65 protein-coding genes, 2 pseudogenes and 1 riboswitch (2 of these 68 running past the window's edge) are annotated in these 56,153 nt (G+C 44.6%); of the genes and pseudogenes, 47 read left to right on the top strand and 20 right to left on the bottom strand.

The features are described 5' to 3' along the window. The 6 genes from liaI to liaR form a co-directional block, all read left to right on the top strand. Window positions 1-40, top strand: partial view of a cell envelope stress-induced membrane anchor protein LiaI gene (gene liaI / locus AC0DBE_RS16385; RefSeq protein WP_003221659.1) — the final stretch only. The gene continues 341 nt to the left of window position 1, outside the view; 40 of the gene's 381 nt are visible here — the last part of the coding sequence; its start codon lies beyond the left edge, outside the window; the stop codon is at window positions 38-40. Window positions 41-66: 26 nt separating this feature from the next. Continuing rightward, window positions 67-747 carry a stress responsive protein LiaH gene (gene liaH, locus AC0DBE_RS16380; protein WP_061187958.1) on the top strand — a complete coding sequence of 227 codons (681 nt, stop codon included), beginning with the start codon at window positions 67-69 and terminating at the stop codon, window positions 745-747. Window positions 748-847: 100 nt separating this feature from the next. Continuing rightward, the gene (liaG, locus tag AC0DBE_RS16375) at window positions 848-1,720 is read left to right on the top strand and encodes a LiaG family protein (protein ID WP_072181926.1); all 873 of its coding nucleotides are present in this window, start codon (window positions 848-850) and stop codon (window positions 1,718-1,720) included. Window positions 1,721-1,753: 33 nt separating this feature from the next. Further along, on the top strand, window positions 1,754-2,479 hold the full coding sequence (gene liaF, locus AC0DBE_RS16370) for a LiaRS two-component regulatory system accessory protein LiaF (RefSeq protein WP_472962894.1): 726 nt from the start codon (window positions 1,754-1,756) through the stop codon (window positions 2,477-2,479). After that, entirely contained in the window at window positions 2,476-3,558 is a 1,083-nt protein-coding gene (gene liaS, locus AC0DBE_RS16365; protein WP_072183664.1) for a two-component system sensor histidine kinase LiaS, read from the top strand. Before liaF ends, liaS begins: the two co-directional genes overlap by 4 nt. After that, window positions 3,536-4,171 (top strand): two-component system response regulator LiaR, encoded by a 636-nt coding sequence (gene liaR, locus AC0DBE_RS16360; RefSeq protein WP_072183665.1) that lies wholly within the window; start codon window positions 3,536-3,538, stop codon window positions 4,169-4,171. The genes liaS and liaR overlap by 23 nt, the downstream gene beginning before the upstream one ends. A gap of 7 nt (window positions 4,172-4,178) precedes the next feature. On the opposite strand, the gene AC0DBE_RS16355 is transcribed toward liaR, so the two are convergent. Genes AC0DBE_RS16355 through gerAA form a run of 3 tightly spaced genes read right to left on the bottom strand, consistent with a single transcriptional unit; the run spans window position 4,179 to window position 7,811 of the window. Further along, window positions 4,179-5,300 carry a Ger(x)C family spore germination protein gene (locus AC0DBE_RS16355; RefSeq protein ID WP_472962891.1) on the bottom strand — a complete coding sequence of 374 codons (1,122 nt, stop codon included), beginning with the start codon at window positions 5,298-5,300 and terminating at the stop codon, window positions 4,179-4,181. Then, window positions 5,297-6,394, bottom strand: coding sequence for a spore germination protein (locus AC0DBE_RS16350; protein ID WP_014115111.1), 1,098 nt, complete (start codon window positions 6,392-6,394; stop codon window positions 5,297-5,299). The genes AC0DBE_RS16355 and AC0DBE_RS16350 overlap by 4 nt, the downstream gene beginning before the upstream one ends. Continuing rightward, entirely contained in the window at window positions 6,363-7,811 is a 1,449-nt protein-coding gene (gene gerAA, locus AC0DBE_RS16345; RefSeq protein WP_072183668.1) for a spore germination receptor protein GerAA, read from the bottom strand. The genes AC0DBE_RS16350 and gerAA overlap by 32 nt, the downstream gene beginning before the upstream one ends. A 116-nt stretch (window positions 7,812-7,927) precedes the next feature. Between gerAA and AC0DBE_RS16340 the strand changes: the two genes are divergently transcribed. Continuing rightward, the gene (locus AC0DBE_RS16340; protein ID WP_014115109.1) at window positions 7,928-8,113 is read left to right on the top strand and encodes a YvzF family protein; all 186 of its coding nucleotides are present in this window, start codon (window positions 7,928-7,930) and stop codon (window positions 8,111-8,113) included. Between the two features lie 66 nt (window positions 8,114-8,179). Beyond that, a complete protein-coding gene (gene fumC / locus AC0DBE_RS16335; RefSeq protein ID WP_014115108.1) occupies window positions 8,180-9,568 on the top strand; it encodes a class II fumarate hydratase in 1,389 nt (462 codons plus the stop codon). A gap of 38 nt (window positions 9,569-9,606) precedes the next feature. On the opposite strand, the gene AC0DBE_RS16330 is transcribed toward fumC, so the two are convergent. Next, window positions 9,607-10,482, bottom strand: coding sequence for a TetR/AcrR family transcriptional regulator (locus AC0DBE_RS16330; RefSeq protein ID WP_061187963.1), 876 nt, complete (start codon window positions 10,480-10,482; stop codon window positions 9,607-9,609). A gap of 168 nt (window positions 10,483-10,650) precedes the next feature. On the opposite strand from AC0DBE_RS16330, the gene spxO reads away from it, so the two are divergent. Continuing rightward, the gene (gene spxO / locus AC0DBE_RS16325; RefSeq protein ID WP_003221681.1) at window positions 10,651-10,815 is read left to right on the top strand and encodes an anti-adapter protein SpxO; all 165 of its coding nucleotides are present in this window, start codon (window positions 10,651-10,653) and stop codon (window positions 10,813-10,815) included. A gap of 28 nt (window positions 10,816-10,843) precedes the next feature. Here spxO and cssS read toward each other — a convergent pair whose 3' ends face one another. Continuing rightward, a complete protein-coding gene (gene cssS, locus AC0DBE_RS16320) occupies window positions 10,844-12,199 on the bottom strand; it encodes a two-component system sensor histidine kinase CssS (RefSeq protein WP_061187964.1) in 1,356 nt (451 codons plus the stop codon). After that, window positions 12,196-12,873, bottom strand: a complete 678-nt coding sequence (gene cssR / locus AC0DBE_RS16315) for a two-component system response regulator CssR (RefSeq protein WP_003221685.1) — start codon at window positions 12,871-12,873, stop codon at window positions 12,196-12,198. Before cssR ends, cssS begins: the two co-directional genes overlap by 4 nt. Before the next feature lie 277 nt (window positions 12,874-13,150). Between cssR and htrB the strand changes: the two genes are divergently transcribed. Beyond that, window positions 13,151-14,527, top strand: coding sequence for a serine protease Do-like protein HtrB (htrB, locus tag AC0DBE_RS16310; RefSeq protein WP_014115104.1), 1,377 nt, complete (start codon window positions 13,151-13,153; stop codon window positions 14,525-14,527). A gap of 42 nt (window positions 14,528-14,569) precedes the next feature. Here htrB and mrgA read toward each other — a convergent pair whose 3' ends face one another. Together mrgA and AC0DBE_RS16300 are read right to left on the bottom strand one after the other, a co-directional pair. Then, a complete protein-coding gene (gene mrgA / locus AC0DBE_RS16305) occupies window positions 14,570-15,031 on the bottom strand; it encodes a metalloregulation DNA-binding stress protein MgrA (protein ID WP_003221689.1) in 462 nt (153 codons plus the stop codon). 76 nt (window positions 15,032-15,107) lie between these two features. Beyond that, a complete protein-coding gene (locus tag AC0DBE_RS16300) occupies window positions 15,108-15,962 on the bottom strand; it encodes an SDR family oxidoreductase (RefSeq protein ID WP_472962886.1) in 855 nt (284 codons plus the stop codon). A 133-nt stretch (window positions 15,963-16,095) separates the two neighbouring features. On the opposite strand from AC0DBE_RS16300, the gene AC0DBE_RS16295 reads away from it, so the two are divergent. From AC0DBE_RS16295 to AC0DBE_RS16280, 4 genes are all read left to right on the top strand, one after another. Further along, on the top strand, window positions 16,096-17,904 hold the full coding sequence (locus AC0DBE_RS16295; RefSeq protein WP_472962884.1) for a M3 family oligoendopeptidase: 1,809 nt from the start codon (window positions 16,096-16,098) through the stop codon (window positions 17,902-17,904). 150 nt (window positions 17,905-18,054) lie between these two features. Next, the gene (locus AC0DBE_RS16290; RefSeq protein WP_041906010.1) at window positions 18,055-18,492 is read left to right on the top strand and encodes a YusW family protein; all 438 of its coding nucleotides are present in this window, start codon (window positions 18,055-18,057) and stop codon (window positions 18,490-18,492) included. A 217-nt stretch (window positions 18,493-18,709) separates the two neighbouring features. After that, window positions 18,710-19,537, top strand: coding sequence for an ABC transporter ATP-binding protein (locus AC0DBE_RS16285; protein WP_079288351.1), 828 nt, complete (start codon window positions 18,710-18,712; stop codon window positions 19,535-19,537). Between the two features lie 26 nt (window positions 19,538-19,563). Next, the gene (locus tag AC0DBE_RS16280) at window positions 19,564-19,851 is read left to right on the top strand and encodes a YusU family protein (protein ID WP_014115097.1); all 288 of its coding nucleotides are present in this window, start codon (window positions 19,564-19,566) and stop codon (window positions 19,849-19,851) included. Window positions 19,852-19,871: 20 nt separating this feature from the next. Here AC0DBE_RS16280 and AC0DBE_RS16275 read toward each other — a convergent pair whose 3' ends face one another. Continuing rightward, window positions 19,872-20,759, bottom strand: a complete 888-nt coding sequence (locus AC0DBE_RS16275) for a LysR family transcriptional regulator (protein WP_079288350.1) — start codon at window positions 20,757-20,759, stop codon at window positions 19,872-19,874. 133 nt (window positions 20,760-20,892) lie between these two features. Here AC0DBE_RS16275 and AC0DBE_RS16270 point away from each other — a divergent pair, with 133 nt between their 5' ends. Both AC0DBE_RS16270 and AC0DBE_RS16265 read left to right on the top strand, forming a co-directional pair. After that, window positions 20,893-21,633 carry an SDR family NAD(P)-dependent oxidoreductase gene (locus AC0DBE_RS16270; protein ID WP_268454328.1) on the top strand — a complete coding sequence of 247 codons (741 nt, stop codon included), beginning with the start codon at window positions 20,893-20,895 and terminating at the stop codon, window positions 21,631-21,633. A gap of 18 nt (window positions 21,634-21,651) precedes the next feature. Further along, a complete protein-coding gene (locus AC0DBE_RS16265; RefSeq protein ID WP_072183517.1) occupies window positions 21,652-22,035 on the top strand; it encodes a tautomerase family protein in 384 nt (127 codons plus the stop codon). A 36-nt stretch (window positions 22,036-22,071) separates the two neighbouring features. Here the strand turns inward: AC0DBE_RS16265 and mdtP are convergent, their stop codons facing one another. The 4 genes from mdtP to AC0DBE_RS16245 form a co-directional block, all read right to left on the bottom strand. Further along, entirely contained in the window at window positions 22,072-23,688 is a 1,617-nt protein-coding gene (mdtP, locus tag AC0DBE_RS16260; RefSeq protein WP_014115093.1) for a multidrug efflux MFS transporter MdtP, read from the bottom strand. 1 nt (window position 23,689) lies between these two features. After that, the gene (gene mdtR / locus AC0DBE_RS16255; protein WP_014115092.1) at window positions 23,690-24,157 is read right to left on the bottom strand and encodes a MarR family transcriptional regulator MdtR; all 468 of its coding nucleotides are present in this window, start codon (window positions 24,155-24,157) and stop codon (window positions 23,690-23,692) included. A 160-nt stretch (window positions 24,158-24,317) separates the two neighbouring features. Beyond that, window positions 24,318-24,650, bottom strand: coding sequence for a spore coat protein (locus AC0DBE_RS16250; RefSeq protein WP_003222766.1), 333 nt, complete (start codon window positions 24,648-24,650; stop codon window positions 24,318-24,320). Window positions 24,651-24,662: 12 nt separating this feature from the next. Continuing rightward, window positions 24,663-24,908 (bottom strand): hypothetical protein, encoded by a 246-nt coding sequence (locus AC0DBE_RS16245; protein ID WP_014115091.1) that lies wholly within the window; start codon window positions 24,906-24,908, stop codon window positions 24,663-24,665. Between the two features lie 94 nt (window positions 24,909-25,002). On the opposite strand from AC0DBE_RS16245, the gene AC0DBE_RS16240 reads away from it, so the two are divergent. Further along, the gene (locus AC0DBE_RS16240) at window positions 25,003-25,911 is read left to right on the top strand and encodes a proline dehydrogenase family protein (RefSeq protein ID WP_014115090.1); all 909 of its coding nucleotides are present in this window, start codon (window positions 25,003-25,005) and stop codon (window positions 25,909-25,911) included. Between the two features lie 24 nt (window positions 25,912-25,935). On the opposite strand, the gene AC0DBE_RS16235 is transcribed toward AC0DBE_RS16240, so the two are convergent. Then, window positions 25,936-26,082, bottom strand: coding sequence for a YuzL family protein (locus tag AC0DBE_RS16235; RefSeq protein WP_003240817.1), 147 nt, complete (start codon window positions 26,080-26,082; stop codon window positions 25,936-25,938). A gap of 174 nt (window positions 26,083-26,256) precedes the next feature. On the opposite strand from AC0DBE_RS16235, the gene AC0DBE_RS16230 reads away from it, so the two are divergent. The 21 genes from AC0DBE_RS16230 (at window position 26,257) to AC0DBE_RS16130 (ending at window position 44,493) form a co-directional block, all read left to right on the top strand. After that, a complete protein-coding gene (locus AC0DBE_RS16230) occupies window positions 26,257-28,626 on the top strand; it encodes a 3-hydroxyacyl-CoA dehydrogenase/enoyl-CoA hydratase family protein (protein ID WP_472962877.1) in 2,370 nt (789 codons plus the stop codon). 10 nt (window positions 28,627-28,636) lie between these two features. Beyond that, a complete protein-coding gene (locus AC0DBE_RS16225; protein ID WP_061187974.1) occupies window positions 28,637-29,812 on the top strand; it encodes an acetyl-CoA C-acetyltransferase in 1,176 nt (391 codons plus the stop codon). 14 nt (window positions 29,813-29,826) lie between these two features. Then, window positions 29,827-31,611, top strand: a complete 1,785-nt coding sequence (gene fadE / locus AC0DBE_RS16220; protein ID WP_242734338.1) for an acyl-CoA dehydrogenase FadE — start codon at window positions 29,827-29,829, stop codon at window positions 31,609-31,611. A gap of 108 nt (window positions 31,612-31,719) precedes the next feature. Beyond that, entirely contained in the window at window positions 31,720-32,076 is a 357-nt protein-coding gene (locus AC0DBE_RS16215; protein WP_003222779.1) for an arsenate reductase family protein, read from the top strand. 66 nt (window positions 32,077-32,142) lie between these two features. Beyond that, the gene (gcvH, locus tag AC0DBE_RS16210) at window positions 32,143-32,526 is read left to right on the top strand and encodes a glycine cleavage system protein GcvH (RefSeq protein WP_003222781.1); all 384 of its coding nucleotides are present in this window, start codon (window positions 32,143-32,145) and stop codon (window positions 32,524-32,526) included. 55 nt (window positions 32,527-32,581) lie between these two features. Next, window positions 32,582-32,818, top strand: coding sequence for a YusG family protein (locus AC0DBE_RS16205; RefSeq protein ID WP_003222783.1), 237 nt, complete (start codon window positions 32,582-32,584; stop codon window positions 32,816-32,818). Between the two features lie 77 nt (window positions 32,819-32,895). Continuing rightward, window positions 32,896-33,258 (top strand): toprim domain-containing protein, encoded by a 363-nt coding sequence (locus AC0DBE_RS16200; RefSeq protein WP_166854595.1) that lies wholly within the window; start codon window positions 32,896-32,898, stop codon window positions 33,256-33,258. 1 nt (window position 33,259) lies between these two features. Next, window positions 33,260-33,580: a thioredoxin family protein gene (locus AC0DBE_RS16195; RefSeq protein ID WP_014115085.1), complete on the top strand. Its 321-nt coding sequence runs from the start codon at window positions 33,260-33,262 to the stop codon at window positions 33,578-33,580. 107 nt (window positions 33,581-33,687) lie between these two features. Continuing rightward, complete coding sequence (locus tag AC0DBE_RS16190) at window positions 33,688-34,032, top strand: SCP2 sterol-binding domain-containing protein (RefSeq protein ID WP_014115084.1); 345 nt, start codon at window positions 33,688-33,690, stop codon at window positions 34,030-34,032. A gap of 114 nt (window positions 34,033-34,146) precedes the next feature. After that, a riboswitch (SAM riboswitch) is annotated at window positions 34,147-34,253 on the top strand. 105 nt (window positions 34,254-34,358) lie between these two features. Next, entirely contained in the window at window positions 34,359-35,384 is a 1,026-nt protein-coding gene (gene metN / locus AC0DBE_RS16185) for a methionine ABC transporter ATP-binding protein MetN (RefSeq protein WP_014115082.1), read from the top strand. Continuing rightward, window positions 35,377-36,045, top strand: coding sequence for a methionine ABC transporter permease MetP (gene metP, locus AC0DBE_RS16180; protein WP_014115081.1), 669 nt, complete (start codon window positions 35,377-35,379; stop codon window positions 36,043-36,045). Before metN ends, metP begins: the two co-directional genes overlap by 8 nt. Before the next feature lie 13 nt (window positions 36,046-36,058). After that, window positions 36,059-36,883 carry a methionine ABC transporter substrate-binding lipoprotein MetQ gene (gene metQ / locus AC0DBE_RS16175; RefSeq protein ID WP_014115080.1) on the top strand — a complete coding sequence of 275 codons (825 nt, stop codon included), beginning with the start codon at window positions 36,059-36,061 and terminating at the stop codon, window positions 36,881-36,883. A 285-nt stretch (window positions 36,884-37,168) separates the two neighbouring features. Next, window positions 37,169-37,546 carry a carboxymuconolactone decarboxylase family protein gene (locus AC0DBE_RS16170; RefSeq protein WP_003222796.1) on the top strand — a complete coding sequence of 126 codons (378 nt, stop codon included), beginning with the start codon at window positions 37,169-37,171 and terminating at the stop codon, window positions 37,544-37,546. A 192-nt stretch (window positions 37,547-37,738) separates the two neighbouring features. Then, window positions 37,739-37,876: a YuzK family famiily protein gene (locus AC0DBE_RS16165; RefSeq protein WP_014115079.1), complete on the top strand. Its 138-nt coding sequence runs from the start codon at window positions 37,739-37,741 to the stop codon at window positions 37,874-37,876. Window positions 37,877-38,069: 193 nt separating this feature from the next. Then, window positions 38,070-38,855: a Fe-S cluster assembly ATPase SufC gene (gene sufC, locus AC0DBE_RS16160; protein WP_003151872.1), complete on the top strand. Its 786-nt coding sequence runs from the start codon at window positions 38,070-38,072 to the stop codon at window positions 38,853-38,855. A gap of 17 nt (window positions 38,856-38,872) precedes the next feature. After that, window positions 38,873-40,186 (top strand): Fe-S cluster assembly protein SufD, encoded by a 1,314-nt coding sequence (gene sufD / locus AC0DBE_RS16155; RefSeq protein WP_014115078.1) that lies wholly within the window; start codon window positions 38,873-38,875, stop codon window positions 40,184-40,186. Next, the gene (gene sufS, locus AC0DBE_RS16150) at window positions 40,186-41,406 is read left to right on the top strand and encodes a cysteine desulfurase SufS (RefSeq protein WP_061187980.1); all 1,221 of its coding nucleotides are present in this window, start codon (window positions 40,186-40,188) and stop codon (window positions 41,404-41,406) included. Before sufD ends, sufS begins: the two co-directional genes overlap by 1 nt. Then, on the top strand, window positions 41,396-41,839 hold the full coding sequence (gene sufU, locus AC0DBE_RS16145) for a Fe-S cluster assembly sulfur transfer protein SufU (protein WP_003222809.1): 444 nt from the start codon (window positions 41,396-41,398) through the stop codon (window positions 41,837-41,839). Before sufS ends, sufU begins: the two co-directional genes overlap by 11 nt. Before the next feature lie 20 nt (window positions 41,840-41,859). Beyond that, on the top strand, window positions 41,860-43,257 hold the full coding sequence (gene sufB, locus AC0DBE_RS16140; protein WP_003228608.1) for a Fe-S cluster assembly protein SufB: 1,398 nt from the start codon (window positions 41,860-41,862) through the stop codon (window positions 43,255-43,257). A 454-nt stretch (window positions 43,258-43,711) separates the two neighbouring features. Continuing rightward, complete coding sequence (locus AC0DBE_RS16135) at window positions 43,712-43,990, top strand: ArsR/SmtB family transcription factor (protein ID WP_061187981.1); 279 nt, start codon at window positions 43,712-43,714, stop codon at window positions 43,988-43,990. A 119-nt stretch (window positions 43,991-44,109) separates the two neighbouring features. Then, window positions 44,110-44,493 carry a VOC family protein gene (locus AC0DBE_RS16130; protein WP_014115076.1) on the top strand — a complete coding sequence of 128 codons (384 nt, stop codon included), beginning with the start codon at window positions 44,110-44,112 and terminating at the stop codon, window positions 44,491-44,493. Between the two features lie 163 nt (window positions 44,494-44,656). On the opposite strand, the gene AC0DBE_RS16125 is transcribed toward AC0DBE_RS16130, so the two are convergent. Together AC0DBE_RS16125 and AC0DBE_RS16120 are read right to left on the bottom strand one after the other, a co-directional pair. Continuing rightward, window positions 44,657-44,929 (bottom strand): hypothetical protein, encoded by a 273-nt coding sequence (locus AC0DBE_RS16125; RefSeq protein ID WP_472962869.1) that lies wholly within the window; start codon window positions 44,927-44,929, stop codon window positions 44,657-44,659. Then, a complete protein-coding gene (locus AC0DBE_RS16120; RefSeq protein ID WP_003240873.1) occupies window positions 44,929-45,078 on the bottom strand; it encodes a hypothetical protein in 150 nt (49 codons plus the stop codon). The genes AC0DBE_RS16125 and AC0DBE_RS16120 overlap by 1 nt, the downstream gene beginning before the upstream one ends. Before the next feature lie 158 nt (window positions 45,079-45,236). Between AC0DBE_RS16120 and AC0DBE_RS16115 the strand changes: the two genes are divergently transcribed. The 7 genes from AC0DBE_RS16115 to AC0DBE_RS16085 all read left to right on the top strand — a co-directional run bounded on the left by AC0DBE_RS16115 (window position 45,237) and on the right by AC0DBE_RS16085 (window position 52,089). After that, window positions 45,237-46,361, top strand: coding sequence for an NAD(P)/FAD-dependent oxidoreductase (locus tag AC0DBE_RS16115; protein WP_472962866.1), 1,125 nt, complete (start codon window positions 45,237-45,239; stop codon window positions 46,359-46,361). A 95-nt stretch (window positions 46,362-46,456) separates the two neighbouring features. Then, window positions 46,457-46,831, top strand: a complete 375-nt coding sequence (locus AC0DBE_RS16110) for a nucleotide excision repair endonuclease (protein WP_041521064.1) — start codon at window positions 46,457-46,459, stop codon at window positions 46,829-46,831. Window positions 46,832-47,043: 212 nt separating this feature from the next. After that, entirely contained in the window at window positions 47,044-48,030 is a 987-nt protein-coding gene (gene frlB, locus AC0DBE_RS16105; RefSeq protein WP_061187984.1) for a fructosamine deglycase FrlB, read from the top strand. Window positions 48,031-48,110: 80 nt separating this feature from the next. Then, complete coding sequence (locus AC0DBE_RS16100) at window positions 48,111-49,379, top strand: ABC transporter substrate-binding protein (RefSeq protein ID WP_014115071.1); 1,269 nt, start codon at window positions 48,111-48,113, stop codon at window positions 49,377-49,379. A gap of 57 nt (window positions 49,380-49,436) precedes the next feature. Beyond that, entirely contained in the window at window positions 49,437-50,315 is an 879-nt protein-coding gene (locus tag AC0DBE_RS16095; RefSeq protein ID WP_003222831.1) for a carbohydrate ABC transporter permease, read from the top strand. 3 nt (window positions 50,316-50,318) lie between these two features. After that, complete coding sequence (locus tag AC0DBE_RS16090) at window positions 50,319-51,221, top strand: carbohydrate ABC transporter permease (RefSeq protein WP_079288340.1); 903 nt, start codon at window positions 50,319-50,321, stop codon at window positions 51,219-51,221. A gap of 13 nt (window positions 51,222-51,234) precedes the next feature. Continuing rightward, entirely contained in the window at window positions 51,235-52,089 is an 855-nt protein-coding gene (locus AC0DBE_RS16085; RefSeq protein WP_472962862.1) for a fructoselysine 6-kinase, read from the top strand. A 24-nt stretch (window positions 52,090-52,113) separates the two neighbouring features. Here AC0DBE_RS16085 and frlR read toward each other — a convergent pair whose 3' ends face one another. Then, complete coding sequence (frlR, locus tag AC0DBE_RS16080; protein ID WP_014115068.1) at window positions 52,114-52,842, bottom strand: transcriptional regulator FrlR; 729 nt, start codon at window positions 52,840-52,842, stop codon at window positions 52,114-52,116. Window positions 52,843-53,022: 180 nt separating this feature from the next. Between frlR and AC0DBE_RS16075 the strand changes: the two genes are divergently transcribed. Next, complete coding sequence (locus AC0DBE_RS16075) at window positions 53,023-54,126, top strand: ABC transporter ATP-binding protein (RefSeq protein ID WP_472962860.1); 1,104 nt, start codon at window positions 53,023-53,025, stop codon at window positions 54,124-54,126. 32 nt (window positions 54,127-54,158) lie between these two features. Here AC0DBE_RS16075 and AC0DBE_RS16070 read toward each other — a convergent pair whose 3' ends face one another. The 3 genes and pseudogenes from AC0DBE_RS16070 to AC0DBE_RS16060 all read right to left on the bottom strand — a co-directional run. Continuing rightward, window positions 54,159-55,025 (bottom strand): endonuclease I family protein, encoded by an 867-nt coding sequence (locus tag AC0DBE_RS16070; RefSeq protein ID WP_014115066.1) that lies wholly within the window; start codon window positions 55,023-55,025, stop codon window positions 54,159-54,161. An 81-nt stretch (window positions 55,026-55,106) separates the two neighbouring features. After that, window positions 55,107-55,178, bottom strand: a pseudogene (locus AC0DBE_RS16065) (hypothetical protein); the annotation flags it as partial. Between the two features lie 198 nt (window positions 55,179-55,376). Continuing rightward, window positions 55,377-55,538, bottom strand: a pseudogene (locus AC0DBE_RS16060) (anthranilate phosphoribosyltransferase); the annotation flags it as partial. 197 nt (window positions 55,539-55,735) lie between these two features. On the opposite strand from AC0DBE_RS16060, the gene allC reads away from it, so the two are divergent. Further along, window positions 55,736-56,153 carry the 5' portion of an allantoate deiminase gene (gene allC, locus AC0DBE_RS16055; protein ID WP_014115064.1) on the top strand. It continues 821 nt past the right edge of the window, so the window shows 418 of its 1,239 coding nt (coding positions 1-418); its start codon is at window positions 55,736-55,738; the stop codon falls past the right edge of the window.

Raw genomic sequence — 56,153 nt, 5'->3', positions numbered from 1 at the left:
CTTTGATGACGAATGGGAAGAATTTTTGAAGAAAAAATAATATCAGCATATTAGGAGGAATCAGGTATGGTATTAAAAAGAATGAGAGACATGTTTGTTGCGTCAGTTCATGAAGGTCTTGATAAAATGGAGAACCCAAAGGTGATGCTGAATCAATATGTCCGTGATATGGAAAGCGACATTGCAAAAGCAAAACAAACAATTGTGAAACAGCACACGATTGCCTATCAATTTAAGAAAAAATATGAAGAAGCAGCTGAAATGGCTGGAAAACGCCAAAATCAGGCACAGCTCGCATTTGACGCAGGCGAAGAAGAGCTGGCGAAAAAGGCGCTGACTGAAATGAAGTATTTAGAAGAGAAGGCGGCTGAACATAAAACGTCCTATGAACAAGCGAACAGTCAGCTGGCTGATCTGAAAGAACAGCTGGCTGCACTTGAAACAAAGCTACAGGACGTAAAGGATAAAAAGCAGGCGCTGATTGCCCGGGCAAATGCCGCGAAAGCAAAAGAGCATATGAATACGACATTTGACAAAATTGACAGCGAAAGCGCGTATCGTGAATTTTTGCGTATTGAAAACCGTATTGAAGAAATGGAAATCCGCGCGAATTATTCAAAGTCAGCGGAAGCCGGCACAGAACTCACGCGCAAAGAATTTGCAGACGATGTGGAAGCGGAGATTGAAAAAATGCGGGCGCTCTCACTGCAAAAAACAGATCAGACATCACATGCAGCAAATGAATAAGCGGAACGGGGAAGGATTTGCGGTCAAGTCCTTCCCTTCCGCACGTATCAATTCACAGGCTTTTCCTTTATAATAGAATGAATGAGAAGGATGAAATCGAATGAAAAAAATGCTGGGCAAACTGTTGATCACTGCCGGTATTCTTATATTTTTCGCCGTCGTCGTAAAAGACGTGTTTGCTGCAGGCTTGGGTTTCGTAAACGGCACAGAAGCCGATTCAGCCAGCGCATCGCCGCGAGACATCGACAGCGTAGTCATTGAGTCAGATAACAAGGATGTCCAGATCATAGCAGAAGAGCGAAATGACATATCGGCAGGCATTTCAGGAGACTCAGGAAAGTTATTTGTTACTGAAAACAGAAGAAAACTGGAGCTGACCACAAAGGAAAAAGAATTTCAATTTTTGAATGGGTTTAATCGCTCTTCCCTTATTGTCCGGATTCCATATGAGTATAAAGGGCATCTGACGGTGCGAACCTCAAGTGGTGACGTGTCAGTGGACGGGAATCATCATCTTGTGCTTTCCGGGCTGAACGCAGTATCTGCGAGCGGAAATATGAGAGTGACGGACGTCCGCCTTAAAGACCTGAAAGTAAAGGGGTCATCCGGAGATGTTACCATTTCAAACACCATCTCCAAAACAACCGGCATTGACTTAGCTTCAGGAGACGCAAATCTGGCTGATGTATCAGGCTCTCTTGATGTAAGGATGACTTCAGGAAACCTAGATGCTGCATCGAAAAAGGTAACGGGTCCTTTATCTGTCACACTGACAAGCGGTGATGCGGATTTGAGCCTTCCCCAAAATGGCAGCTTTACAGTCAACGCAAAATCAACGAGCGGAGAGGTTAGTTCGCCGTATTCATTTGCTGATACAGCACATAAAGAACATCATCAAATCACAGGCTTGCAAGGAAGCGGCCGGCATCAAATCGATATCAAAACGGACAGCGGGGATCTAACGATACGGTAGCACCAGGCAGAAGAAAGGAGGCGGACACCAGGAATGACAAAAAAACAGCTTCTCGGATTTATCATTGCTTTATTCGGCATCAGCATGTTTTTGCAAATTATCGGAATAGGCGATCTGCTGTTTTGGCCGCTCTTTTTTCTGATTGCCGGCTATTTCTTGAAAAGATATTCCCGTGATTGGCTCGGTTCCGTCATGTACATCTTTGCCGCATTTCTATTCTTGAAAAACCTCTTCAGCATCACCTTTAATTTATTCGGCTATGCGTTTGCCGCATTTCTGATTTACGCCGGCTACAGGCTTGTCAAAGGAAAGCCAATATTTGAATCGAATGAAAAACGGATCGATCTCACTAAAAAAGAACGGCATGAGCCGCCAAAAGATGAGAAACATCCTGACATGCGCAGCTTTTTTATCGGAGAGCTGCAAATGATGAAGCAGCCGTTTGACCTGAATGATTTAAATGTCTCTGGTTTTATCGGTGATATCAAAATCGACTTGTCTAAAGCGATGATTCCCGAGGGAGAAAGTACAATCGTCATTAGCGGAGTCATTGGAAACGTTGATATTTATGTGCCATCAGACCTTGAAGTGGCTGTCAGCTCGGCTGTTTTTATCGGAGATATCAATCTGATTGGCTCGAAGAAAAGCGGATTAAGCACGAAGGTATATGCCGCGTCATCCGATTTCAGCGAGTCAAAGCGCCGAGTCAAAGTGTCCGCTTCCTTATTTATCGGTGATGTGGATGTGAAGTACGTATGAGAAAAAAACTGCTTGCCAGCCTTCAGTGGCGCGCCATCCGCATGACAACGGGAATCAGCCTGCTCCTTTTTGCCTGTTTGATTTCCTTTATGATGTTTTATTATCGGCTCGATCCGCTTGTTTTGCTGTCATCAAGCTGGTTCGGAATTCCGTTTATCCTGATATTGCTTCTGATCAGTGTGACGGTTGGTTTTGCCTCAGGGTATATGTACGGCAACCGGCTGAAGACAAGGGTTGATACATTAGTCGAATCGATTTTAATCTTTGAAAACGGTAATTTCGCTTATCGAATACCCCCGCTTGGAGATGATGAAATCGGCCTGGCCGCCGATCAGCTGAATGAAATGGCGAAGCGCGTGGAGCTTCAAGTCGCTTCCTTGCAAAAACTTTCAAATGAACGTGCGGAATGGCAGGCGCAAATGAAGAAGTCAGTCATCTCAGAAGAACGCCAGCGATTGGCAAGAGATCTTCATGATGCAGTCAGCCAACAGCTCTTTGCAATATCAATGATGACATCAGCTGTGTTGGAACATGTCAAGGATGCTGATGATAAAACGGTCAAGCGGATCCAGCTGGTCGAGCATATGGCAGGTGAAGCCCAAAATGAAATGAGGGCGCTGCTGCTCCATTTAAGGCCTGTTACCCTTGAAGGAAAAGGACTGAAAGAGGGGCTTACGGAGCTTTTGGACGAGTTCCGGAAGAAACAGCCGCTTGATATTGAGTGGGATATTCAGGACACGCCGATATCTAAGGGGATGGAAGATCATTTGTTCAGAATCGTTCAGGAGGCCCTTTCGAATGTATTTAGACATTCAAAAGCCTCAAAAGTATCCGTGATTCTGGGCGTAAAGAACAATCAGCTCCGGCTAAAGGTGATTGATAATGGAAAAGGCTTTAAAAATGATCAGGTGAAAGCATCCTCATACGGCTTGAACTCTATGAAAGAACGTGCAAGCGAAATCGGCGGGGTCGCCGAAGTGATTTCAGTAGAAGGAAAAGGCACACAAATCGAAGTGAAGGTTCCGATTTTCCCGGAAGAAAAAGGAGAGAACGAACGTGATTCGAGTATTATTGATTGATGATCATGAAATGGTCAGAATGGGGCTCGCGGCTTTTTTGGAGGCACAGCCCGATATTGAAGTCATCGGCGAAGCGTCTGACGGCAGCGAAGGCGTGCGGCTTGCTGCGGAACTGTCGCCAGATGTCATTTTAATGGATCTTGTCATGGAGGGCATGGATGGAATTGAAGCCACAAAGCAAATTTGCCGGGAGCTTCCAGATCCGAAAATTATAGTGCTCACAAGCTTCATTGATGATGACAAAGTGTATCCGGTCATTGAAGCTGGTGCGCTCAGCTATCTATTGAAAACCTCAAAAGCTGCGGAAATCGCCGATGCCATCCGCGCCGCAAGCAAGGGAGAGCCAAAGCTCGAATCAAAAGTGGCGGGAAAAGTATTATTCCGGCTACGCCACACAGGTGAAAACGCGCTCCCGCATGAATCACTTACGAAACGGGAGCTCGAAATTCTCTGCCTGATCGCAGAAGGAAAAACAAACAAAGAAATAGGCGAGGAACTGTTTATCACCATTAAAACAGTCAAAACCCATATCACCAATATTTTATCAAAACTGGATGTCAGTGACCGGACGCAGGCGGCGGTGTACGCACACCGAAATCACCTCGTGAAATAGGCGTCTGCTATTTGTTTGCGCCTTTCGTCCCGAAGTCTCTGACAACCACATTGACCCGGTAGTCTATTTCCGCATTGCTGAAATAATCATCATCCCATTTTCTTGCAATCTTTTTCCACTTTTGAGGATAATGAATTCTGACCTCGTTTCCCAGCCCGGTGACATCTGCTTTGATATCTTTCTGCAGTTTGCCTGTAATAAATGCTGTTACTGTTTTGTGTAATCGTTTTTCGACTGTCTTTTCAATATCTTTGATATATGAATCCTTAAATGAATCTTCATTCGGATTCCAGTCCTCTGATAAACGGCCTTCAATATTGCGTGTGACGGTGAATTTGAACGTTCCGTCCTTGTAGTCTGTCTTGATCTTGCGATTGCTGGAGTACACTTCATAAGAAAAAAGATTGCCATTATGCCTCATATCAATGACGCCTCCCTCGACAGTGCCTGTAAATAAGTTGATATTTTGAACCTCAACCGGTGTTAAATTCCGGTCCCATAATTTATTTTTGATGATAGCAGCACCGTTTATTGCGAGTTTGCCGTTTTCCTTACCGACATGAGGGATGAGGAACGAATCGTCAGAGGTCAAGTGTTCTGAGATCTCCCCCAATGTAACAGGTTCCATCATTCTGATCGTTACCGCATTATTCTCTGTCAGATCATAAATTACATTGGATGCGGGCTCGCCTTGATCATTCATTTTAAATATATCCTTAGTTCTGCCATCGGTGACAAAGACGTACGAACTCCTCCTTGTTCCGTTGTCTCTGACAAACTGGTTAATGATCGCGTCCATTCCAATATGATCCGCAATCACGCTCTTGGAAAGCAGAATGAGACGCAAATGCTGTGAAAACGTAGGGTTATGTTTTAATGCAGATGTTCTCATCATTTGATGGACAGTTTCCCCCTTTGTGATAGCAAGCTGTGTCGGGTCAGATGAAGAGCCTTCCTTGGAGCTGATTTTTTTCGGGACGAGAATCTGCTGTATTAGTTCTAAATTTTTATCATCAGGCTTGTCTAGACCTACTCCGATCACCAAGCTTAATTCCTCAATATTCCGGCTGTCCCAGCATCCGGCCAGTAATAGGGTGCATATGAACATACATAAAATCCGGATTTTCATTTTGCTGTAATCCTCCTTTTGAGAGCGACAATGAAAAAGAGAATGAAGGGAAGCAGAAACAGGCAGACGAAAATGTATCCGAGATAATCGCTGTACATCATGACCTGATTAGAGTCATCCGGCCATAAAGAAAAATAATAGACAGCCGCACCGATGATCACCATGCTTTTTTTAGTCGATAATCCAAACGTCTTCTTCAGCCCGTTAGCGGCAAAATACCCGTAAATGACAAACGTTGTGAAAAATTGAATGATCCAGACGACCAGTAAAAACGATTCAAACCTTTCAATGAATATTCCTTTGAGCTCAAAAGACTGAAAGAGAGAAATCGTCGGCCAGATCAGCGTTTTTACCTCAGGAGCGGTCAAAGCCCCAACAACGATGACATACGTCAGGATATATAAAATAATCGGAATCAGAAAGCCGATAGCCGCGTATCTGAATGTGTATTTCTTTTTCTTCATATGTTCAGGAAGAAACAGCATCACTTCCATTCCTAAAAAAGAGATGGAAACGACAGTAAGGGAGTTTGCAACGGGTCCAAGGCCCTCACCTAAAACAGGGCGCAAATTATTGATGTCAAAAATTTTAAAACTGATCCCAAATACAACAAGCAAAATAATAATCGTTATCATTAAATAAAAGGGAAACAGCCGCGATACATCACTTAACCCCCCAACAATTAAATAGATGCCACAGCATATAAACGTTAAAATAATGATCTGAATCGGCGTTCTCTCCAGCAGGAAAAACTTTACCATTTCAGCCATTGCCCTGGTTTCAAAGCTGGCCACTCCGATAAAATAGCAGCTGACCAAAAGGCCGAGAATGCTACCGATCCATTTACCAAGCCCTTCCTGCAAATACTCAAACAGAGAGGGGTATTGATGTTTCTTCTGAATGAGCGTGTTTAAATAAATAAAAAAGATAAAAATGATACCTTCTAATATCAGCACGATCCAGCCGTCAGGAGTATTAGCCTTACTGGTCAGCGCTCGCGGCAATGTTAAAAGACCGGCCCCAAGCATCGTATTTGCAACAATAGATATACCTTGAAAGGTATTAAGTTTTAGTGGAGTCTGTTTTTGGCTCATTTGGATTATTCGCCTCTTTTGGTTTGTTTTTAATTGGGAGACGGATAATGGAATCCTCCTTGTTTTTCAGGCTGAAGAATCCGTTTGGCGAAAAATAAGGAGATCCAAAGCTCGTTTGTCTCGTTAAGTGCGTATAAATGACAAGCATAAACAAAATAATCCCGTACAGCCCAAGAATAGCAGCGGAAAACATCGAAATAAAACGCAGGACCCGAAAAGACAGACCCATTCCGTATTGAGGAACGGTAAAGGATGCAAGGGCAATGACGCTGACAACGATGACCATAATCGAACTGACGAGATTCGCCTCTACAGCCGCCTGTCCGATGACAACGCCACCAACGAGCCCGATTGTCTGGCCGAGCGGGTTTGGAAGACGCAGCCCGGCTTCTCTGAGCAGCTCGATGGTTACTTCCATCAGCAGGGCTTCAAATATCGGCGGAAACGGCACGTTTTCCCTGTTTGCCGAAATCGTGACGGCGAGCGCGGTCGGCAGCAGCCCCTGATGGAAGGAAACGAGTGCAATATAAATCGATGACAAAAACAAGGTAATGAAGATAGAAGCAAACCGCAGCGACCGGATAAGAGATGCTGAAATCCAGCGTTCATAGTAGTCATCCGGGGACTGCATCAGGACACCGAGAGAAACCGGCACCAGCAGCACAAATGGTGAACTGTCGACCAAAATCGCCACACGGCCGTTAAACAGGGCTGACGATACCTTGTCGGGTCTTTCCGTATTTTGAATCTGCGGAAACGGCGAGTATTTATTATCTTCAATGAGCTCCTCAAGCGTTCCGCTGTCCTGGATATCCTCGAGTTGAACATTTTTAAGCCGCGCTTTTACTTCTTTTATGACGGACTTTTTTGCTTTGCCCTCAATGTACATAATGGCCGCCGACTTCAGCTTGTTTTTGCCGATCATGATTTTTTTTGTAATGAGTTTTGGATGGGGGGTCCGTTGTCTAATCAGAGCCATATTTGTATCGATATCCTCTACAAACGCAACTTTTGGTCCGCGAACCACTTTTTCTGTTGTCGGCTCTGCCAGGCTTCTTGTTTTTTTCTTTTCTGTGGACAGGATGTAGGCTTTGTCCAAACCGTTGACAAATACAGCACAATTTCCGCTGAGAATCTCCTCGACCGTTTTTTCTGCTGTTTCAACGGGTCTTGCGTCAAGCTGGTCAAGGCGTTTTTTGACTTGGTCAAGCGTGAGGGTCTCTTCATCTTTGATTAAGGTTTTAATCGATTCTGCAACCTTCTTCTGATCATTCAGTTCACTAAAATAGAGATAGTAAAAAACAAGACCGTTGGAGAGCATTTTTTTATTTTTCACCAGATCATCGTTTTCTTTTAATTTTGGAAGCACCAATGCTAAATTATCGTGTATATATTCCTTAAACTCTGTTTGTTCCAACAAGGTCACCTCTTATCCAAAACCTTAGTAGAGGTTATCTTTTCCTGTTAAAAAAATGATATACTGTGTTAGAGTATTTTATGGTGTAAGTTTTTTATGAAAGCGGAGGATACAAAGTGGCACAGGTAAGGCTTGCTGGAAAACAAGAAGAAATAGAACAGCTCATCAAATCATTTGAAAAGCATTATGACGTCTCTTATACATCAAAGGAGTACGGCAGGACGAATCCGAAGTACAAATATTCAAAGGATTCCCGCGTATATCTTGAATTAAAATTAAAATCTGCCAAGATCGAAAAATAAAAAGGATTTTTTGTACCACTGGCGAATTATGATCTATTGAAGCAACCGTTATGGAGGGATACATAAATGGAATACAGAATTGAACGAGACACCATGGGAGAAGTAAAAGTTCCTGCTGATAAATTTTGGGGCGCCCAAACACAGCGAAGCAAGGAGAACTTTAAGATCGGTTCTGAAAAAATGCCGATGCGTGTTGTGAAGGCGTTTGCAATATTAAAACGAAGCACAGCTCTCGCTAATAAACGCCTTGGCAATCTGGATGCAGAAAAAGCGGAAGCGATTGCAGCGGTTTGTGATGATGTGCTCAAAGGCAAATACGATGACAACTTCCCGCTTGTCGTATGGCAGACCGGAAGCGGCACACAAAGCAATATGAACATGAACGAAGTGGTAGCCAACCGCGCGACTGCTTTATTAAAAGAAAAGAACTCAGATCAAACGATTCATCCAAATGATGATGTGAACCGCAGCCAAAGCTCAAACGACACATTCCCGACTGCGATGCATGTTGCCGCTGTTTTGGCTGTTTACGAGCAGCTAGTGCCTGCGCTTGACCAGCTTCGCAATACATTGGATGAAAAAGCGAAAGCATACAATGATATTGTCAAAATCGGACGCACGCACCTTCAGGATGCTACGCCTCTGACGCTTGGACAGGAAATCAGCGGATGGGTTTACATGCTGGACCGTTCGAAGGAAATGATATTGGAAGCGACAGATAAAATGCGTGCGCTTGCAATCGGTGGAACGGCTGTCGGAACGGGGATCAACGCTCATCCAGAGTTTGGAGAGCTTGTCTCAGAAGAGATCACAAAACTGACCGGCCAAACGTTCAGCAGCTCGCCGAATAAATTCCACGCGCTGACAAGCCATGATGAAATCACTTATGCGCATGGCGCATTAAAAGCGCTTGCGGCTGACTTAATGAAAATCGCGAACGATGTCAGATGGCTTGCAAGCGGGCCTCGTTGCGGCATCGGGGAGATCGTCATTCCTGAAAATGAGCCGGGCAGCTCCATTATGCCTGGTAAAGTCAACCCGACACAAAGTGAAGCATTGACAATGATCGCAGCGCAAATCATGGGGAACGATGCGACAATCGGCTTTGCGGCGAGTCAGGGGAACTTTGAACTGAACGTGTTTAAGCCTGTTATCATTTACAACTTCCTGCAATCTGTGCAGCTGCTGAGTGACGGCATGAATTCATTCCATGATAAATGTGCTGTCGGTATTGAGCCTGACAAAGAAACCATCCAAGAAAACCTGTCAAATTCATTAATGCTTGTTACGGCGCTGAACCCGCATATTGGATATGAAAACGCGGCGAAAATCGCCAAGCTCGCCCATAAAGAGGGATTGACGCTGAAAGAAGCGGCTTTGAAGCTTGAATTGCTGACAGAGGAGCAATTTAACGAAATGGTTAAGCCGGAAGATATGGTAAAACCAAAGGCGTAAGAGAAAGAAAAACGGCTGCTTTTTAAGCAGCCGTTCTTCTAAATATGTTGCTGTTTTAATAGATATTTAAGCTGCTCCGCATCTTTGGCGAGAGCTTCAGACTCCGTCAGGTTATGGATCATTCCTTTTATGATCGCCAGCTTCGGTGTTTTTTTCTTCATTTCTGCTTCAAGTATGTCCAAGCTCTCCGATAATTCAAGAGAGGAGTTTGTGTTTAAGCTGTTAATTTTGTCACGAAGGCTTTTCACAATCGATTCAGTCAGCGGATCAGGCCGTCCGTGCGTAAGAGGCCCAAATAAAGAGCTTGCCTCTTCCAATGTGATGAAAGGCTTATCGTTTCGTTCAGACATGCCTTTTACCATATCATCAATTCTATTAATAATGATATCGGCTAATTGATCCGGCTTCACATTATAGCCGAACAAAATCATGCATTCCAGGTAAATCTGGCTGATGCCCTCTATTAAAAAACAAAGCTCTGCAGTATACGGTTCCGCTTTTTTTCCGTAAATGTTCAGCAGGCTGTCGATATGAAATTGAAGTGAGGACTGGCGGATTTTTTTGGCGCATTGCTCCACTTCCTCCGTGTAAGGCAGAGAACCTTCCTTCATCTGCATGCCGATAAAATCCTTGTGTTCAAGGATGTTTTCATAGAGCACGCTCAGCTGTTTGCGGTAAGCCGTTCTGGGGCTGTCGCCCTTCGTTTTAATATTTAAAATTCGGGTAAACGTTTTATCATAATAGTAGTTCAGCATAGACAGAAGAAGCGCTTCTTTCGAAGGAAAATAAATATAAAAAGCGCCTTTAGATATTTTGCATTCTTTTGCGATTTCCTGAACTGATGTTGAGTTGTATCCTTTTTGGGCAAATAGTTTTAAGGCTGTTTCAATAATCAGCTTTTCTTTTTCCTTCAATGGTTCCACCCTTTCGGAGCCCGGAGGCCTGCACAGGATATGACCATATAGTCACACCTTCTGTTATAAAATTAACCTTATTGTAACTTGTTTTTTTATCATGTATTATTTATATTATAAATTGAGATGACCGAATGGTCAAAGCTCAAGCGAAAGGGTGAATCTAGAATGAGAGAATTGGACGAAATGATCAGCCGCTTGCGAAACAGAGGAATTAAAGTGGAGAAAGTCAAATATCCGAAGCAGACCTTGTCAGAGAAAAAATGGGTTCATCAATGCAAACAGCCGCTCAAAACAAATTATAGAGATTTTAACGGCTATTCTTTCACATAAAAAAATAGACTGCAAAAACATCTACAGTCTATTTTGGCACTGCTATGCGGTATGTTACACCCGTTTTGTCATTTTCAATTGAGATAGACGCCTTATGAAGAGTTAAAATTCGTTTTACGATGCTTAGACCAATGCCGAATTCGCCTTTCTTCCCTTTATTAAAAGGCTCATAGAGGCTGGAGAGCATCTCATCTTCAATATGCGGTCCGTCATTTTTAATGGTGATCACAATATTCCGATCATCTTGTTTCATGCTGATTTCTATCTTTGTCTCAGCATAGCGGATTTGATTTTCCAGAATATTTTCAAGGAGTTTGTTCCATTGCTCCGGATCGCCCGGCATCAGAATGTCTTCTTCTACATCAATTTCCCACAATAATTCTTTCCGCGCCCACTTCAGTCTTTCGATGACTTCTTCTGTCACTTCTACGATACTGAACATGTCGTGCTGCACTTTTTGCTTCGCTAAATAATCCAGCTTCGTTAAATATAATAAATCCTTTATTTTCTTCTCCAGCTTAAGAGCTTCGCCTTCAATGACATCTACTGTATTTTCAAGATCTCCTTTAGGGAAAATTCCGTCTTTAATCGATTGCGTATAGCCTCTGATGACCATAACCGGCGTTTTCAAATCGTGAGAGATATTTTGCAATAGGGTTCTTTCTGTTTCGTCCTTTTGCACAAGCTTTTGGCGCATCTCTTCGATGGTATGGCCCAATTTGCCGATCTCATCTTTCCGATCCACTATCACTGGGTCATCCCAATCCTGTTCGGAAATCCGTTTGACGTGCTTTTCAAATGACACGAGAGGCCTTGATAAATACTTCGCAAGCCAAATGGCCGGAATCCAGCTTAATAAAATGACAACAGCTATAATAAACAGAAGCTGTTTGAACAGGGTATAGGCCAGATCGTCCCGATAAGAATCAAGCGCGTAAGAGAGCATCATAGCTGATTGCCCATTGACGGAAAGCCCCTTTTTAATGACAAAAAACACTTTCTCTCCATTGACGTCGGCGCTATACCGTTTCTTTTTGGCCTCCTGTTTATCGGCCAGCTTGTACACTTTATGGATAAACGAAGACGAGAGAATGCTTAAATCCCTGTCTGAAGAAGCATCTTCATTTTCAGGCAGAAGCACGTGCTGTACGGATCGAACGGTTGTCGGTGCCGTGGCTTCTTCGCTGTAATAGCGCCGTTCAATTGAACCCGGCAGGCGGTATTCCGTCAGAACATGCTGCTCATTTTCAATCGTCGTATACGTTTCATTGGTGAAGAAATCGCGCAGTGTGTTTGAAAATAACACAAGCAGTAAAAGGGATATCCCTAACAGAATGCCGGATATGACAACCCATATTTGAAACGAGAGCGGCTTGTTTTTCATGATGTCATCATCCTGTAGCCGAACCCGTAAATCGTCTCCACCTTCAATTCAGGCATCTTTTTGCGCAGTCTCCGGACGAGGTCATCAACGACCCGGTCTGTTCCGAAGTAGTCATGCCCCCATACTTTTACGAGAATATCCTCACGTGAGTATGGATGTCCTTTATGATGGATAAATAATAGCAGCAGATCAAATTCCTTTGACGTCAAATTGATGATATTTCCGTTTTCATCATAGACCTCGCGAGCGTCTTCAGCGACCCGATACGAGGAGACGGCGATTTCATTTTTTTGTACAGGCGGAGCTTCCTTATAAACGAGCTGCAGCAGTTTTTGAACACGTATGATCAGCTCCCGCGGCAGAAACGGCTTTGAAATGTAGTCATTGCTGCCAAGCTCTAAGCCAAGCACTCTGTCAATATCTGCATCTCGGGCGGAAATAAAAATGACCGGTACGTCAGGATCTTTCGCTTTGATTTCTTTTATTAATGTATAGCCGTCAGTATCCGGCAGCATGATATCGAGAATCCACAGGTGGGGAGACGGCGTCATTTTCTTTCTGGCGTCTTCACCTTTCGTAAAAGATGTAATGTTCCAGCCCTCATTCTCTAAATACTTCGTCAGCAGTTCATTCAGGTTATCCTCATCTTCAACTAGATAAATGGTGTATGACAAGGCTCTTCACATCCTTTCAACGTCATTATAAACTAGTTTTAACATACGGCAGGCAATTTTCATAATTTCACATATTCTTTTCATTTTTATCCCACAATGTTTGTTTATGATATGTATAAGGGAAGAAAGGAAGAGAAAAAGAGCGAGGAAGATGTAGGATGATCAAACATATTCTATTTTGGTGCTTTGCTTTTCTCCTCATTATTGGGACAATTGAACTTGTACATGCGATGAATATGTAACGATAAATGAAAAACCGTTAAAGGAGTGTAAGAACATGGATTATCGACGTGATGACCAAAACGATCAACATCAAACAGAATCTTCACATACAGAACATCAGAATACAGAAAACCGGCAGCTGATTGAACATCCCGAACAGGAATTGCTTGACGAGCCGGTTTCGTATGAAGCGGGAAAACAAGAAACAGCTTCTTCTTTAGAAATGGAAAAGACAGAAACGGCTGTGAAAAAAGAAAAGAAACGGAGAGCCGCATGGCTGAGCCCTATTTTAGGCGGGATTATCGGCGGGGGCCTGATGCTTGGCATCGCGCCTTATCTGCCATCAGACCAAGATCAGGCGACCGAGGCCGTTTCTGCAAATAAACAGGTGCAGTCAGGTAATTTTAAAACGACACCGATAACGAACGCTTCAAACGTCGCTGATATGGTGGAGGATTTAGAGCCGACGATTGTGGGAATCTCAAATATCCAAACCTCGCAAAATAACACATTCGGCACGGGAGGCGGCTCCAGCTCAGAAAGTGAAAGCGGAACGGGGTCAGGCGTCATTTTCAAAAAAGACAGCAATAAAGCGTATATCATTACAAACAACCATGTCGTTGAAGGCGCAAATAAATTGACTGTCACGCTTTACAACGGAGAAACGGAGACTGCCAAGCTGGTCGGCAGCGATACGATAACGGATTTGGCTGTTCTGGAAATCAGCAGCAAGAACGTCAAAAAAGTGGCGAGCTTCGGTGACTCTTCACAGCTGCGCACAGGCGAAAAGGTCATCGCTATTGGAAATCCGCTCGGACAGCAGTTTTCCGGTACGGTGACACAAGGCATCATCAGCGGACTGAACCGGACGATTGATGTGGATACAACACAAGGTACGGTGGAAATGAACGTGCTGCAAACTGACGCAGCGATCAACCCGGGGAACAGCGGAGGCCCGTTAATCAATGCAAGCGGCCAGGTCATCGGCATCAACAGTTTGAAGGTGAGCGAAAGCGGCGTGGAGTCACTTGGATTTGCGATCCCAAGCAATGATGTCGAACCCATTGTTGACCAGCTGCTGGAAAACGGGAAGGTAGACCGTCCGTTTTTAGGCGTGCAAATGATTGATATGTCTCAAGTTCCTGAAACGTATCAGGAAAATACACTCGGCATGTTTGGAGATCAATTAGGAAAAGGTGTTTATGTAAAAGGAGTTCAAGGAAATTCACCTGCGGCAAAAGCCGGCATCAAATCTGAGGATGTCATTGTCAAACTAAACGGTAAAGACGTGGAAAGCAGCGCGGATATTCGTCAGATCCTATACAAAGACTTGAAAGTCGGAGATAAAACGACAATTCAAGTGCTGCGGAACGGAAAAACGAAAACGCTAAACGTGACACTGACCAAGCAGACAGAAAGCAGCTCAAGCTAAGCGGTAATCAAAAAGCTGAACCCGAAAAGGGTTCAGCTTTTTTTATCCTAAATAAGCGGAAAGCATCCACACTTGTTTTTCAACTTCATCAATTAATCCGACAAACAAGTCCGCTGTCGCATTATCTTGATTTTCTTCAGCCAGGCCGATCACGAATTTAGATTCGCTGCTGATTTGTTTGTAGTCGTTTACCAATGCTTGTACCATTTCTGACGCTGATGTTTCGTTTCCGCCGTCTGTGATAGACGCATGCTCAGTGTATTCTTTCAATGTGGCAACAGGCTGTCCGCCGATCGCCAGCAGGCGTTCAGCAATGGTATCGACTGTTTCAGCCGCATGGTCATACAGTTCTTCAAATTTCTCATGCAATGTAAAGAAATGCGGCCCTTTTACATACCAATGGAAACGGTGGAGCTTAGAGTATAAAAGGAACCAGTTTGATAATTGTGTGTTCATTGAATTCTCAACTAATGTTTGATTTGTTTTTGCGTTTTCAGTTTTCATAAGTTACGTCCTCCTTGTGATCTGTTAATTTAATTATACCACGTATTAATTAAAAATCAATACTAAATTATAATAATTATAATTTAGATGAACTGAATAGTTTTTTCTTCAGGATAGATTCCCACGCAGACCAGGGAAAAAGCGATCGGAATAACAAGGTAAGCTTGATGCCTTTTCCGATCGGGTATCGCAATTTCTTTACGTGCTGTTTTGTTGCCAATTGATAAATGAGGTCGGCAACCTCTTGGGGATCTCCGCTTTCATCTGCGTTTTTTTCAACGTAGGAAAGGATCTTTTTATAGTATTGATGATAAGCTGAATCGTCAGCAGGCACCGACATATAATTTGATAATGATGTGGACCAGATCGATGTCTTGTATGAGCCTGGCTCGATCAAAGCGGTTTGGATACCGAACGGAAGCAGCTCCATACGCAGGCTCTCAGAAAAACCCTCCAATGCATGCTTGGAAGATGCATAAGGCGACATCGCAGGGAATCCGGTCAGACCGCTGATGCTGCTCACGTTTATAATCTTTGCTCCGCTATGCTTTCTTATGTAAGGCAGAACGGTTTTTGTCACATGGATCACTCCGAAGACATTCGTTTCAAATTGTTGTCTGAAATGTTCCATCGGCACATCCTCGACAAATCCTCCGTAAGCCGTTCCGGCGTTGTTGACGAGAAGATCAATAGGACCGTAAGCGCTAATGGCTTTTCCGAATGAGGCTATGGATTGCTCATCTGTGACGTCGAGAGCGGTAATGTGAATAGAATCAGCCACATTGTGTGCTGCGGCCAATTCCCGAAGCTGTTCAGCTTTCTCAGGCTGTCTTGTTGTAGCAATCACGAAAAATGACTTGGCGAGCTTTACGGCTGCCAGCTGACCAAAGCCTTTTGACGCTCCTGTTACGATCGCGATTTTTTTATTCATGATATACCTCCTATTTAACTGCTACAGCTATTGTACAATCATGAACGGAAAATGACGCCTATAAAAGAAATTTTTATACAATAATTCAGAATTGTTCTATAATAAAACGAAAGAAGGAAAGGGGTTTTGTATTATGGCGTTGCAAGGGGTAGACCAAAGATGGGATCTTGATTCATTTTTTAAGGGCGGGAGCCAATCAGAAGAATTCAAGAAATATATCGAGAAGCTGTCACAAAGTCTGAGTGCCTTTCAAGACATGACTGAGGCGTTTCAGGTGCCTGAATCGCCTGAAGATGCTGAAGGACTGATTGCTTTGCTTGATTTATTCGAACAGACATCTGTCAAGCTTCAGCAGGCCGGCGCTTTTGTTGCTTGCCTTCAGGCCCAGAATATCAGTGATCAAAAGGCTACTGAGCATCAGTCACTCATGAATCGGCTTTCCGCAGATTTTCAATCATCCCTCGTCACATTAGATCATAAACTGGTGGCCATTGAACAAAACGTGTGGAATGAATTATTAACAAAGCCGGGGTTACGCGATGTATCGTACATATTAAATGAAAGAAGACAGAGGGTTGCCGAAAAGCTCAGCCCGGGTAAAGAAAAACTGATTGGAAACCTTGCGGTGGACGGATATCATGCTTGGAGTGACTTATACAATATGGTTGTCGGAAAAATGACAATACCGTATGAGGAAAACGGTGTGAACAAGCAATTGTCTGTCGGTCAGGCTGAAAATGTGATGGACCATCAAGACCGCGCTGTCAGAAAAACAATATATGAACGTTTGCATCAAGCTTGGGAAAGCAAACAGGATATTTTCAGCAACACGCTCAATCATTTGGCGGGGTTCCGGCTTGAAACCTATAAAGCGCGCGGCTGGGAGAATGTCCTGAAGGAGCCGCTGCAGATCAACAGAATGAAAAAAGAAACACTGGATACGATGTGGCAGGTCATCACTGAAAACAAGCAGCCGTTCGTTCAGTTTTTGAACCGGAAAGCATCCATGCTCGGCCTTGAAAAGCTTAGCTGGTACGATGTTGAGGCCCCAATTGGTTCTGATGGAAAGGTCTATTCATATGATGAAGCTGCAAATGTCATTGTCAGCCAGTTTTCAACGTTTGGCAAAAAGCTGTCCTCTTTCACAGAAAAAGCGTTTCGGGACCGCTGGATTGAAGCGGAAAACAGGAGCGGAAAAAGAGTCGGCGGCTTTTGCACGAGCTTTCCGGACAGCGGAGAATCGCGGATTTTCATGACGTTTTCGGGAAGTGCCTCAAATGTCTCAACGCTTGCACATGAGCTCGGACACGCGTTCCATCAGGAATCGATGCTCAACGTCAGGCCGTTAAACCGTTCCTACGCTATGAACGTCGCGGAAACGGCCTCGACGTTCGCAGAGATGATTGTGGCGGACGCGACTGTCCAGCAAGCGGAGACGAAGGAAGAAAAGCTTGTCCTTCTTGAGGATAAAGTGCAAAGAAGCGTTGCGTTCTTCATGAATATACATGCAAGGTTCTTATTCGAAACGAGATTTTACGAAGAACGAAAGCGGGGAGTCGTCCCGGCCGGCCGTTTGAATGAGCTGATGGAAGAGGCGCAAAAAGAGGCATACTGCAATTCGTTAGGAGAGTACCATCCGCTCTTTTGGGCATCAAAGCTGCACTTCCATATCACGAGGGTGCCATTTTACAATTTCCCTTATACGTTCGGCTATCTGTTTTCTCTGGGCATTTACGCACTGGCGCTTGAAGAAAAAAACGGGTTTGAAGAGAAGTATATCGCACTATTGCAGGATACGGCTTCTATGACTGTGGAAGAGTTGGCGATGAAGCATTTGAGTGCTGATATCACGAAGCGCGATTTCTGGGAGAATGCCATCAAGCTAGCCGTGCGTGACGCGAAAGACTTTTTGCAACTGACTGAATCTTTTGAGCGTGAATGAAAACCCTTGAAGTCTAGGAAGGGCGAGCATTTGTCGACACGCTGAAGCCGTGGCGTTATACACGCCCCGGCTTTTTCAATTCTCCTCTGAATGAGGATTTCATTCTCTGGATATACCTAAAATAAATGGAATCCTACAGGGGGGAAACATATGCGTTTGATCAGAGCAGCCGGGGCTGTTTGTCTCGCAGTGGTTCTGATTGCGGGCTGCCGTCTCAATGAAGATCAGCAGCAGGCAGAAGGAGAAAATACAGCCGTCACCCAGCAAAAGTCCGTTCCTTACAGCAATTTCTCGCTTCGCGTGAGCTACGGAGATGGTGAGCATAATCGTTATGAAAGTATATATACAAAAAATGGGACTCAGGAAACAGCGGAAATACAGGATAAGCTCTCCGGCGTCAAACAGGAGGGAGAAGAAGCACTAGATGAGATGAAAATGATCCTGAGCGAGCTTTCCGTGACAGACCAAATGGCAGAAACAGAAGTGATCCACAGTGTACTGGCAGCATTTAATCTGGACAGCCATTATGATCATATCAACTTAAAGCTGAAGCTGAAGAACGGCTCAGTCAGAGAAATTAAGAAATAACCTTGTGCTAAATACCCCATAAACGCCAATTATGTCCAAAAAACTAATTGAAAATGATTTTCAAAGTCATTGTTTTCTGCTACAATGAGGGATATATGACCATATCAAATGGCTGAATATCGAATCACTTGCATTGATGACAATTGACTTAAAACGCATGTATATAGAAAACGTGCAATACATAGTGCTGCTAAAAAGCCAGCAAAAAGGAGCGGTTATGGGTATGAGTGCAATTTCTACAGAAACGCTGAGCTTAGGATACGGGGATGCCGTTATTATTGATGAGTTGAATTTAACAATTCCCAAAGGTGAAATTACCGTATTTATTGGCAGCAACGGCTGCGGAAAATCGACACTTTTACGTTCATTAGCGCGATTGATGAAGCCGAGAGGCGGTTCAGTGCTGCTGGAAGGAAGAGCGATTGCCAAGCTTCCGACAAAGGAAGTCGCAAAAGAGCTCGCAATCCTGCCGCAGGGTCCTTCGGCTCCAGAGGGGCTGACAGTACATCAGCTGGTGAAGCAAGGAAGATATCCTTATCAAAATTGGCTGAAACAATGGTCAAAAGAGGATGAGGAAGCAGTTGAGCGAGCGCTTAAAGCAACAAAGCTTGAGGACATGGCTGACCGCGCCGTCGATTCTTTGTCAGGCGGACAGCGCCAGCGGGCTTGGATCGCGATGACGCTTGCACAGGAGACTGACATTATCCTTTTAGACGAGCCGACGACGTATTTAGACATGACGCACCAAATTGAAATTCTTGATTTGCTGTTTGAGCTGAATGAAAAGGAAGAGCGGACGATTGTCATGGTTCTCCATGACTTAAACTTGGCATGCCGCTATGCGCATCATCTTGTGGCCATAAAAGATAAACAGATTTATGCTGAAGGCCGTCCGGAAGAGGTCATCACTTGTGATCTTGTGCAAAATGTGTTTTCTATGAACTGTCAGGTCACACAGGACCCGCTGTTCGGAACGCCTCTTTGCATTCCTCATGGCAGGGGCAGATGCATTGTCCAGGAAGCGGCTTTCACATCACATGGATAAATAACGCCAGCGAAAGGAGCTTTTACTTGAGAAAGCTCCTTGCTGTTTTTTCGAAAGGAAGATGGAAAATGGAACAAAAACTTCAGGAGCAGCTGGATGGATTGCTGGAGAAGTATACTGAGCTTCTGCTTGGTGACACAAACAATGAGCTAAAAGAAGAAGTGAAGCAATGGATTTTGTACACGCATATAGCCAAAAGCATGCCGCCGCTCGCTAAACATTGGAATGCGACATATCCTGACGCGAAGCAGGGCATTAAAGATATCATTCAGCATATTAAGGAATTAAATGAAGCGCATCGAAACAAACAATAGCTAAAAAAGCAGTCTGCCAATTATAGCAGGCTGCTTTTTTGTGATTCTGCCGTTTTATCTGGCGCAAAGGAATCCATAAAGGTCCGCAGCGCGCTGCTGATAAACGAATCCTTTCGGACAATAAATTCTGTTTTCATCTGTCTGAGAGCTTCGGGCAGCGGGTACAATCGAATCGACCCTTCAGCCTCGTGTTTCTGTACAACCGTTCTCGGCAGCAACGAGATGCCAAGACCTGCTGTAACCCCGCCGATAATCGCTTCAAGCGTACCAAATTCCATAATGACCGGCTGTGTGACACCGACAGTTCGCAGCCATTTTTCAAGTGTCTCTCGATACGAACAGCCTGTGCTGTAAACGAGAATCGGCTTTTTGATGGCTTCCTCTGCATCGGATATGGAGGCAGCTGAAACAACTACTGGTTCTTCCTCAAATGCAGGATAGGATTCGAGCTCAGGATGATTGCATTCGCATCCGATAAATGCGCCATCTAATTCATACCGGAGAACTTTATCAAGGAGGAATTGTGTATGTCCTGTTGTTAAAGACAACTGGACGTTTGGGTGTTCTTCATAATAAGAAGCCAGAAGTTTCGGAAGCCTTACCGCGGCTGTTGTCTGAGTGGAGCCGATCATAAGCGGTCCGCTTGGCTCTACAGTAGATAAGAGCGCTTTAGACGCTTCATCCAGCAGGCCGATAATTTTATTTGCGTAGTCGAGCAGCAGTTTTCCGCTTGCAGAAAGTGTCATACCCCGATTGTGGCGCAAAAACAGGATGGTGCCCAGCTCAGCTTCCAATTGCTGAATTCTGGCTGTGACATTCGATTGCACATAGCCAAGCTGCAGGGCTGCTTTCGTAATGGAGCCTTCACGGGCTACCATTTGAAACACACGTAAATCTCCACTTTCCATTTTGAACTCCTCCGTTCGCTTGCTATCAATCTGAGTGATAGCAAGTATCTTTAACAATCATTATACGTAACACCTGACCTGGATTACAATGGAATCAGCAAGAGATGTTAATCAACAGCAAGGAGTGGCGGCAATGAATGTAATGAACAAAATTGCTCTCGTAACGGGGGGCGGCACAGGAATCGGACGAGCAGCCAGTATGGAATTGGCAAAACGCGGAGCGATTGTTGCGGTGAATTATTCACGTTCACAATCCGAAGCGCAGGAAACAGTGGATATGATTAAAAAAGCTGGCGGGCGAGCCTTCGCCATTCAAGCCGATGTATCAAAAAACAGCGAAGTGCAGGACATGGTTCAATCGATCGTGAAAACATACGGCACGATTGATGTTTTAGTCAATAATGCCAGCATTACACGGCATATTCCAATGGATGATCTTAAAGCTGCGACCGAAGACATCTGGGATGAGGTATACGCTGTCAATGTGAAAGGGATGTTTTTCTGCGCGCGGGCAGTGGTTCCGTTCATGAAAAAAAGCAAGGCTGGAGCGATCGTAAATGTCGGCAGCATCGCAGGGTTAACCGGGGCGGGTTCATCTATGCCTTATGCAGTGTCAAAATCGGCGGTGCACGGTTTAACGAAATCATTGGCCCACGCCTTAGCGCCCGAAATCAGGGTGAGCGGTGTAGCACCGGGAGCTGTCGCAACGAGATGGTGGGCTGGCCGGGAAGAAAAAATGAAAAGCATGATCGGCACTTTGCTGTTACAGCGTATCGCTGAACCGGATGAAGTCGCCAAATTGATTTGTTCGCTTGTTGAACAGGAATCACTCACAGGCCAAATCATCACAATTGACAGCGGACAGACGCTGTAAAGAGAGGAGATGCGGGGGATGCCATTTGTACAGATTCATTTACGGGCGGGAAGAAGTGAAGCGTGGCTTCAAAAACTAAGCAGGACCATTCACCAATCGATGATCGAAGAAATTAATGTGCCGGAAGATGACTACTTTCAAGTCATCAGGCAATATGAAAATAGTGAATTTTTTTATGATCCGTCTTATCTGCAGGTCGAGCGCACCAATGAACTGATATACATTCATTTTACCTTGAAACAGTCAAGAACAACTGAACAGAAAAAAGCCCTTTACCACTCAATCGCGAGCCGGATTCATTCCCAGCTTGGCGTAAGAAAAGAAGATGTGTTTATTATGCTGGCCGGAAATCAGGATGAGGATTGGTCCTTCGGAAATGGAAGAGCTCAGATGATCGAATAACAAAACCCCGCGGATTGGTATCCGCGGGGCACTCTATTAATGGGAAGGTGATTCAACGGCTTGTGCCGCTTTCTCCTTTACTTGTTCTCCCGTTTTCTTATTTGATAGCTTGATAGGTTTTAAGAACAATGTAAATACGGCTCCGACGGCGATAAAGATCAGGCCTGTATAAAACACGCTGTGGAGTGAATCCATCAACGATGTTTTTAATATCGGCATAATATGGGATGAGAAAGCCGCAGGGATTTGTTTGATTGCGTCCGGGCTGAACAGTGATTGCAGCAGCCCTTGCGGATTTGTATCAATCATACCCTTTAGCTGGGAGGCAAATGAGCTTGCCTGTGCCGGAAGTGAGTCTAAGTACGGCACCAGTTTATCTGTTAATAAACTTCCTGATCTTGCATTCATTACGGCTCCCAGCATGGTAATGCCGAATGTTCCTCCGATAGAACGGAAGAATTGGCTGGAAGAGGTGACAACCCCAAGCTCCTCCTTCGAAAAGCTTTCCTGTAAAGCTAGTGTCAGAATCGGCATAACCAGACCCATTCCTAGACCAATAATTGCCATATACGATGTAGCAACAAGCTTACTCGTATCAAGGTCCAAAGTCGTTAACAGCAGGAATCCTCCGGCCATAACTATCATGCCTGTAATAATTTGCGGTTTAATGCCGACTTTGTAAACAAGCTGGCCGCCGATAATACTTGTAATAATCATAGAGATCATCATCGGTGTCATAATTGTACCTGATTCAGACGCGCTGACTCCGACAATTCCCTGCATAAAGAAAGGAACAAACGTAATGGCACCAAACATTCCGATACTCATAAAGAAGCCGATCAGGTTTAAAAATGTAAACGTTCTGTTTTTAAATAAATACATTGGCAGGATTGGCTCTTTTGCTTTTGATTCTACGATAATAAAGCTGACAATGCCGATCAGCGCGAGTGCGAACAAGCCAAGAATCTGCCATGAGCCCCACGCATAATCTTTTCCGCCAAAGCTTAGGGCGAGAAGGAGGCTGACAACCCCGACAATCATCGTGAAAATACCAGCGATATCGAAGTTGATCGGACCAGTCTGCTGACGGCCCTGCAATCCTCTGGCAATAAAAATAACCGCAATAATTCCGACTGGAAGGTTAATATAGAAAACCCATTTCCAGTTTAGTGAGTCTACAATCCAGCCGCCGATTTGCGGCCCAATCACTGAAGCTAGCCCGTAAATCGCGCCAAAGACCCCTTGGAATTTAGCACGCTGTTTTCCTGTGAACAAGTCACCGATGACAATCATCGCCATCGGCATCATAATGCCCCCACCGATTCCCTGCAGTCCTCGGAAGATAATCAATTCTGTCATATTGTTGGCCATCCCGCACAAAGCAGAAGCTGCCATAAAAATAATTAATCCTGATACATAGACAATGCGGCGTCCCAATAAATCGGCCAGTTTACCGGCAATTGGAACAATGGTTGTTGATGTTAACAAATATGCAGTTGTCAGCCAGGTCATCATGCTCAAACCGCCCAGATCACCGACAATTTTCGGCATGGCCGTTCCGACAATGGTACCGTCAAGAGCTGAAAAAAACATGGCAATAATTAAGCCTGTTATTAATAACGTTCGTTTTGATTGTTTGCCTTCATTACTCATTTCATCCGTTTCCTTCTTTCATGTTTTGCTTTTCATCAGTTTCCGCTGCTTGTGCGAGCTTTTCTGTAATATGCGCCGCCTGAAGCATTTCCTCCTCCGTCAAGAAGGAAAGGTATCGCGCCATAATGGCTTTTCTGCCCGCCAAAACCTCCTCGAACTTTCTGTCTCCTTCATCAGTAAGACTGAGATCAATCACTCGCCTGTCTTTTGTGTTGTGTGTTCTGGCGATAAGATTTTTTTGTTCAAGGCGATCAGCCATTAGCGTCACCGCGCTTGGCTTAACCTCCATACGCTCGGCAATTTCAGAAATCTTGAGGCTGCCGTGTTTCTTTAAGCTGGCCAGCACAAACAGCTGCGCTGGGGTGACACCTTGTTTCTCCATGCTTTCTAGCATTTCAGGCTGTATCTTTTGAAAGAGCGCCTGAAGCGATAATTGGATATCGGACATTAACTGATCCGCACTCTTCATATTCATTTCCCCTCTGTTACATACACTGTATATATATTTTGATGACAAAATAGTTAATGCTTATTAAATATAAATAAGAGTTAATGAAAAGTCAACTGATTTTACGCACAAAAAAAGGATAGATGCCCGGAAGAACATCGTATCCTTTTTGCTGATGTTGTTACTGCTGATATGGAGACTGCTGCTGAATGGTCTGCTGGAATTTTTGATAGGATTGCTGCAGCTTTTGGGCATCCTCCGCTTCAACAGAATACCATCCATATTGGAACATGAGGTCATACAGTTTTCTTTGCGCTTTTTGTGACTCATCAAAAATGGATTGAATATCCTGATAAAGAGACTCGTGGCTGAATTCGTGCAGGGCTGTGCAATAAGCTGTTGTCATGTATTTTTCTGTTGTCAGCAACTCATTGACGAAATCTCTGTCATTCATTTCCGAAGTTGTCGGTACAGGTGTCTGCGGATTGCTGATTTTCTGATTTTGCTGATTCATTCTGGCGCCTCCTTATTGGATGTAGCCGGACTGCTGCTGGCCTGGCTGCAGGTGCTTTAATATTCTTTGATAGTGATCATGATGCATGTGTCCGACGCGGTCGAGTTCTTGTTTTAACGATTGATCCTGGCACTGCTGCGCCATGAAATGCGCTTTTTTCATCGCGAGCAAATTCCAGTTCAGCATGTCATTCAGATACAAATGATCCTTTGTCGAAATAACGGAAGGCGGCATTTGAGATTGCTGCTGATTTTCCATTGTGATCCTCCTTTGATTTCTGTTCATTTTATAGTTTCCTTCAGGCTGGGAGTTATATACAGGTGTTTTGAAGATGAAGGCAGGAGGGAGTCGGATGTTGAGACATGTGTTTTTATTCTTATCTCAAAATAAAACACTTACCAAGTTCGCCAAAGCATACGGAACGCGGCTTGGGGCACGAAGGTTTGTCGCCGGCGATACAATTGAGTCGGCGGTTAAGACCGTCAAAAGGCTAAACAGATCCGGTTTATGCGCAACAATTGATTATTTAGGCGAGTATGCCGCTTCAGAAAAAGAAGCAGATCAAGTCGCAGAGGAATGCAAGAAGGCCATTCAAGCCATTGCCAAACATCAATTGGACTCAGAGCTTTCATTAAAGCTGACCTCGATCGGGCTCGATCTTTCAGAAGAACTTGCCCTATCTCATTTGCGTGCCATTCTATCCGCTGCGAAGCAATATGGTGTTGCTGTGACCATTGATATGGAAGACTATTCTCATTATGAACAGACACTCGCTATCTACAGGCAATGCAAACAGGAATTTGAGATGCTCGGCACGGTGATTCAGGCGTATCTGTACCGGGCGGCAGAAGATATCAGAAATATGCGCGACTTAAAGCCGAATCTCAGACTTGTGAAAGGCGCTTATAAAGAATCTGCGGCTGTAGCGTTTCCAGACAAAAAAGGAACAGACCTTCATTTTCAGAGCCTAATAAAGCTGCAGCTGTTAAGTGGGAACTACACGGCTGTCGCCACACATGACGATGACATCATTGCGTTTACGAAACAGCTCGTTGCTGAACATCATATCCCAGCGTCACAATTTGAGTTTCAAATGCTTTACGGCATCAGGCCGGAGCGGCAGAAGGAACTCGCCAAGGAAGGGTACAGAATGCGTGTGTATGTCCCATATGGAACGGACTGGTTCAGCTACTTTATGAGAAGAATTGCCGAACGGCCCGCCAATGCAGCGTTTGTGTTAAAAGGGATCTTGAAAAAGTAAAAGCAGCCGCGGGAAGCAGCTGCATTATGATTGTTCCATGTTATGTTTTTTATACTGCTGATTTTGACTTGTCCGTTTTCCGCCGCCGTAATGCTGAGTCGGACCGGCATCTCCCTTTACGCTCGCCGCGCTGACTGCCGCTGAAGACGGATTTTTTTTCTCTCGCACCATTCCCTTCACCTCCGGGCTTAAGTTGCCCGTCTTTTATAAGCTTCATACAAAAAAATAACAAATTAGCTATTGAAGTCGAACCGGAAATCTTTTAAGATGAAAGAAGAAACGGGTTTCATTTTTTTTGGTCAAAAAATGAATGACTATTCATTCAATGTTCAAGGGGGATATCTCATGCACAAACACATTCGGAAGGCAGCCGTTTTAGGATCGGGGGTAATGGGTTCCGGGATTGCGGCGCATTTGGCTAACATCGGAATTCCTGTCCTGCTGCTTGATATTGTGCCGAACGATTTGACAAAGGAAGAGGAAAAAAGGGGACTGACGAAAGACAGTCCGGAGGTGCGCAGCAGGCTGAGCCGGCAGGCGGTGAAAAAACTGCTGAAACAAAAGCCCGCTCCCCTCACATCAGCAAAAAATACCTCCTATATCACATCAGGCAATCTGGAGGATGATGCAGCAAAGCTCAAAGAAGCAGATTGGATTATTGAAGTCGTTGTCGAAAACCTTGAAGTTAAAAAGCAAATTTTCGCACTTGTGGATGAACACCGGAAGCCTGGGAGCATTGTCTCAAGCAACACCTCCGGCATATCAGTGCAGGAAATGGCTGAAGGCCGGTCGGATGATTTTAAAGCCCATTTTCTTGGAACGCACTTTTTTAATCCCGCCCGCTATTTAAAGCTGCTGGAGATCATTCCGATTAAGGAAACTGATCCTGATATTTTAAAGTTTATGACAGCCTTCGGTGAAAATGTCCTTGGCAAAGGCGTTGTTACAGCAAAGGACACACCGAACTTTATCGCAAACCGCATCGGAACATATGGACTTCTCGTCACAGTCCAAGAAATGCTGAAAGGCGGCTATCAGGTTGGGGAAGTTGATTCGATCACAGGCCCGCTAATCGGCAGACCGAAAAGCGCGACCTTCAGAACGCTTGATGTTGTCGGACTCGATACATTTGCCCACGTCGCCCGAAATGTGTATGACAAAGCGGATGGAGACGAGAAAGAAGTGTTCCGCCTGCCAGTTTTCATGAACGATATGCTGGAAAAAGGGTGGATCGGAAGCAAGGCAGGACAAGGCTTTTATAAAAAAGAAGGAAAAACGATTTATGAGCTTGACCCAGTGACGCTTACTTATGGCGAGCGGACAAAAATGAAATCACCGGCACTTGAAGCGGCAAAACAGGCAAAAGGGACAAAAGCGAAAATGAAAGCGCTTATTTACTCAGACGACAGAGCCGGCAGGCTGCTGTGGAATATCACATCTCAAACCCTGCTTTACTCAGCCGAACTGCTTGGTGAGATTGCCGATGATATTCATGCGATTGACCAAGCCATGAAGTGGGGATTCGGCTGGGAGCTGGGCCCGTTTGAAATGTGGGATGCCATCGGCCTCCGAAAGTCGGCAGAAAAGTTTGAGCAGCTTGGAGCAGATATGCCTGGCTGGATCAAAGACATGCTGGACAAAGGGAATGAAACCTTCTACATCAAAGAGAACGGAACGGTATTTTATTATGACCGCGGCGAATATAGAGCCGTGAAAGAAAACAAAAAACGGATTCATTTACAAGCACTTAAAGAAACAAAAGGCGTGATTGCAAAAAATAACGGAGCAAGCTTGATTGACCTTGGAGATGATGTGGCCCTTCTTGAATTCCATTCGAAAAGCAATGCGATCGGCCTCGATATCATTCAAATGATCAACAAAGCGTTAGAGGAAACAGAGCGGAACTACAAAGGCCTTGTCATCGGCAACCAAGGAAAAAATTTCTGCGTCGGCGCGAATCTTGGCATGATCTTAATGGAAGTCCAGGATGACAACTTTTTGGAAGTTGATTTCGTGATACGCCGTTTCCAAGAGACGATGATGAAGATCAAATACAGTGCGAAACCGGTTGTCGCCGCGCCATTTGGCATGACGCTCGGCGGAGGAACGGAAGTGTGTCTGCCGGCGGCGCGTATTCAAGCAGCAAGCGAAGCCTATATGGGGCTTGTGGAATCCGGCGTCGGCCTCATCCCTGGCGGAGGTGGAAACAAAGAGCTGTACATCAACCATCTTCGCCGCGGTCTTGATCCGATGAATGCGGCAATGAAAACATTTGAAACGATTGCGATGGCGAAAGTATCCGCTTCCGCCCAAGAGGCTCGTGTGATGAACATCTTAAAAGAAACAGATCACATTAGCATGAATCAGGACCACCTGCTTTATGATGCAAAGCAGCTGGCTGCATCTTTATACGATACTGGCTGGCGGCCGCCTGTAAAAGAAAAGGTTAAGGTGGCGGGAGAAACCGGTTATGCGGCACTCTTGCTTGGCGCTGAGCAAATGAAGCTGTCCGGCTATATATCAGAGCATGATTTCAAGATCGCGAAAAAACTCGCTTATGTCATTGCCGGCGGAAAAGTGCAGTTTGGTACAGCGGTTGATGAAGAGTATTTATTGGAGATCGAGAGAGAAGCGTTTTTGAGTTTGGCAGGAGAGGCGAAATCTCAAGCGAGAATGCAGCATATGCTTGTGAAAGGTAAACCTTTACGGAATTAGGAGGGAGCTTATGAAAGAGGCAGTCATAGTGTCAGGTGCAAGAACACCGGTTGGGAAAGCAAAAAAAGGATCGTTGGCCACCGTTCGTCCGGATGATTTGGGAGCGATTTGCGTAAAAGAAACACTGAAACGGGCAGGCGGCTACGAAGGCAATATTGACGATTTGATTATCGGCTGTGCAACACCTGAAGCGGAACAGGGGCTAAATATGGCGAGAAATATTGGCGCGCTTGCGGGACTGCCGTACACGGTCCCGGCAATTACAGTCAATCGCTACTGCTCTTCAGGTCTTCAGTCCATCGCATATGCGGCAGAAAAAATTATGCTCGGCGCCTATGATACAGCGATCGCCGGCGGAGCAGAATCCATGTCTCAGGTTCCGATGATGGGGCATGTGACCCGTCCGAACCTCGCATTGGCAGAAAAGGCGCCGGAATATTACATGAGCATGGGCCACACAGCCGAGCAGGTCGCGAAAAAATACGGCGTCTCCCGCGAGGATCAGGATGCGTTTGCCGTTCGCAGCCACCAGAATGCGGCCAAAGCTCTTGCAGAGGGGAAATTTAAAGATGAGATTGTTCCCGTCGAAGTGACGGTGACAGAAATCGGAGAAAACCATAAGCCTCAGGAAAAACAGTTTGTATTTTCTCAGGATGAAGGCGTTCGCCCGCAAACGACGACAGACATCTTAGCGACATTGCGCCCGGCTTTTTCCGTTGACGGAACGGTTACTGCGGGTAATTCCTCGCAGACGAGTGACGGAGCGGCGGCAGTTATGCTGATGGACCGGGAAAAAGCTGATGCACTGGGCTTGGCGCCGCTTGTGAAATTCCGCTCCTTTGCAGTAGGCGGCGTGCCGCCGGAAGTGATGGGCATCGGACCGGTGGAAGCCATTCCGCGTGCCTTGAAGCTTGCCGGGCTTCAACTGCAGGACATCGGCTTGTTTGAACTGAACGAAGCTTTTGCATCACAGGCCATTCAAGTGATAAGGGAACTGGGAATTGATGAGGAAAAAGTGAATGTCAACGGGGGCGCAATCGCGCTTGGACATCCGCTCGGTTGTACGGGTACAAAGCTTACACTCTCACTGATTCATGAAATGAAACGGAGAAACGAGCAATTTGGAGTCGTTACAATGTGTATCGGCGGCGGGATGGGAGCGGCCGGTGTATTTGAATTATGCTAAAGGGGGAAAAACAAATGGCAAAAAAAGCGGCTGAAGTACAAAAAGGCGGCGGTTTCTTAATCGAGGATGTTCCATACGATCAAATGTATACACCGGAAGATTTCACTGACGAGCATAAAATGATTGCGAAAACAACTGAGGACTACATTGAGCAGGATGTTCTCCCTCATATAGATGACATCGAAAACCATCAATTCGAGCATTCCGTCAGGCTGTTGAAGAAAGCGGGCGAACTTGGGCTGCTTGGCGCTGATGTGCCTGAGGAATACGGAGGGCTCGGTCTTGATAAAATCAGCTCGGCACTCATCACTGAAAAATTTTCGCGTGCGGGAAGCTTTTCTCTTTCTTATGGGGCGCATGTCGGCATCGGGTCCTTGCCGATCGTCTTTTTCGGATCAGAAGAGCAAAAGAAAACATATTTGCCAGGACTCGCTTCAGGCGAAAAGATCGCTGCTTATGCACTGACTGAGCCGGGCTCTGGGTCTGATGCGCTTGGAGCAAAAACAACAGCCGTGCTAAATGAAGCAGGAACGCATTACGTGTTAACCGGGGAAAAACAGTGGATTACCAACTCTGCCTTTGCTGATGTATTTGTTGTTTACGCTAAAGTGGATGGCGAAAAGTTCTCGGCCTTTATTGTGGAAAAAAATTTCCCGGGTGTATCGACGGGTCCGGAAGAAAAGAAAATGGGAATCAAAGGATCATCGACAAGAACGCTTATTTTAGATCAGGCTGAAGTGCCAAAAGAAAACCTGCTTGGAGAAATCGGCAAAGGGCATGTCATCGCCTTTAATATTTTAAACATCGGCCGCTACAAGCTGGCGGTTGGCACAATCGGTGCATCTAAGCGGGTAATCGAGCTGTCTGCGGCATACGCAAATCAGCGGCGCCAATTTAAAACGCCGATTGCTAGCTTTTCGCTGACCCAGGAAAAAATTGCGACAATGGCATCAAGGCTGTACGCGATGGAAAGCTCTGTGTACAGAACGGTTGGGCTGTTTGAAGACAATATGAGCCAGTTTACAGCCGAAGATCTCAAGGACGGCCGGCAAATTGCCAAGTCAATTGCCGAATATGCCATCGAATGCTCTCTGAATAAGGTATTTGGCTCTGAAACGCTTGATTATATCGTAGATGAAGGCGTGCAGATTCATGGAGGCTACGGTTTTATGCAGGAGTACGAAGTAGAAAGAGCCTACAGGGATTCAAGGATCAATCGGATTTTTGAAGGCACAAACGAAATCAACCGGTTAATCGTGCCAAGCACCTTCCTGAAAAAAGCGCTCAAAGGCGAACTGCCTCTATTTGAAAAAGCGCAGTCGCTGCAGGAAGAACTCATGATGCTTATGCCTGAAGAGCCTGGCAGCGGCGTGTTAGAGCAGGAGAAATATATCGTTAAGCAAGCCAAAAAAATCGCGCTGTTCGCTGCCGGTCTCGCCGCGCAAAAATACGGAAAAGCCATCGATCGCGAACAAGAAATTCTCGTCAACGTCGCGGATATCGTCAGCAATGTGTATGCAATGGAATCAGCCGTGCTCAGAACGGAAAAGGCCATTGCCGCGCAAGGCGAAGAAAAAGCGGCGCAAAAGGTGCTGTATACAGAAATTTTCGTTCAAGAAGCCTTTAATGAAATTGAAGCGCACGCGAAGGAATCCCTCATCGCAATGGAAGAAGGAGATTCACTCCGCATGATGCTTTCCGCTCTGCGCAAGCTCACGCGCGTAACACCTAAAAACGTTATTCAGAAAAAACGCGAAGCGGCAGCGGGCGTTTTTGAGGCTGAAAAATATATTGTCTGATTGGCCAAGAGCTCCGCATGCGCGGAGCTTTTTTAAGAAGCACTGTTTTAGGTTTTTAAAACAAACTGTGTTAAAATAACCTCGATTATTTTATTGAGGGGGAAGAAGATGTCGTTAACTTTTTACTGGTACCCTAAATGCGGAACGTGCCGCAAAGCAAAGAAATGGCTTGAAGAGCATGGGAAAGAAATAAACGAAATACATATTGCAGAGCAGCCTCCAAGCAAAGAAGAACTAAAAGCGCTTTATGAAAAAAGCGGGCTGGACCTCAAGAAATTTTTCAACACGAGCGGCATGAAATACCGTGAGCTGAATCTCAAGGAAAAGCTGTATCACATGTCGGAGGACGAGCAGCTTGAACTGCTGGCTTCAGACGGAATGCTGATCAAACGCCCGCTTACAACAGACGGCGAAAAAGTGACAGTCGGATTTAAAGAAGACCAATTTGAAGAAAACTGGGCTTAATGTAAATTTTTTTTGAAAAGTATGTTATCTTCTTATTGTAGTGCTGTAAAAAATGGAGGGATTCAATTGAGCATACCTAAAGATTTGCGTTACTCAGGAGAACACGAGTGGGTAAAAGTTGAAGGAGAAAAAGCCAGAATTGGAATTACGCATTTTGCCCAGTCTGAGCTAGGCGACATCGTGTTTGTCGAACTTCCTGAAGTCGGCGCTGAAATCAAAGCGGACGAGCCATTTGGCAGTGTTGAATCCGTTAAAACGGTATCTGAGCTTTATGCACCGATTAACGGAACTGTTGTGGAAGTAAACGAAGATCTTGATGACAGTCCGGAATTCGTCAACGAATCTCCGTACGAAAAAGCATGGATGATCGTCGTTGAGCCGTCTGACGCTTCTGAAATTGAAAAACTGATGACAGCAGAGCAATACGAAGAGATGACACAAGAAGACTAAAACAGGATAGCTGTAAAGGCAATTGGACACGCTAACGTTATGGGAGGTGTCCAATATGGCTTTCAGCAAACAAAAGCTCGATGTCACCAATGATGTGACAGGCCGCTTTCAAAATGGCCGGCTCTCGTTATATCATGAAAATGAGATGATCGGCCAAATGACAAGCATGAATGAATATGAGCTTAAGTCAGGTTATTCCTTTGAAAATGAGAAATTTTATAAGACAGCTGATGTGGTCTCAGGAAACGACGAAAAATACGTGGATTGTGACTACGAAAACGGCTGGTGTTAATGTTGGCGGTGAATTTCACTGCCTTCTTTTACAATCTGAACGTTTCAAATATGACGCGGCAGGTGAAGAAGATGAAGATGGATGAGCTGGAAAAGGTTATGATTGTCGAAGGGAAAACAGATAAAGAGAAAATCGAAAGCGTCCTGAATGAACCAGTGCGCATTATCTGCACAAACGGAACAATCAGCCAGCTGAAGCTTGAGGAATTGGCTGACGAGCTTTACGATAAAGACGTCTATATATTAGTTGATGCTGATGAATCAGGCGAGAAATTAAGAAAACAGCTGAAAAGAGAATTTCACGAAGCCTGCCATCTCCATATCGACAGAGCCTATAAGGAAGTAGCGGCTGCACCCAGGCACCATGTCGCCTCTGTATTGCTGCGTGCGAATTTGAATGTCCATACTATTTTTCTTGAAAGAAAATCCCGAGGTGTATAGCATGAAAGAACTCCAAGAATATGAGCTTGAGCACATTGAAGATGATGTGTATCTCCTTTATTTATATACTCCGTTTTGCGGCACCTGCCAGCTTGCAAGCAAAATGCTGACAGTGGTGAAAGAAATGCTGCCTGATGTCGCCTTCTATAAAAACAATGTCAATTACTCTCCGACATTCGCAAAAGCATATCAAATTGAAAGCGTCCCTTGTTTTCTGCTGTTTAAAGGCGGAAAAGTGGTCGAAAGAGGATATGCGTTTCACTCTGTTTCTTATTTATATGAGCTGATCAAACAAAAATCATCTTCCGCATCCCATTTATGACATATTTCTCTGCACAATCCAATGAAATTGTCGTTCGTTTTATAAAGGGGTTCTTGCGCCAGAAAGAGAAATGTGTATGTATGACCAACAAATAGGAGGTTGTACATATGGAGAAAGCGGAAGTTTTAGAAGATGAGTATCAGCATCTGTTTTTAAAACCCCTTTTGAACGCTTCGACATTGCTCATTACCTTCCAAGGAGAAACAGAAGCCTTAACCGTCTCAATAAACGAACAGGGAGAAATGAAAAAAATTTCTTCGCCCCAAACGTCCAACCTGACCTTTTACGGAAACCAAACAGAAATTATTGACTTATTGCACGGAGACATTTCCCTTCAGCACCTTATTCAGAGCGGAAGCCTCAAAGTAAAGGGGTCATTCAGGGCCCTGTTAAAACTAGAAGCCATACTCTGGCTGACGAACGGATTTTTTCAGAGGATTTTAAAGAATTAAAAAATAGGTAATTATTATAATAGTAAAAGTTGACATCATTTATTTTATTGACATTTAATCATTCGCCATGCTATTCTACATTAAGAATTTCCGGACGAAAAAGACTATATATTTCTCTTATCAAGAGAGGTGGAGGGAAGTGCCCTATGAAGCCCGGCAACCATCAACGCTGTTGAAATGGTGCCAATTCACACGAAGCGTTCAGCTTTGAAAGATGAGAGAAAGGCATTTTATATAAGCCTTTCTGCTCAAGTGTGCAGAAAGGCTTTTCTTTTGCAGAAAAACCCGGAAGATTTCTTAGAATAGTGTTAAGGCAGGTGATTGCTTTGATCAATCTTCAAGATGTTTCAAAAGTTTATAAGTCGAAACACGGAGATGTCAATGCTGTCCAAAATGTCTCGCTTTCCATTAAAAAAGGTGAGATTTTTGGAATTATAGGATATAGCGGAGCTGGTAAAAGTTCCTTAATCCGTCTGCTGAACGGCCTTGAGAAACCAACCTCAGGAACCGTGGAAGTGGCGGGAACCAAGATTAATGAAGTGAACGGACGCGCTTTAAGAAATGCACGCCATGAAATCAGCATGATTTTCCAGCATTTCAATTTGCTTTGGTCGCGGACCGTTAGAGACAATATCATGTTTCCTTTAGAAATTGCCGGGGTGAAAAAGAGCGAACGGATCAAGCGCGCCGATGAACTGATTAAACTGGTAGGTTTAGAAGGAAAAGAAAAATCTTATCCGTCTCAGCTGAGCGGCGGGCAAAAGCAGCGTGTCGGAATCGCCAGAGCGCTTGCAAACAATCCGAAGGTTCTCCTTTGCGATGAAGCGACATCAGCATTAGATCCGCAAACGACAGATTCAATTTTGGATCTATTGTCCGATATTAATGAAAGACTCGGTTTGACGATTGTGCTGATCACACACGAAATGCATGTCATCCGCAAAATCTGTAACAGAGTCGCTGTCATGGAAAACGGAAAGGTTGTGGAAGAAGGCGAAGTTCTCGATGTCTTCAAAAATCCGAAGGAAGACATGACAAAACGATTTGTTCAGCAGGTGACAGAGCCGGAAGAAACGAAAGAAACGCTACAGCACCTTCTTGATGAAACAGCATCAGGAAAAATGGTTCAGCTCACATTTGTCGGTGATTCTGCTGAACAGCCTCTGATTACAGAGATGATCAGAAACTTCAATGTCAGCGTCAATATTCTGCAAGGGAAAATCTCTCAGACGAAGGATGGAGCTTACGGTTCACTGTTCATCCATATTGATGGAGACGAGGAAGAAGTGCAAAACGTGATCCGGTTCATTAATGACAAACAGGTGAAAGCAGAGGTGATCACGAATGTTTGAAAAATACTTTCCGAACGTTGATTTAACTGAGTTGTGGAACGCGACATATGAAACACTTTATATGACGCTGATCTCTTTATTGTTTGCTTTTGTCATCGGGGTGATCCTCGGCTTGCTGCTTTTCCTGACAAGCAAAGGGAGCCTTTGGCAAAATAAAGCGGTCAACTCTGTGATTGCGGCCATTGTCAACATATTCAGATCGATTCCATTCCTTATTTTAATTATTTTACTGTTAGGGTTTACGAAGTTCTTAGTCGGCACGATCTTAGGGCCTAACGCCGCATTGCCGGCGCTGGTGATCGGTTCGGCACCGTTTTACGCGCGCCTTGCTGAAATCGCATTGCGCGAGGTTGATAAAGGTGTGATTGAAGCCGCTAAATCAATGGGCGCTAAAACGTCTACGATTATTTTCAAAGTGCTGCTTCCGGAATCTATGCCGGCTCTTATTTCTGGGATCACGGTTACGGCCATCGCTTTGATTGGCTCAACGGCAATTGCCGGAGCCATCGGTTCAGGCGGCCTTGGAAACCTTGCGTACGTAGAAGGATATCAGTCTAATAATGCTGATGTTACCTTCGTTGCTACTGTGTTTATTTTAATCATCGTCTTTATTATTCAAATCATCGGTGATGTAATAACAAATATTATAGACAAACGATAAGGGAGGATTTACATTGAAAAAGCTATTTTTGGGTGCATTACTGCTTGTGTTTGCAGGGGTTATGGCTGCCTGCGGTTCAAATAACGGCGCTGAATCCGGCAAGAAAGAAATTGTGGTTGCAGCGACAAAAACACCGCATGCGGAAATTTTAAAAGAAGCTGAACCATTGTTGAAAGAAAAAGGCTACACGCTGAAAGTGAAAGTGCTTAGTGATTACAAGATGTACAACAAAGCTTTAGCTGATAAAGAAGTGGATGCGAACTACTTCCAGCACATTCCTTACCTTGAGCAAGAAATGAAAGAAAACACAGATTACAAACTTGTGAATGCCGGAGCTGTTCACTTAGAGCCATTCGGTATTTACTCTAAAAAATACAAATCACTGAAAGACCTTCCAAACGGTGCGACAATTATCCTGACAAACAACGTCGCTGAACAAGGCCGTATGCTTGCAATGCTTGAAAACGCAGGATTAATCACACTTGATTCTAAAGTGGAAACAGTTGACGCAACATTGAAAGACATTAAGAAAAACCCGAAAAACCTTGAATTCAAAAAAGTAGCGCCTGAATTAACAGCAAAAGCATATGATAACAAAGAAGGAGACGCGGTCTTCATCAATGTAAACTATGCGATCCAAAATAAATTAAATCCTAAAAAAGATGCGATTGAAGTAGAATCAACGAAAAACAACCCATACGCTAACATCATTGCGGTAAGAAAAGGCGAAGAAGATTCTGCAAAAATCAAAGCGCTAATGGAAGTTCTTCATTCTAAAGAGATCAAAGACTTCATCGAGAAAAAATACGACGGAGCTGTGCTTCCTGTATCTGAATAAGACTGAAACCCCGGATGAGAAATCCGGGGTTCAATTATTGACAAAGCCCTAAAACGATATTAGTTTTAGGGCTTTGTCATCTTTTCAGCGTGATTGAAAACCCTTGAAGTCTAGGAAGGCCGAGCATTGGAGCGGAGCGAATGTTGCAATTCGTGAGCACCGACGCGCAGGTCTGACAACGAATGCGAGGGTTTGCTGACACGGTGAAACCCCGGATGAGAAATCCGGGGTTTTTTTCGGGTATTTTCCTAAAAGCTGTTCATAATAAAAAGGAATGTTAAACAGATGGAGGGATTTTCTTTGAATCAAGACAGAGGAAGCATGCAGGACGCGCTAAAACAGTATAAATTAGGTTTAGGCACATTTGAACAAAAGATGCCGCTGATGGGAAGAAAGTTTAACGAGTTTACTGAACAATGCTTTGCCGGCAATTCTCTGACTGAAAGAGAAAAACAGCTGATCGCCCTCGGAATCGCCATCAATGCCCAAGATGAATATTGCATGATCTATCACACAAAAGGCTGTCTTGATGAGGGAGCGACAGAAGAAAATATTCTCGAAGCCGTCAGTGTGGCGGCGGCATTTGGAGGCGGCGCGGCTCTCAGCCAAGGCGTGACAGTTGTCCAGCAGTGCATAGAGGAATTCGGAAACACCACGCATTAAGAGAAGGAATATTCCGAAAATCCATTCTCATTTGATCTAAAAGGATGCCTTCGTCTCATCTGCCGTTATTTCAAGCCATATCCTTTTTGCGGTATCCATTGCAGCGTTGATACAATAGAAGCAAATTTATGAAGGGATTGATTCATTATTTGCAGCAGCCAGGATAGACTGGACCTCGATTATACGTCAGAAATGGAAAAAGCAATGCTTCTGTCTCACGGAATTGGATACGAGGAATACGGACGCCGGCTGGAAACAAGAATGAAAGTAGAGCGGCAGAGAGAGCTTGATTATGAAAAGAGCAAGCGGATTTCTGCGGGAGGTTATTGAGAAAATCAATCTTTTAAAAAAGGGTGGGAATCCACTCTTTTTCTTTTTCAATCGCTTTAATTAAGTGCAGATCTTTGTTAAACTTGAGGAATGTGCAAGGCACGATAAAAAGTTGTATTTACTTTTCATTTGTTATAAAATTAGAATGAGAATAAAATGAGAATAATGATTATATATTTTTGGAGGTATAGATATGGCTGCTTCAACATTAACGATCAAAGATCTTCACGTTGAAATCGAAGGGAAAGAGATCTTAAAGGGTGTAAACCTTGAAATAAAAGGCGGAGAGTTCCACGCCGTAATGGGACCGAACGGAACAGGTAAATCCACTTTGTCAGCTGCTATTATGGGGCATCCTAAATATGAAGTAACAAAAGGCAGCATCACGCTTGACGGCAAAGATGTACTGGAGATGGAAGTGGACGAGCGTGCGCAGGCAGGTTTATTCCTTGCGATGCAGTACCCAAGTGAAATCAGTGGCGTGACAAATGCCGACTTCCTTCGCTCAGCAATCAACGCGCGCAGAGAAGAAGGCGATGAAATTTCTCTTATGAAATTCATCCGCAAAATGGACGAAAACATGGAGTTCCTTGAAATGGACCCTGAAATGGCCCAGCGCTACCTTAACGAAGGCTTCTCAGGCGGGGAGAAAAAACGCAACGAAATCCTTCAATTAATGATGATTGAACCGAAAATCGCCATCCTCGATGAAATCGACTCAGGTCTTGATATTGATGCACTGAAAGTTGTATCTAAAGGAATCAACAAAATGCGCAGCGAAAACTTCGGCTGCCTGATGATCACTCACTATCAGCGCCTGTTAAACTACATCACTCCAGATGTTGTTCACGTTATGATGCAAGGCCGTGTTGTAAAATCCGGCGGTGCAGAGCTTGCACAGCGTCTTGAAGCAGAAGGTTATGACTGGATCAAACAAGAACTTGGTATTGAAGACGAAACTGTAGGTCAAGAAGCGTAAGCGTTAGGGGGATTAACATGACACTAGGTACAAAACTATCCGTAGATCAGGAGTATCTCAAAAGCTTTTCCGAAAAGCATCAAGAACCTGCCTGGCTGAAAGACCTGCGCTTACAGGCTCTTGAACAAGCTGAGGATCTGCCGATGCCGAAGCCTGATAAAACAAAAATCACAAACTGGAACTTCACGAATTTCGCGAAGCATACAGTTGATAACGAACCGCTTTCTTCATTGGAAGATTTGACTGATGAAGTAAAAGCGCTGATCGATGTTGAAAACGAAGATAAAACATTATATGTACAGCGTGACCAGACGCCGGCATACCTTTCTCTTTCTCAAGAATTGAAAGACAAAGGTGTCATCTTCACTGATATTCTGACTGCCGCACGCGAGCACAGCGATTTGGTGGAGAAATACTTTATGAAGGACGGCGTGAAGGTTGACGAGCATAAATTAACTGCACTTCACGCAGCTCTTGTTAACGGAGGAGCATTCCTTTATGTTCCGAAAAATGTTCAGGTGGAGACGCCGGTTCAGGCTGTTTATGTCCACGAAAGCAATGATACGGCTCTCTTCAACCACGTACTGATTGTGGCTGAAGACCACAGTTCTGTAACGTATGTAGAAAACTACATTAGCACTGTAAACCCGAAAGACGCTGTCTTCAATATTATCAGTGAGGTCATCACAGGTGATAATGCCAGCGTGACATACGGTGCGGTGGATAATCTGTCTAGCGGTGTGACAACATATGTGAACCGCCGCGGTGCTGCTCGCGGACGCGACAGCAAAATCGAGTGGGCTCTCGGCCTGATGAACGATGGCGACACGATTTCCGAAAACACAACAAACCTTTACGGTGACGGCACATACGGCGATACGAAAACGGTTGTTGTCGGAAGAGGAGAGCAAACAGAGAACTTTACAACACAAATCATCCATTTCGGTAAAGCTTCAGAAGGATATATCTTGAAGCACGGTGTGATGAAGGATTCTGCTTCTTCTATCTTTAACGGAATCGGCAAAATCGAACATGGCGCTTCTAAAGCGAATGCGGAACAAGAATCACGTGTGCTGATGCTTAGTGAAAAAGCACGCGGAGACGCAAACCCTATTCTTTTAATTGACGAAGACGATGTAACTGCAGGACATGCGGCATCTGTCGGCCGTGTAGACCCTATTCAGCTTTACTACCTGATGAGCCGCGGAATTGCGAAAGAAGAAGCAGAACGCTTAGTCATCTATGGATTCCTTGCGCCGGTAGTAAACGAACTTCCGATTGAAGGCGTTAAGAAACAATTAGTTTCTGTTATCGAAAGGAAAGTGAAGTAATGAATATCACAGATATTCGTGAACAGTTCCCGATCCTTCATCAGCAAGTGAACGGACATGATCTCGTTTATCTCGACAGCGCGGCGACTTCTCAGAAGCCGCGTGCTGTCATTGAAACACTGGATAAGTATTATAACCAATACAATTCCAATGTTCACCGGGGCGTCCATACACTTGGAACCAGAGCGACAGACGGTTATGAAGGAGCGCGTGAAAAAGTCCGCAAGTTTATTAACGCGAAGTCAATGGCTGAGATTATTTTCACAAAAGGCACGACCACATCACTGAATATGGTGGCGTTAAGCTATGCGCGCGCCAACCTGAAACCGGGTGATGAAGTGGTTATCACCTACATGGAGCATCATGCGAATATCATTCCGTGGCAGCAGGCTGTCAAAGCGACTGGCGCCACATTAAAATATATTCCGCTGCAGGAAGACGGAACGATTTCTTTAGAAGACGTCAGAGAAACGGTCACAAGCAACACAAAAATTGTTGCGGTGTCTCATGTATCTAACGTCCTCGGCACGATCAACCCGATTAAAGACATGGCGAAAATCGCTCATGACAATGGTGCTGTTATTGTGGTGGACGGTGCGCAAAGCACGCCTCACATGAAAATTGACGTGCAGGATCTCGATTGCGACTTCTTTGCGCTTTCTTCCCATAAAATGTGCGGCCCTACCGGTATTGGTGTGTTGTACGGAAAGAAAGCCCTGCTGGAAAACATGGAGCCTGCCGAATTCGGCGGTGAAATGATCGACTTTGTCGGGCTTTATGAATCAACTTGGAAAGAGCTTCCGTGGAAATTCGAAGCGGGTACGCCGATTATTGCAGGAGCAATCGGTCTCGGTGCCGCAATTGATTTTCTCGAAGAAATCGGTCTTGATGAAATCTCCCGCCACGAGCACAAGCTTGCAGCTTATGCACTTGAACGCTTCAGCCAGCTTGACGGCGTAACAGTTTACGGACCGGAAGAGCGTGCCGGACTTGTCACATTTAATCTTGATGATGTTCATCCTCACGATGTGGCAACCGTACTTGATGCGGAAGGGATCGCTGTCAGAGCCGGCCATCATTGCGCGCAGCCGCTGATGAAATGGCTGGATGTAACTGCTACTGCAAGAGCAAGCTTTTATCTGTATAATACAGAGGAAGAGATTGATAAGCTTGTGGAAGCTCTTCAAAAGACAAAGGAGTATTTTACAAATGTCTTTTAATGCAAACTTAGATACATTGTACAGACAGGTGATTATGGATCATTACAAAAACCCGCGCAACAAAGGGGTTTTGAATGACAGCATCGTCGTGGATATGAACAATCCGACATGCGGCGACCGAATCAGACTGACAATGAAGCTTGACGGAGACATCGTGGAAGATGCGAAATTTGAAGGGGAAGGCTGTTCCATTTCAATGGCATCCGCTTCGATGATGACTCAGGCGATTAAAGGAAAAGATATTGAAACAGCCCTTTCCATGTCTAAGATTTTCTCGGATATGATGCAAGGGAAAGAATATGATGATTCTATAGATCTCGGGGACATTGAAGCCCTTCAAGGCGTTTCAAAATTCCCGGCCCGTATCAAATGTGCAACCCTGTCATGGAAAGCACTTGAAAAAGGAGTCGCAAAAGAAGAAGGCGGCAATTAAAAGGATTGGAGTGAAAATGGATGGCTAAAAAAATGCCTGATATTGGTGAATACAAGTATGGTTTTCACGACAAGGACGTTTCCATTTTCCGTTCAGAGCGCGGATTGACAAAAGAAATCGTAGAAGAAATTTCTCGCATGAAAGAAGAGCCTCAATGGATGCTTGATTTCCGCTTGAAATCACTTGAGCATTTCTACAACATGCCGATGCCTCAATGGGGCGGAGATTTAAACTCACTGAACTTTGACGAAATTACGTACTACGTAAAACCGTCTGAGCGTTCAGAGCGTTCTTGGGATGAAGTTCCTGAAGAAATTAAGCAAACATTCGACAAGCTCGGTATTCCTGAAGCTGAACAAAAATACCTTGCGGGTGTTTCTGCTCAGTACGAATCTGAGGTTGTATACCACAACATGAAAGAAGATCTTGAAGCGCAAGGCATCGTCTTTAAAGACACTGACAGCGCGCTGAAAGAGAATGAAGATATTTTCCGTGAGCACTGGGCAAAAGTGATCCCGCCGACTGATAACAAGTTTGCGGCGCTTAACTCAGCTGTTTGGTCCGGCGGATCTTTCATCTACGTCCCTAAAGGCGTGAAGGTTGAAACACCGCTTCAAGCTTACTTCCGTATCAACTCTGAAAACATGGGTCAGTTCGAACGTACACTGATCATCGTTGACGAAGAAGCAAGCGTTCATTATGTTGAAGGCTGTACTGCGCCTGTTTACACAACAAACTCACTTCACAGTGCAGTTGTTGAGATCATCGTGAAAAAAGGCGGCTACTGCCGTTATACAACGATCCAAAACTGGGCGAACAACGTTTACAACCTAGTAACGAAGCGTACAGTCTGTGAAGAAAACGCAACAATGGAATGGATCGACGGCAACATCGGTTCTAAACTGACAATGAAATATCCGGCTTGTATCCTAAAAGGCGAAGGCGCGCGCGGTATGACGCTTTCTATCGCTCTTGCGGGTAAAGGCCAGCATCAGGATGCAGGTGCGAAAATGATTCACCTTGCACCAAACACATCATCCACAATCGTATCAAAATCGATTTCAAAACAAGGCGGAAAAGTAACATACCGCGGCATCGTCCACTTCGGACGCAAAGCGGAAGGCGCCCGCTCTAACATCGAGTGCGATACGCTCATTATGGATAACAAATCAACTTCAGACACAATTCCTTACAATGAAATCTTAAATGATAACATTTCATTGGAGCACGAAGCGAAAGTGTCTAAAGTATCTGAAGAGCAGCTCTTCTACTTGATGAGCCGCGGTATTTCTGAAGAAGAAGCGACTGAAATGATCGTAATGGGCTTCATCGAGCCATTCACAAAAGAGCTACCAATGGAATACGCAGTTGAAATGAACCGTTTGATTAAGTTCGAAATGGAAGGTTCTATTGGTTAATGATGAAAACCTTTGTTTATCAAGGGTTTAAGGGATTGTTATAAATTGTAAAAATGTCGGCGTGCCGATTTCGTGTGTAGAAGACGAACTTTTGAAGTTCGTCTTCTTTTATTTTTTCAGTGATATCAAGTTAAGTATCCACTATTTTTTTGATGGTTAAATATCCTAATCGAAAATACATATGTCAGACTTGCGATTCTTTTGTCAAAAGCCTATCCTGAAAAATATTGAAGTCTAATGAAAAATTCAGGATAAATTTGTTCTTGTTGCGATAATGACCACATGATGTCTATACAATCGGGACAATATCTCCTGCTTGCACAAGTAAACTTTTCTATAAGATTCAAACGACTATTATGTGACTTTAACGGCTGCATGATACAGTTCCTTTATCAAGCAACCATACAGTTGCTTATACTTGACACGCAACCATGTAGTTGCTTATACTCGATATATGAATTGGGACAAAGACGCTATATTCAAAGCACTCGGCGATTCGACTCGTCGGCTTATATTAGACGAACTATCCGAACGAAACGAGCTGACGTTGTATGAACTTACGGTACGTCTCATTACGAAGCACAACCTCTCCATTACGCGACAGGCGATAGCTAAACATCTTTCTGTCCTGGAAGATGCAGAGCTCGTAAAATCAAAACGAAAGGGAAAATATCGAGTACTTATATTCAACAACGAACCCCTTAAAAATTTGCTCAAAGGATGGGTAGAATAATTTTATAAAATCAGAACAGGACTTCTGACAAATGTGTGGGTTGTTTTGCTTGTAGCCAGATTGTTCAGATTGTTAGCACATTACCATGCGTCATTCATATCAAAGGAGGGAAAAACAGTATGAAAATCATTGTTACCAGTATATTCGTACAAGATCAAGACAAGGCACTGGAGTTTTATACAGAAAAACTGGGGTTTGTAAAAAAGGAAGACGTTCCTATGGGGAAATTTAGGTGGATAACGCTTGTTTCTCAAGATGATCAAGACGGAACCGAGCTTTTACTCGAACCGAATGAACATCCTGCCGCCAAGGAGTATCAAAAGAAGATATTCGCCGAAGGCTTCCCAGCAACAATGTTTGGCGTTGCAGATATTCAAAAAGAGTACAAACGATTAAGGGAAAAAGGCGTGAAGTTTACTATGGAACCGACAAAAATGGGCGAAGTCACAATAGCTGTCTTCGACGATACTTGCGGCAACCTTATTCAAATTGTACAGAAGTAACCGATGCGAGTTTAAGTTCAGTGAAGTGGTTTTCATCAAAAGATAAAACTGTTTTATTCACAATTAATTAAGTGAATTTTTTCATAAAAAAGGACGTGTCTATTTTTAATCACGTCCTTTTTGTATGCAGAAGAAAAACCGCTGGCCGAGGGGCCGCGGTTTCTTATTCTTCGATCTCCTGATTGATGATTTGTTTTACAGATGTATTGCTGTTATGTTCCCTATTCATATCTTGTAAACGAGTATAAGCCGTGTCAAATTCCTCTTTTGACATCTGTTTTGCGGCTAATGCAGAGCATAAAATGGCAAAGGCGATCGGCATTGTATCAATGTGGATATCGATATGGACCTCTGAGTTGCCGCTGTTTTCGATCATAGATCCATTGTTAGGCATCTCTTGAGTATGTCTGTTGATAGGAATGATATTCTCGTTCATTACTCTTCTCCGTCTTGAGACTGTGCCTGTGCCTGATCCTGATCTGTATTCACGTTGACTACGACTTTTGCATTGCCGCTGTTTTCAACTTTAGCAACTGATACATTGCGCTTTTGGTTTTCTTCATTTTCATGACGATTTTCGCTCATGGTATCATCCTTTCTCTATTGATAGTGATAGGATATTCGATAGGAGAGAGAAGAGATTGGACGAACTTCGCGGTTTTTTCACATTGGGGCTAAAGGTCGAAGGGAAGCACTCTATTTGGTAAAATGAATAGACATTATAAAAGAAAAGGTGTTTGCATATGAAATCGTACATCATCGTCGGTGCAGGGATTCTTGGTGCGTCGACGGCTTATCATCTTGTCAAATTGGGTGCCCGGGTCATGGTGATTGACCGGAAGGAACCTGGTCAAGCGACTGATGCGGCAGCAGGGATCGTCTGTCCTTGGCTTTCGCAGCGCCGCAATCAGGATTGGTATCAGCTTGCTAAGGGAGGAGCACGGTACTATACGGATTTAATCCATCAATTGGAAGAAGACGGAGAAACGGATACAGGATATAAGCGTGTCGGTGCCATCAGCATTCATACTGATGCGGCAAAGCTTGATAAGATGGAGGAGCGGGCGTATAAGAGACGGGAGGATGCGCCGGAGATCGGCGACATTACCCGCTTGTCCGCAAGTGAAACGAAAAAGCTGTTTCCGATTTTAGCTGACGGTTATGAATCAGTTCATATCAGCGGTGCCGCCCGTGTGAACGGAAGAGCGCTGTGCGGGTCCCTTTTAAGCGCTGCAGAGAAACGCGGCGCAAAGATCATCAAAGGAAATACGTCCTTGCTTTTTGAAAATGGAACGGTCACCGGTGTACAAACAGACACACAGCAGTTTACGGCTGACGCGGTAATTGTGACAGCGGGGGCATGGGCCAATGAGGTCATGAAACCTCTTGGCATTCATTTTCAAGTGTCCTTTCAGAAAGCGCAGATTATGCATTTTGAAATGACGAAACCGGATACAGGATCGTGGCCGGTTGTGATGCCGCCGAACGATCAGTACATTCTTTCGTTTGATAACGGCAGAATTGTAGCTGGCGCCACACACGAAAACGATGCCGATCTAGATGATCTGCGTGTGACAGCCGGAGGACAGCACGAAGTATTGAGTAAAGCGCTAGCGTCAGCACCGGGTCTTGCTGATGCTGCTGCCATTGAAACAAGAGTGGGCTTCAGGCCGTTTACACCAGGGTTTTTGCCGGTTGTTGGCGCTGTACCGGACGTTCAAGGCCTTTTTGCCGCTAACGGTTTAGGCGCTTCGGGATTAACGATGGGGCCGTTCTTGGGATCAGAGCTCGCAAAGCTAGTTCTCGGAAAACAGACAGAAATCGACCTTAGCCCTTATGATCTAGCCGGAGCGTTGCATAATAAGTAAAAGCATAACAAACAAATATAGTAAAGCTGTTCTAGCTTTTCTTTTCTGTCTGTGTTAGCATTTACCTTTAATGAAAAAGAGGACGTGAACTGATTTTGATAAAAATTGATATACCTGCACCGAATGTCACCATCACCGAACGACAGCAGTCAGCTAATGATAACGAGCCGAAAATAAAGGCGATTTACGGATTCATCGACTTTCACCAGATACCAAGGGATAAAGGCGGCATCTTCATGTTTTATAACATTCATGACGAGCTGCTGTTTGTCGGTAAAGCTAGAAAGTTAAGACAGAGAATTAAGAAGCATTTTGAAGATACTGTCTCACCGATCAAACATCACAGAGACGAAGTATATAAAATTGAAGTATGTGTAGTTGAAGATCCAATGGAAAGAGAAATTTACGAAACATATATCATCAATACACAGCACTCGAAGTACAATATAGACAAGGTATTTTTTAAATAAGAAGTCAGTCTGCGGATTGAACAGCGAAGCCAGAGCTTATGTGAAGTTCTGGCTTTTGATTTGGGCATTTTTCCGCAGATAGACCTTTCTATCATCTGAGTAAATTATTGAGAAATTTCAGAAAATAATATTGACAATCATAGCCGTGGACTTTAATATAACAATATATAATGTTATATAACGTTATATAATAAAAATGAGGAGTGAAGGATTTGAGTCAGGCCACAGCAAAAGTAAATCGTGAGGTTCAAGCTTTCTTGCAGGATTTGAAAGGGAAAACCATTGACCATGTATTCTTTGTCGCATGCGGAGGGTCTTCGGCCATTATGTATCCGAGTAAATATGTGTTTGACAGGGAGTCAAAATCAATCAACTCCGACCTTTACAGCTCTAATGAATTTATTCAGCGCAACCCTGTTCAGCTTGGTGAAAAGTCTCTTGTTATTTTGTGCTCGCATTCGGGAAATACCCCGGAAACAGTCAAAGCCGCTGCGTTTGCAAGGGGCAAAGGCGCACTTACGATTGCGATGACGTATAAACCAGAGTCTCCTTTAGCGCAGGAAGCACAATATGTTGCCCAGTACGATTGGGGTGACGAGGCGCTTGCGATCAATACGAACTATGGCGTTCTGTATCAAATCGTTTTCGGCACCCTGCAAGTATTAGAAAACAATACGAAATTTGAACAAGCAATTGAAGGTTTAGATCAATTGCAGGCTGTGTATGAAGAAGCCCTTAAGCAGGAAGCTGACAACGCACAGCAGTTCGCAAAAGCTCATGAAAAAGAAAGCATTATTTATACAATGGCAAGCGGTGCAAACTACGGTGTCGCTTACTCCTATAGCATCTGCATTCTCATGGAAATGCAATGGATTCATTCCCACGCCATTCATGCCGGAGAATATTTTCACGGACCGTTTGAAATTATTGATGAATCCGTGCCGTTTATCATCCTGCTCGGTTTAGATGAAACTAGACCTCTTGAAGAGCGGGCGCTTACCTTCTCGAAAAAGTATGGCAAAAAGCTCACAGTGCTTGATGCCGCATCTTACGACTTCACTGCAATTGACGATTCAGTTAAAGGCTACCTTGCTCCGCTCGTTCTCAACCGTGTACTGAGAAGCTATGCGGATGAGCTGGCTGAGGCGAGAAATCATCCTTTATCTCATAGAAGATACATGTGGAAAGTTGAGTATTGATCTGAAACTGAGGAACCATTATGCATTAGACTATAATGTTATATAACATTATAGTCTAATGTCCAGAGGAGGCCAACCCTTTGAAGAAAATGTTGTTGTTTTTGATCATTGCAGCTGTCAGTATGCTCACCATTGCGGGCTGTTCGAGCCAGGGCAGTTCATCGGACGGAAAGGTGACATTGAAATTTTTCCACAGATGGCCGAAGGAGCCGGAAAAAAGTTATTTTGAAGAGGTTGTTAAGGAATTTGAAAAAGAACATCCGGATATCGACATTCAAATTGAAGCCGTTTTGAACGACTCTTATAAAGATAAAATTAAGGTCATGCTGGGAACCACCAGCCCTCCTGACATTTACTTCTCTTGGAGTGACGAGTTTGCTTTTAAATTCATCAGAGGCAATAAGGCACTTGATCTTTCGTCCTACTACGAAAGTGATACAGATTGGTCATCACAGCTCGTTCAATCGCAAGTTACACCATTTACTTATGAAAACAAGCAATATGGCGTGCCATGGCAAATGGACGCTAAATCATTCTTTTATAATAAAGACATTTTTAAAAAGCTGAACCTTGATCCTCCGAAGACATGGGATGAATTAATCGATGTGTCAAAGAAGCTGAAAGAAAATGGCTACACACCAATTAGCTTCGGAACAAAGGCGACTTGGACAATCTCGCACTATATCGGCACGCTCAATCAGCGGATGGTCGATGAAAAAACACGGGAAAAGGACTATAACGCCAAAACGGGTGAATTTACTGATGAAGGCTATGTAAAAGCACTTGAAAAGCTTCAGGAGCTGATGCCTTACTTCAATAAACATGTAAACTCCGTCGACCACGAATATGTAAGACAGCAATTTAAGAGCGGAAAGTCGGCGATGATATATGCAGAAACAGCGGAAATCAAGCTGGTTGAACCGGTGAATCTGGGGATGTTCCCATTCCCTGAAATCAGCGGGCAAAAAGGATCATCAGAAGCGTTAACGGGAGCGCCGGAAGGGTTCATGATTGCCTCAAAAACAAAACATCCGAAGGAAGCGATGGAATTTTTGCAGTTTCTGACGTCGAAAAAAATGGGTGAAAAGCTCGTCAAAGATGTCGGGAAATACAGCGCGGTGCAAGGAACGGCTACCGAAGAAAATTCTACAGCCATTCAGCGTGAAGCGGTTCAGCAAATTGTTGATGCCAAATCAATGGTTCCATGGTTTGATATGGATGTCGATGTTGAAATCGCAGATGCGTACTTAACGAGCGTCCAGCAAATGCTTGGCGGCGACATGACACCGGAGCAGGTGATGAAAGCTGTTCAAAAAGCAGCGAAGCAAGTGAGAGCGTCAGCTGAATAAATCAAAGAAAAGGTGAAACTTCGCACCTTTTCTTTTTATAAAGGAGATGAGATATCCTTGGTCAATCAGAATAAAATAATCCCCTATTTGTTTTTGGTGCCCGCTCTCGTTTTTTTACTTTTTGTTTATATCCCGATTTTTGAGAATGTCTTCCTCAGCCTGTTTCAGTGGAGCTCTTTTTCTCCGGAAAAAACGTTTATCGGATTGAAAAACTATGTTGAATTATTTCATGATCCTGTCTTCTATCAGGCACTTACCAATAATGTGCTTTACGCAGTGATCTCAATTGTATGCCAGGTATTTGGCGGTTTGATTTTGGCGGCGGTGCTTGAGGATAAGCTGGTCAGAAAATGGTCGCCGTTTTTTCGTACTGTTTTCTTTTTGCCGGTTGTCATCTCAATGACGGTGATCGCGCTTTTGTTTGATTTTATTTACAACCCTGAGACGGGGCTTTTGAATCAGTTGCTTCAGGCGGTCGGTCTTGATCAGCTGACGAGAGCCTGGCTTGGGGAGGACAGCACGGCTATGCTTTCTGTTATTTTTGTGTCTCAATGGCAATCTGTCGGTTATATTGCGATGCTGTACATTGTGTCGATTCAAAAAATACCGGATGAACTGTATGAAGCGGCCCGGCTTGACGGCGCGGGGAAAATTCAGCAGTTTTTTCATATTACCGTTCCCCAGACGAAAGAGATGTCTTTTGTTGCGGTGGTCATGACGCTGACCGGCGCCTTTACGGTATTTAATGAACCGTACATATTGACAGGCGGCGGGCCGGGAAACGCTTCAGAAGTTTTAAGCACGTTTTTATATAAAAGCGCCTTTACAAAGGATATGATGGGCTATGCCTCAGCGATAGCCACCGTTGTGTTAATCATTACGCTCGCATTGTCGCTCATGCAAATGAAGTTCTTTAAAACCGGAAAGGAGGAGTAACAGATGCTGCCTCAGAAGAAGACAGATTCGTTCAGATTGGAGCCTGTGCCTGACCGGCACATTGAGATGAAAAGAAAGCCTAGACGAAAATGGTACATCGGAGAAACGTCTGTGTGGGTTTTTCTGTTTCTTTATCTGATTGCAATCGCCTATCCGCTTCTATGGATGGTGATGAGCGCCTTTAAAAACTCGGACGATATTTTTGAACATAGCTGGTCGCTGCCGTCTTCGTGGCATCCGGAAAATTTTGTGTCCGCTTGGAATCAGGGGATTTCTTCTTATTTTATGAACAGTGTCATCGTCACGTCGCTCACGTGTGTGATCACCGTCTTTATCAGTGCATGGGCGGCGTACGGCCTTTCCCGGTTTGAGTTTAAAGGAAAAGGATTCTTTTTGGTGCTTTGTCTTGGCGGTTTGATGCTGACGCCGCAGGTCAGTCTTGTGCCGCTTTATTCTATTATTCAGTCGCTGGGCCTTTACAATACGTATTGGGCGTTAATCCTGCCGTATGCTGCTTACCGGATCCCGTTCACCATCATTTTGATCCGCTCTTATTTTCTCTCTATTTCCAAAGAATTGGAGGAGGCGGCTTATTTAGATGGCTGTACGAGTTTCGGGGTATTTTTCAGAATTTTCTTACCAATGAGCGTGCCGATTTTGGTGACATCCGGCATTTTGACGGCTTACCATACGTGGAATGAGTTTATGTTTGCGATTATTTTCATAGATGATGAGAATTTGCGGACCATTCCAGCCGGGCTGATGCAGTTCAGAGACGCACTGCAGACAGACTGGGGCGTCCTGCTGGCGGGATTAACGATTTCGGCTGCGCCGATTATTATTCTATTTTTATTTATGCAGAAATATTTTGTCCGCGGGATTGCAAGCGGAAGTGTAAAAGGATAAAGGAGGAAGCACAATGAAATTGATTGCGGTTGGAGATAACGTTGTAGATTACTATCAGGACCAAGAAACGTTCTACCCGGGAGGAAATGCCTTAAACGTCGCAGTGCTTGCCAGACGGCTAGGGCACGAGGCTTCCTATATCGGAATCGTCGGCAATGACGAAGCCGCGGCACATCTTTTGAACGTACTGAAATTGGAGAAGGTCAATGCGGATTATATTCGCCAGGCGCACGGAGAAAACGGAATGGCGATTGTCACCCTTGATGAACAGGGGGACCGTATTTTTGTCAGATCAAATAAAGGCGGCATTCAGTCCCGGCTCCGGCTTGTGTTTCAGGAGAAAGATGTATCCTTTATCAGCGGGCATGATCTGCTGCATACCAGCGTGTACAGCAGACTTGAGAACGACCTTCCGCAGCTGTTCAGCCTGATCCCGGTCTCCTTTGATTTTTCAACCAATCGGGAGGATAATTATTTGAGGAAGGTCTGTCCTTATGTGACGTATGCGTTTTTTTCAGGCAGCGATTTGAGTGAGTCAGAGTGCGGAGAGCTTGCTGAAAAAGCTCATAAGTATGGAGCGAAAGTTGTATGTATGACCCGCGGGGGCCAAGGGGCGATCTTGTCTGCGGGTGATCGAATCTATCATCAGCCGATTGTGGAAACTGATATAATAGATACACTTGGAGCGGGAGATTCATTTATAGCGGGTTTCTTGACTGCTTTTTGCGAGAAGCAGGATATGACACATGCTTTGCGCCAAGCGGCGGAAACGGCTGCGAAAACATGCGGCGTGTACGGGGCTTTCGGCTATGGCCATCCTTTTCGCTTGGAGGATGGGGGAAGCAGTGAAAAAACGAGAATACTATAAGCAGTGTCTCGTTTTTTATGCCTGTTATGTGTAGGGGCTGTTGATGGTAAAAGTAACACGGTTTGTGTGCATCAAAAACAATGAGCAGTAGATTGGCTGGTCGTTTGATGTAAAAGCCGTTTTATCGATTTCAAATAGCGCATCCCCTATATCGCAATCCAGGTATTTGCTTTCCTCCTGCTGGGCATATACAACATTTAATAGCTTCGTATTGTGTGTGGGCACAACTTGGTATTGCTGTCGCAAAATATCATGCATGGATACGCCGTCAGCAATAAAGGTATCAATGCTGGGAAACAAATCCAGCGGATAATGTGTCACTTCAAAGGTGAGCGGCTGATCATCGTTATATAAAATCCGTTTTAATTCAACGACAGGGCTCTCGGGATTGATTTGCAGCTTTTCGGCAATGGGTTTTGCCGCCGGAATGATCTCATGGGACAGCACCTGATGCTTCGGTTTTTTGCCGGTTGATTCCATAAATTCCGAGTAGCCGTTTACTGCAATCAGCTCTCGTTTTAATTTAGGGCTTTTAACGAACGTTCCCTTTCCTTGCTGCCGGATCAGATAGCCTTCTTCAACTAAATCGAGAATGGCTTTCCTGACGGTAATGCGGCTGACATTATACTTGCTGCAAAGCTCGTTTTCAGTAGGCAGCTTGGCGGTTGGGGAATACACGCCCTTTTTGATGTCATCAGTGATGATTTGTTTTAGCTGAATGTATAAAGGTGTAGAACTTCCGTTGTTTAACAAAGGGTAGCCTCCTTTTAACCTATTATTCATATTATAATGTATTATGACGTTATAATACAAATTTACATTTTTTATTTTAGAAATATAGCAAAAATAGGAATCGATTACTCTAAAAATAACAGAAAGACCAAGTTGTTTCCAGTGACGAAATAACAGATCAAAAGATAGGGGGAATTTCTGATGGCTGCATTATCATTTGAACATGTCAAAAAATCATATCACTCCCAATTAACGGTGAAGGACTTTGATTTAGATGTAAAGGATAAGGAGCTTTTGGTGCTGGTGGGGCCGTCAGGATGCGGAAAATCGACAACGCTGCGTATGGTGGCGGGGCTGGAAAGCATCTCTGAAGGAAACCTCCTCATCGATGGGGAACGGGTCAATGATCTCCCGCCGAAAGAACGTGATATTGCGATGGTATTCCAAAACTATGCGCTTTATCCGCATATGACGGTATTTGATAATATGGCGTTCGGATTAAAACTTAGGAAGATGTCGAAACAGGAAATTGCTGAACGGGTTCATGCGGCAGCTAGAATTTTAGAGATTGAACATTTGCTGAAGAGAAAACCGAAGGCGCTCTCTGGCGGACAGCGGCAAAGGGTGGCGCTTGGCAGATCGATTGTAAGGGAGCCGAAGGTCTTTTTAATGGACGAGCCGCTTTCCAATCTGGATGCAAAACTGAGAGTGACGATGCGGACAGAAATCAGCAAGCTGCACCAGCGTTTAGAGGCAACCATCATTTATGTCACGCATGACCAGACCGAAGCGATGACAATGGGCGATCGGATTGTCGTGATGAATGATGGGGAAATCCAGCAGGTGGCGAAACCTCATGACATTTATCATTACCCGGCAAATCTGTTTGTCGCAGGCTTCATCGGCTCCCCCGGAATGAACTTTCTGACAGGCGCCATTGAAGAGCACCATGGCGAGCTGTTTTTCACAAACCCTTCGATCCGGCTTCATATTCCTGAAGAAAAAGCGAAGCGGCTTAAAGAAAAGGGATATGCCGGCGAGCAGATGATTGCCGGCGTCCGGCCGGAGCATATCACACATATGACTGAAAATGATCAGCTGTTTGATTCAGTGTTTAAAGCGAAGGTGGAAGTGAATGAAAATCTGGGATCAGAGCAAATTGTACATGTCACGTCTGGGGGCGAGCGGCTCACGGTCCGCCTGGACGGAAACACGCGAATCGCCGCAGGCGATTCGATCCAGCTGGCAGTGAAAATGGATCACGCCGTCTTTTTCGATGCGGAGACAGAAGAGGCTGTGTATTAGAAAAGGTGCTCCTAAACAGGAGCACCTTTTTCTTACGGCCAAATGTCGTCAGCCCATTCAGGGTGGTCAATAAATGGATTGCGGTTATGCTGATATTTCTCATAAATGATTTCATTTCTTTTTCTCTCGCGGTCATCAACCGGGTCCTGCCTATTCCATTCAAGCAGGACAGATTGTTTTCCGTGATAAGGGGCTGAGCCGTTGCCTGTTTTATCATTAAGCTCAAGGTCAGGGTAGCCGTCATCACCTTCGTAACGGACAGCCATGTAAAACAGCATGCGCGCCACATCGCCTTTTACATCATCGCGAGGCTCCCATGAATCTCCATCATAATAATTTCCCGGCGCTTTTGCATATTCAGTGCCGCCGTTGTCAAAATCCATATTTCCTCTGGCGCTGTTGACTTGAACGTCAGCCGGGCGCAAATGGTGAATGTCGGTGCCAGGTCCCTTGCTTGTACCAAAATTGCCATGAGATTTCGCCCAGACATGCTCGCGGTTCCAATCGCCGACATTGCCGCCGTTCAGGTTTTTCGACCGCGATTCATTCGTATAGAGCAGGATGACGTTATTCGGGTTTGCCGGATCTTCATCGGTTTCTTTCAGCGCGTTCCATACTTCGCTGTAGGACAGCATCGTGTGTCCGCTAACGATGCGGTGCAGAGCGCTTTTTAGCGATTCTCCTGTTTTTCCTTCAGCCCCTTCATAATAGGTATCTGTGTCAGTGTAGGGTGCAGCGGGAGCGGCTAATGAGAGAAGGCCCACGGTTCCTGAAGGGGAAGACGCTAATCGGTCATTCAGGCTCAATGCGGTTTGCGGGCTTGCTGATGCGGCGGGCGCAAACCATCCAGAAATCAGTAATACACAGACGAGCGGCAGAAACCTTGTTCTTTTTGTCATCACTTGCCCTCCTTTTATCAGATCATGTCTATTATCTAAAAATGAAATCAAGGATAGAAGTGTCATTTTGTATATTTTTCTTTAAAATTGTAAATTAGTTCCTTTGGAGGAGGCAGATATCCACTGTTCCAATATCTTTAGGCCCCGTTTTTGCTTCAGCTGAGATTTGGCAAGGTCTGTTCCTTCTTCAATTGATGTGGTATGTCCGAATAAATAGTAACGCAGTCCCGCATTCATGATGACTTGCTTTCTTTCATAGTCTAATCCGGCTTCCTCGCTGCCGCTGAGAATCGCCTTGATTTTTTCTGCCTGTCCGGCCTGGCTCATTATTTGATCCACTGCTGCTTCGTCCGACGTTTCTGTTTTGATCCGTTCTGCGATCAGAAATGCCGCGATTTGCACATCGCTTGCTTTACCGGAAAACATCGCTTCTCCCGCAAGCTTGGCTTGTTCATATGAAAGGTGTTTTGACCCCCTTTTTCCTCTTGCTGTGTCTTTAATCCATTGTTGCATTTTGGCTCTCTCCCTTACTGTGTTTTCTTTTGACTTTACATGAAAATGGCACTGCGAGGTAGGGAGGTTTCTGGTTGCTATGGTGCTGGATAGATACTGTGACTAAAAAATAAACGTTTTTTTGGTTATTCTGTCAATGAACTATCGAGTTCCTCCTTCTATAATGAAGTCACCATAACGGCCAGAGGGGGGAGTACATGGAAAAGCAGAAGCTATCAGTCAAAAACAGCATCACAGATTATATTGAATGGCTCGCCCAATACGGCGCATCTGCGGACGGCGGCGTAACGAGGCTTTTGTATACAAAAGAGTGGATGGACGCGCAGCTCGCAGTCAAAACGGAAATGTCTTCATTCGGGCTTGAAACAAGATTCGACGATGTCGGCAATGTTTTTGGAAGGCTTTCGGGCACCCAGTCTCCGGATGAAGTGATTGTAACCGGTTCACATATCGATACTGTCATCAATGGGGGAAAGTATGACGGCGCTTACGGCGTTCTTGCGGCCATGCTGGCGATCAAGCAGCTCAAAGAAACGTACGGAGCGCCGAAAAAAACACTCGAAGCGGTCTCCTTATGTGAGGAGGAGGGGAGCCGTTTCCCGATGACCTATTGGG

This window comes from Bacillus sp. VA15, assembly GCF_055721145.1.
This window is presented reverse-complemented; position numbering and strand designations above follow the sequence as displayed.

Bases quoted from the DNA above. Each gene is read 5' to 3' on its own strand.
- AC0DBE_RS16135 (WP_061187981.1), top strand. From the start codon at position 43,712: ATGAATTGGGACAAAGACGCTATATTCAAAGCACTCGGCGATTCGACT.
- AC0DBE_RS16275 (WP_079288350.1), bottom strand. From the start codon at position 20,759: ATGGAAAGTGGAGATTTACGTGTGTTTCAAATGGTAGCCCGTGAAGGC.
- fadE (WP_242734338.1), top strand. From the start codon at position 29,827: ATGGCAAAAAAAGCGGCTGAAGTACAAAAAGGCGGCGGTTTCTTAATC.
- AC0DBE_RS16295 (WP_472962884.1), top strand. From the start codon at position 16,096: ATGGCGTTGCAAGGGGTAGACCAAAGATGGGATCTTGATTCATTTTTT.
- AC0DBE_RS16285 (WP_079288351.1), top strand. From the start codon at position 18,710: ATGGGTATGAGTGCAATTTCTACAGAAACGCTGAGCTTAGGATACGGG.
- AC0DBE_RS16190 (WP_014115084.1), top strand. From the start codon at position 33,688: ATGGAGAAAGCGGAAGTTTTAGAAGATGAGTATCAGCATCTGTTTTTA.
- AC0DBE_RS16215 (WP_003222779.1), top strand. From the start codon at position 31,720: ATGTCGTTAACTTTTTACTGGTACCCTAAATGCGGAACGTGCCGCAAA.
- AC0DBE_RS16205 (WP_003222783.1), top strand. From the start codon at position 32,582: ATGGCTTTCAGCAAACAAAAGCTCGATGTCACCAATGATGTGACAGGC.
- AC0DBE_RS16300 (WP_472962886.1), bottom strand. From the start codon at position 15,962: ATGAATAAAAAAATCGCGATCGTAACAGGAGCGTCAAAAGGCTTTGGT.
- AC0DBE_RS16090 (WP_079288340.1), top strand. From the start codon at position 50,319: ATGCTGCCTCAGAAGAAGACAGATTCGTTCAGATTGGAGCCTGTGCCT.
- mrgA (WP_003221689.1), bottom strand. From the start codon at position 15,031: ATGAAAACTGAAAACGCAAAAACAAATCAAACATTAGTTGAGAATTCA.
- sufS (WP_061187980.1), top strand. From the start codon at position 40,186: ATGAATATCACAGATATTCGTGAACAGTTCCCGATCCTTCATCAGCAA.
- AC0DBE_RS16085 (WP_472962862.1), top strand. From the start codon at position 51,235: ATGAAATTGATTGCGGTTGGAGATAACGTTGTAGATTACTATCAGGAC.
- AC0DBE_RS16290 (WP_041906010.1), top strand. From the start codon at position 18,055: ATGCGTTTGATCAGAGCAGCCGGGGCTGTTTGTCTCGCAGTGGTTCTG.
- AC0DBE_RS16070 (WP_014115066.1), bottom strand. From the start codon at position 55,025: ATGACAAAAAGAACAAGGTTTCTGCCGCTCGTCTGTGTATTACTGATT.
- mdtP (WP_014115093.1), bottom strand. From the start codon at position 23,688: ATGAGTAATGAAGGCAAACAATCAAAACGAACGTTATTAATAACAGGC.
- sufC (WP_003151872.1), top strand. From the start codon at position 38,070: ATGGCTGCTTCAACATTAACGATCAAAGATCTTCACGTTGAAATCGAA.
- AC0DBE_RS16075 (WP_472962860.1), top strand. From the start codon at position 53,023: ATGGCTGCATTATCATTTGAACATGTCAAAAAATCATATCACTCCCAA.
- AC0DBE_RS16130 (WP_014115076.1), top strand. From the start codon at position 44,110: ATGAAAATCATTGTTACCAGTATATTCGTACAAGATCAAGACAAGGCA.
- sufB (WP_003228608.1), top strand. From the start codon at position 41,860: ATGGCTAAAAAAATGCCTGATATTGGTGAATACAAGTATGGTTTTCAC.
- AC0DBE_RS16115 (WP_472962866.1), top strand. From the start codon at position 45,237: ATGAAATCGTACATCATCGTCGGTGCAGGGATTCTTGGTGCGTCGACG.
- AC0DBE_RS16250 (WP_003222766.1), bottom strand. From the start codon at position 24,650: ATGAATCAGCAAAATCAGAAAATCAGCAATCCGCAGACACCTGTACCG.
- spxO (WP_003221681.1), top strand. From the start codon at position 10,651: ATGAGAGAATTGGACGAAATGATCAGCCGCTTGCGAAACAGAGGAATT.
- AC0DBE_RS16120 (WP_003240873.1), bottom strand. From the start codon at position 45,078: ATGAGCGAAAATCGTCATGAAAATGAAGAAAACCAAAAGCGCAATGTA.
- AC0DBE_RS16240 (WP_014115090.1), top strand. From the start codon at position 25,003: ATGTTGAGACATGTGTTTTTATTCTTATCTCAAAATAAAACACTTACC.
- sufU (WP_003222809.1), top strand. From the start codon at position 41,396: ATGTCTTTTAATGCAAACTTAGATACATTGTACAGACAGGTGATTATG.
- fumC (WP_014115108.1), top strand. From the start codon at position 8,180: ATGGAATACAGAATTGAACGAGACACCATGGGAGAAGTAAAAGTTCCT.
- AC0DBE_RS16200 (WP_166854595.1), top strand. From the start codon at position 32,896: ATGGATGAGCTGGAAAAGGTTATGATTGTCGAAGGGAAAACAGATAAA.
- liaS (WP_072183664.1), top strand. From the start codon at position 2,476: ATGAGAAAAAAACTGCTTGCCAGCCTTCAGTGGCGCGCCATCCGCATG.
- AC0DBE_RS16270 (WP_268454328.1), top strand. From the start codon at position 20,893: ATGAATGTAATGAACAAAATTGCTCTCGTAACGGGGGGCGGCACAGGA.
- metP (WP_014115081.1), top strand. From the start codon at position 35,377: ATGTTTGAAAAATACTTTCCGAACGTTGATTTAACTGAGTTGTGGAAC.
- liaH (WP_061187958.1), top strand. From the start codon at position 67: ATGGTATTAAAAAGAATGAGAGACATGTTTGTTGCGTCAGTTCATGAA.
- AC0DBE_RS16230 (WP_472962877.1), top strand. From the start codon at position 26,257: ATGCACAAACACATTCGGAAGGCAGCCGTTTTAGGATCGGGGGTAATG.
- AC0DBE_RS16355 (WP_472962891.1), bottom strand. From the start codon at position 5,300: ATGAAAATCCGGATTTTATGTATGTTCATATGCACCCTATTACTGGCC.
- AC0DBE_RS16125 (WP_472962869.1), bottom strand. From the start codon at position 44,929: ATGAACGAGAATATCATTCCTATCAACAGACATACTCAAGAGATGCCT.
- mdtR (WP_014115092.1), bottom strand. From the start codon at position 24,157: ATGAAGAGTGCGGATCAGTTAATGTCCGATATCCAATTATCGCTTCAG.
- AC0DBE_RS16350 (WP_014115111.1), bottom strand. From the start codon at position 6,394: ATGAGCCAAAAACAGACTCCACTAAAACTTAATACCTTTCAAGGTATA.
- cssS (WP_061187964.1), bottom strand. From the start codon at position 12,199: ATGAAAAACAAGCCGCTCTCGTTTCAAATATGGGTTGTCATATCCGGC.
- AC0DBE_RS16245 (WP_014115091.1), bottom strand. From the start codon at position 24,908: ATGGAAAATCAGCAGCAATCTCAAATGCCGCCTTCCGTTATTTCGACA.
- AC0DBE_RS16170 (WP_003222796.1), top strand. From the start codon at position 37,169: ATGGAGGGATTTTCTTTGAATCAAGACAGAGGAAGCATGCAGGACGCG.
- liaG (WP_072181926.1), top strand. From the start codon at position 848: ATGAAAAAAATGCTGGGCAAACTGTTGATCACTGCCGGTATTCTTATA.
- htrB (WP_014115104.1), top strand. From the start codon at position 13,151: ATGGATTATCGACGTGATGACCAAAACGATCAACATCAAACAGAATCT.
- AC0DBE_RS16235 (WP_003240817.1), bottom strand. From the start codon at position 26,082: ATGGTGCGAGAGAAAAAAAATCCGTCTTCAGCGGCAGTCAGCGCGGCG.
- liaF (WP_472962894.1), top strand. From the start codon at position 1,754: ATGACAAAAAAACAGCTTCTCGGATTTATCATTGCTTTATTCGGCATC.
- AC0DBE_RS16265 (WP_072183517.1), top strand. From the start codon at position 21,652: ATGCCATTTGTACAGATTCATTTACGGGCGGGAAGAAGTGAAGCGTGG.
- AC0DBE_RS16195 (WP_014115085.1), top strand. From the start codon at position 33,260: ATGAAAGAACTCCAAGAATATGAGCTTGAGCACATTGAAGATGATGTG.
- AC0DBE_RS16165 (WP_014115079.1), top strand. From the start codon at position 37,739: ATGGAAAAAGCAATGCTTCTGTCTCACGGAATTGGATACGAGGAATAC.
- AC0DBE_RS16225 (WP_061187974.1), top strand. From the start codon at position 28,637: ATGAAAGAGGCAGTCATAGTGTCAGGTGCAAGAACACCGGTTGGGAAA.
- sufD (WP_014115078.1), top strand. From the start codon at position 38,873: ATGACACTAGGTACAAAACTATCCGTAGATCAGGAGTATCTCAAAAGC.